This is a genomic window from Micromonospora nigra, from assembly GCF_900091585.1.
GTDB classification, from domain to species: domain Bacteria; phylum Actinomycetota; class Actinomycetes; order Mycobacteriales; family Micromonosporaceae; genus Micromonospora; species Micromonospora nigra.
On record NZ_FMHT01000003.1, the window covers coordinates 517038 to 574708 of the forward strand.

General features: G+C 74.0%; 30 protein-coding genes and 2 pseudogenes (2 of these 32 cut by a window edge). 6 read left to right on the forward strand and 26 right to left on the reverse strand.

Going from position 1 to position 57671, the window contains the following annotated elements:
* Positions 1-1734 carry the 3' portion of an acyl-CoA dehydrogenase family protein gene (locus GA0070616_RS02175; RefSeq protein WP_091075377.1) on the forward strand. Its footprint begins 258 nt before the window's first position, so only the last 1734 of its 1992 coding nucleotides appear in the window; its start codon lies off the left edge, out of view; it ends in the stop codon at positions 1732-1734.
* A 130-nt stretch (positions 1735-1864) separates the two neighbouring features.
* On the opposite strand, the gene GA0070616_RS02180 is transcribed toward GA0070616_RS02175, so the two are convergent.
* The 12 genes and pseudogenes from GA0070616_RS02180 to GA0070616_RS02235 all read right to left on the reverse strand — a co-directional run bounded on the left by GA0070616_RS02180 (position 1865) and on the right by GA0070616_RS02235 (position 26430).
* Positions 1865-4177, reverse strand: coding sequence for a lantibiotic dehydratase (locus tag GA0070616_RS02180; protein ID WP_091075381.1), 2313 nt, complete (start codon positions 4175-4177; stop codon positions 1865-1867).
* Complete coding sequence (locus GA0070616_RS02185; protein WP_091075396.1) at positions 4177-5232, reverse strand: methyltransferase; 1056 nt, start codon at positions 5230-5232, stop codon at positions 4177-4179. Before GA0070616_RS02185 ends, GA0070616_RS02180 begins: the two co-directional genes overlap by 1 nt.
* A 13-nt stretch (positions 5233-5245) precedes the next feature.
* Complete coding sequence (locus tag GA0070616_RS02190) at positions 5246-6613, reverse strand: MFS transporter (RefSeq protein WP_091075399.1); 1368 nt, start codon at positions 6611-6613, stop codon at positions 5246-5248.
* Complete coding sequence (locus GA0070616_RS02195; RefSeq protein ID WP_091075402.1) at positions 6606-11147, reverse strand: non-ribosomal peptide synthetase; 4542 nt, start codon at positions 11145-11147, stop codon at positions 6606-6608. Before GA0070616_RS02195 ends, GA0070616_RS02190 begins: the two co-directional genes overlap by 8 nt.
* Positions 11144-14485: a non-ribosomal peptide synthetase gene (locus GA0070616_RS02200; protein ID WP_091075406.1), complete on the reverse strand. Its 3342-nt coding sequence runs from the start codon at positions 14483-14485 to the stop codon at positions 11144-11146. The genes GA0070616_RS02195 and GA0070616_RS02200 overlap by 4 nt, the downstream gene beginning before the upstream one ends.
* Positions 14482-15213, reverse strand: a complete 732-nt coding sequence (locus tag GA0070616_RS02205; protein ID WP_175440228.1) for a DUF6875 domain-containing protein — start codon at positions 15211-15213, stop codon at positions 14482-14484. The genes GA0070616_RS02200 and GA0070616_RS02205 overlap by 4 nt, the downstream gene beginning before the upstream one ends.
* A gap of 8 nt (positions 15214-15221) precedes the next feature.
* Complete coding sequence (locus GA0070616_RS02210; RefSeq protein WP_091075410.1) at positions 15222-16580, reverse strand: FAD-dependent oxidoreductase; 1359 nt, start codon at positions 16578-16580, stop codon at positions 15222-15224.
* Positions 16577-19831: a non-ribosomal peptide synthetase gene (locus GA0070616_RS02215; RefSeq protein ID WP_091075414.1), complete on the reverse strand. Its 3255-nt coding sequence runs from the start codon at positions 19829-19831 to the stop codon at positions 16577-16579. The genes GA0070616_RS02210 and GA0070616_RS02215 overlap by 4 nt, the downstream gene beginning before the upstream one ends.
* The gene (locus GA0070616_RS29375; protein WP_425412979.1) at positions 19828-20370 is read right to left on the reverse strand and encodes a lantibiotic dehydratase; all 543 of its coding nucleotides are present in this window, start codon (positions 20368-20370) and stop codon (positions 19828-19830) included. Before GA0070616_RS29375 ends, GA0070616_RS02215 begins: the two co-directional genes overlap by 4 nt.
* A gap of 297 nt (positions 20371-20667) precedes the next feature.
* Positions 20668-24366, reverse strand: a pseudogene (locus GA0070616_RS29380) (amino acid adenylation domain-containing protein); the annotation flags it as partial.
* A gap of 267 nt (positions 24367-24633) precedes the next feature.
* Positions 24634-25758 (reverse strand): annotated as a pseudogene (locus GA0070616_RS29285) (condensation domain-containing protein); the annotation flags it as partial.
* Between the two features lie 462 nt (positions 25759-26220).
* Positions 26221-26430, reverse strand: coding sequence for an MbtH family protein (locus tag GA0070616_RS02235; protein ID WP_091089685.1), 210 nt, complete (start codon positions 26428-26430; stop codon positions 26221-26223).
* A 389-nt stretch (positions 26431-26819) separates the two neighbouring features.
* Between GA0070616_RS02235 and GA0070616_RS02240 the strand changes: the two genes are divergently transcribed.
* Both GA0070616_RS02240 and GA0070616_RS02245 read left to right on the forward strand, forming a co-directional pair.
* Positions 26820-27608, forward strand: coding sequence for a hypothetical protein (locus GA0070616_RS02240; protein ID WP_091075417.1), 789 nt, complete (start codon positions 26820-26822; stop codon positions 27606-27608).
* Positions 27609-27731: 123 nt separating this feature from the next.
* Positions 27732-28445: a hypothetical protein gene (locus GA0070616_RS02245; RefSeq protein ID WP_091075422.1), complete on the forward strand. Its 714-nt coding sequence runs from the start codon at positions 27732-27734 to the stop codon at positions 28443-28445.
* Here the strand turns inward: GA0070616_RS02245 and GA0070616_RS02250 are convergent.
* Positions 28405-28827: a DUF2867 domain-containing protein gene (locus tag GA0070616_RS02250; protein WP_091075424.1), complete on the reverse strand. Its 423-nt coding sequence runs from the start codon at positions 28825-28827 to the stop codon at positions 28405-28407. The two genes, GA0070616_RS02245 and GA0070616_RS02250, sit on opposite strands and share 41 nt — an antisense overlap.
* A gap of 334 nt (positions 28828-29161) precedes the next feature.
* Here GA0070616_RS02250 and GA0070616_RS02255 point away from each other — a divergent pair, with 334 nt between their 5' ends.
* A complete protein-coding gene (locus GA0070616_RS02255; protein ID WP_139128827.1) occupies positions 29162-30454 on the forward strand; it encodes a CehA/McbA family metallohydrolase in 1293 nt (430 codons plus the stop codon).
* A 72-nt stretch (positions 30455-30526) separates the two neighbouring features.
* Here the strand turns inward: GA0070616_RS02255 and GA0070616_RS02260 are convergent, their stop codons facing one another.
* Positions 30527-30967, reverse strand: a complete 441-nt coding sequence (locus GA0070616_RS02260; protein WP_139128828.1) for a hypothetical protein — start codon at positions 30965-30967, stop codon at positions 30527-30529.
* Positions 30968-31079: 112 nt separating this feature from the next.
* Here GA0070616_RS02260 and GA0070616_RS02265 point away from each other — a divergent pair, with 112 nt between their 5' ends.
* Both GA0070616_RS02265 and GA0070616_RS02270 read left to right on the forward strand, forming a co-directional pair.
* Positions 31080-32273 carry an endonuclease gene (locus tag GA0070616_RS02265; protein WP_245712621.1) on the forward strand — a complete coding sequence of 398 codons (1194 nt, stop codon included), beginning with the start codon at positions 31080-31082 and terminating at the stop codon, positions 32271-32273.
* 162 nt (positions 32274-32435) lie between these two features.
* Positions 32436-33263 carry an SDR family oxidoreductase gene (locus GA0070616_RS02270; protein WP_091075435.1) on the forward strand — a complete coding sequence of 276 codons (828 nt, stop codon included), beginning with the start codon at positions 32436-32438 and terminating at the stop codon, positions 33261-33263.
* A 162-nt stretch (positions 33264-33425) separates the two neighbouring features.
* Here GA0070616_RS02270 and GA0070616_RS02275 read toward each other — a convergent pair whose 3' ends face one another.
* The 12 genes from GA0070616_RS02275 to GA0070616_RS02330 all read right to left on the reverse strand — a co-directional run.
* On the reverse strand, positions 33426-34154 hold the full coding sequence (locus GA0070616_RS02275) for a hypothetical protein (protein WP_091075439.1): 729 nt from the start codon (positions 34152-34154) through the stop codon (positions 33426-33428).
* Between the two features lie 70 nt (positions 34155-34224).
* Positions 34225-34770, reverse strand: a complete 546-nt coding sequence (locus tag GA0070616_RS02280) for a GNAT family N-acetyltransferase (RefSeq protein ID WP_091075442.1) — start codon at positions 34768-34770, stop codon at positions 34225-34227.
* A gap of 150 nt (positions 34771-34920) precedes the next feature.
* Entirely contained in the window at positions 34921-35655 is a 735-nt protein-coding gene (locus tag GA0070616_RS02285) for a beta/alpha barrel domain-containing protein (RefSeq protein WP_091075445.1), read from the reverse strand.
* A 12-nt stretch (positions 35656-35667) separates the two neighbouring features.
* Positions 35668-36606: an aminotransferase class IV gene (locus tag GA0070616_RS02290; RefSeq protein WP_091075449.1), complete on the reverse strand. Its 939-nt coding sequence runs from the start codon at positions 36604-36606 to the stop codon at positions 35668-35670.
* On the reverse strand, positions 36603-37325 hold the full coding sequence (locus GA0070616_RS02295) for a thioesterase II family protein (protein ID WP_175439957.1): 723 nt from the start codon (positions 37323-37325) through the stop codon (positions 36603-36605). Before GA0070616_RS02295 ends, GA0070616_RS02290 begins: the two co-directional genes overlap by 4 nt.
* Entirely contained in the window at positions 37322-38548 is a 1227-nt protein-coding gene (locus tag GA0070616_RS02300) for a MupA/Atu3671 family FMN-dependent luciferase-like monooxygenase (protein ID WP_091075455.1), read from the reverse strand. Before GA0070616_RS02300 ends, GA0070616_RS02295 begins: the two co-directional genes overlap by 4 nt.
* Positions 38545-41688, reverse strand: a complete 3144-nt coding sequence (locus GA0070616_RS02305; protein WP_217628174.1) for a type I polyketide synthase — start codon at positions 41686-41688, stop codon at positions 38545-38547. The genes GA0070616_RS02300 and GA0070616_RS02305 overlap by 4 nt, the downstream gene beginning before the upstream one ends.
* Positions 41675-43390, reverse strand: a complete 1716-nt coding sequence (locus GA0070616_RS02310) for a non-ribosomal peptide synthetase (protein WP_091075461.1) — start codon at positions 43388-43390, stop codon at positions 41675-41677. Before GA0070616_RS02310 ends, GA0070616_RS02305 begins: the two co-directional genes overlap by 14 nt.
* Positions 43387-46917, reverse strand: a complete 3531-nt coding sequence (locus GA0070616_RS02315) for an AMP-binding protein (protein ID WP_091075464.1) — start codon at positions 46915-46917, stop codon at positions 43387-43389. The genes GA0070616_RS02310 and GA0070616_RS02315 overlap by 4 nt, the downstream gene beginning before the upstream one ends.
* A 183-nt stretch (positions 46918-47100) precedes the next feature.
* Positions 47101-47325, reverse strand: coding sequence for an MbtH family protein (locus GA0070616_RS02320; RefSeq protein ID WP_091075468.1), 225 nt, complete (start codon positions 47323-47325; stop codon positions 47101-47103).
* A gap of 2 nt (positions 47326-47327) precedes the next feature.
* A complete protein-coding gene (locus GA0070616_RS02325) occupies positions 47328-54488 on the reverse strand; it encodes an amino acid adenylation domain-containing protein (RefSeq protein ID WP_139128829.1) in 7161 nt (2386 codons plus the stop codon).
* A 113-nt stretch (positions 54489-54601) separates the two neighbouring features.
* Positions 54602-57671, reverse strand: partial view of a non-ribosomal peptide synthetase gene (locus GA0070616_RS02330; RefSeq protein WP_091075476.1) — the 3' portion only. The gene runs 1919 nt beyond the window's last position; the window shows 3070 of its 4989 coding nt (coding positions 1920-4989); its start codon lies beyond the right edge, outside the window — the gene reads right to left on this strand; it ends in the stop codon at positions 54602-54604.

Sequence of the window (57671 nt, forward strand, 5' to 3'; positions counted from 1 at the left end):
GAGATGCTGGCGCAGGTCGACCTGTCGCTGATGGTCAAGGCGGGCGTGCAGTGGGGCCTGTTCGGCGGCGCCGTCCTGGCCCTCGGCACCCGGCGGCACCACGACGCCTACCTGCGGGACATCATCTCGGGCAAGATCTTCGGCTGCTTCGCGATGACCGAGACCGGTCACGGCTCCGACGTCCAGAATCTGCGCACCACCTGCACGTACGACCCGCAGACGCAGACCTTCGACCTGCACACCCCGCACGAGGCGGCCCGCAAGGACTACATCGGCAACGCGGCCCGGGACGGGCGGATGGCGGTGGTCTTCGCGCAGCTGGTCGCCGACGGACGGCGGCACGGCGTCCACGCGTGGCTGGTCCCGATCCGCGACGCCCAGGGCAACCCGCTGCCCGGCGTGACCATCGGCGATGCTGGAGCCAAGGCCGGCCTGCTCGGGGTGGACAACGGCCGGCTCAGCTTCGACCACGTGCGGGTGCCACGGGACATGCTGCTGGACCGGTACGGTCAGGTCGCGCAGGACGGCACGTACTCCAGCCCGATCGAGAACGACTCCCGGCGCTTCTTCACCATGCTCGGCACGCTCGTCCGCGGTCGGGTGAGCGTGGGTGGTGCCGCCTCGGCGGCCACCCGGTCGGCGCTGACCATCGCGGTGCGCTACGGCGACATCCGCCGCCAGTTCGACACCCCCGAATCGGACCGGGAGGTGCTGCTCAACGACTACCTGGCCCACCAGCGCAAGCTGCTGCCCGCCCTGGCCACCACCTACGCGCTGCACTTCGCCCAGGCTCAGCTGGTCGCCGCGGTGCACGAGGTGCAGGGCGGCGACGGCCCGGTCGACGAGCTCCGGCAGCGGGAGTTGGAGTCCCGGGCCGCCGGGCTCAAGGCCGCGCAGACCTGGCACGCCACCAGGACCATCCAGATGTGCCGCGAGGCCTGCGGCGGCGCCGGTTACCTGGCCGAGAACCGGCTGCCCGGTCTCAAGGCCGACACCGACGTCTTCACCACGTTCGAGGGCGACAACACCGTGCTGCTCCAACTGGTGGCCAAGGGGCTGCTCACCGGCTACCGGGACGAGTTCGGTTCGCTGGACGGCTGGGGGCGGGCCTCCTTCGTCGCCGAACAGGTCCGGGAGATGGTGCTCGAACGCACCGAGGCGCGGTCGGTCATCGAACGGCTGATCAGCGCCGTGCCCGGCCGCGACGAGGAGGTCGCCGTCACCGACCGCGGCTGGCAGCTCAAGGTCTTCGAGGACCGCGAGGCACACCTCCTCGACGGCGCGGTCCGCCGCCTGCGCAACGGCGCGGCCACGAAGAAGGACCGGCCCTTCGACATCTTCAACGACGTCCAGGACCACGTGCTCACCGTCGCCGCCGCGCACATCGACCGGGTCACCCTGGAAGCGTTCGTCGCCGGCATCGAGGACACCGCGGACCCACAGGTCCGGGCGCTGCTCTCCCGGGTCTGCGACCTGTACGCGCTCAGCGTCATCGAGGCCAACAAGGGCTGGTTCCTGGAGCACGGCCGACTCACGCCGGCCCGCTCCAAGGCGATCACCGGGGTGGTGAACGGCCTGCTCAAGGAACTGCGCCCGTACATGCGCACGCTCGTGGACGGTTTCGCCATCCCGGACGCCTGGCTGCACTGCGCCATGCTGCGCGAGGAACCCCACCGCCAGGAGACCATGGCCGCCCACGACTCCGCCGGTGATCCGCAGGCGGTCCCGGCGTAGGCAGGCGGTTCCTGCGCCAGGTGCTCCAGGGCGTCCTGTCGCGGGGTGCGGGTGGCGTCGGTGGCGGGGGGCCTTCGCCTTGCCGGCCACCACCCCTTCGCTGACCGTCATGTCGACACGATGCCGGCAGTCACGTCGGCAGCCCCGGAGCGGCGACGAAGCGCAGTTCGGCGCTGCGCCGCCGGCCGTCCGGGCCGGTGAACCAGAGCTGGTCGGGGGCGGGAAGCATCTCGGTGACGCTGACCCGGGCGTCCGTCCCGGCGGTCCGCGCCGCCCGGCGTACGGCCCGGCAGAGCACCTCCACCGAGGCGAGGCTGGCCAGGTCGACGTGGATCGGCTTCTGTTCCCCGGTGCACCGGACGAAGACGTGCCGGGGCAGCCCGTGCCGGACCGCCCAGGCGCGGGTCCGGCGGTAGCGGCGCGCCTCGTCGGAGTCGGCCGTGAAGTCGACGGTGCTGGCGGGGAAGGTCCACGACTCCCGGTTGACCACCAGCCGGTCGATGGTCACGCGGGGCCGGTGCGGGGCCGGGGACAGCAGCCGGAAGTGTGGCATCAGGTTCGCCGCCACCAGGTCCGACACCACCTCCAGCAGGTCGTGGCACACGCCGTCGCGGCGCCGCCGCACGACCAGCCGGCCGTCGCGGTCGACCACGTCGCAGCCGCCGACGACCAGGTCGTGCTCCGGGTCGTGACCACAGGTGTCGGGGGCGAACACCAACCGACGGTCCGCGGTGGTGCGCAGCCGCGGGGAGAACCGGGTCGCGCTGCCGCCCTGTGCCCCGGTGGCCCCGAGCCGGACCGTCCCGCCGGGCAGGTCCGCCACCATCGCCCGGGCCAGGTCGTCCGGCGCGGGGTGGCACTCCACCCAGCTCGCGTACCGCATCGTGTGGTAGCCGGGATGCAGCTCGCCGAGAACCCAGTCGACGTCCCCGGCGGCGACGGCGGCCAGGTCCGGTGCGGCGATCATCAGATCCGGGCTGTGCTGGGCCGCCGACGGCCAGCCGGGCGGGCCGGCGGGGAACGCGGCGGCGACGCCGGCCCGCAGGTCGGCGGCGTCCCGCCACACCCGGCGGTTCCCGTCGTCGACGGCGAGCAGCCGTTCCCAGCGGGCGGCCAGGGCGCGGGTCAGCGGCCGGACCACCGGTTCCGGGTCGTCGATCAGCACGCCCCGGGCAGCCAGCCACAACTCCGCCAACGGCACCACGCCGTCCGGCCGCCCGGCGGTGAGCTGGTCGAAGTGGGTCCGCAGGGCCCGCCGGTAGAGGGCCGCACCGGCCGCCGTGTACCACCGGGCACTGTCGAGCAGCAGCGTCAGCGGAGCGCGCAACGTCGCCAACGCCGTCGGGCCGATGGTGACCGTGTCCGGCTCCCGGCACTCCTCGAAGACCAGGGTGCGCCCGGCGTACAGCTGACCGGCCGCCCGGGCCGGGGCTTCGCCGGTCAGCTCGGTGAAGGTCGCGCCCAGCGCGGCCAGGGCGTCGCGGACCGCCGTCGCGTCACCCCGGGCCGCCGCCACCGTCGCCGCCACGGCGGTGAACCGGTCGAGGGCGGTGAGGGCGGTTTCGCGTACGGCGGGATCGTCGACCCGGTCCACGACGGCCCGCATGGTGGCAGCGGGGTGCAGGTCGTCCGGGGGTGCCTCCAGTGTCCACTCGATCCGGCGGTCGGCGTGCAGCCGGTCCAGCGCGGTACGGACCCGCTCCGGGTCGGTGGTGGGGCCGGCCGGGTCGGCGCAGACCGCCGCGACCACCTCCCGGGCGGTGCGGTCCGGCCGCAGCGCCCGCAGCACGGCCGCCTCGACCGGTTCCAGGGGCACCGGCTCGGCCAGCGGGACACGGAGTGCTTCCCCGTCGACGTCGAGCAGGGGCAGCAGCCGGGGCACCAGCCAGGGCCGCAGCGGTGGGGCGAGCGCCCGGCCGAGCGCCGCGAGGGCCCAGCCTTCCAGGTAGAGGGTGCGGTCGCCAGCGGTGCCGTCGTGAGCGGGGCGCACCGGCTCGGCCTGGGCCGGGTCGATCCGCCCCCAGCGCAGCGGCCCGAAGAAGCCGATCGTGTCGTTCTTCAGGCAGTACCGGTGCAGGTAGCTGGTGACCAGTGCCTCGGTCCGGCGGTGCCGGCCGGTGCGGGCCACGGTCTCCGGGTCGCGGCGCAGCAGGGTGTCGAAGCCGTTGTCCAGTGCGGCCGGGTTCTGCCAGGCGACCGCCTCGCGGATGCGGGGGTCGGCGGCGACCCGGTGCAGCGCCCGCGCGAGGGCCCGCTCGGCGACCCGGAACCGGGCGAGGTAGTCGTCCGGTTCCCCGCCGTCGTTGGCCGTGTCGGCCAGCCCGGCCAGTTCCGGGTCGGCCAGGGCCTCCACCAGGTCGGCGGGGAAACCGGCCGCGCGGACGCAGAACCACCGCCACAGGCCCCAGCCGCCACCGAGCGGAACCAGATGCGGGTCGGCCATCAGCCGGCCCGGACCGCGGTCATCAGGTGGTCGGTGTCCGAGCGGGTGAGCACCTGCTGCCGTACGTCGGTGAAGCCTGCCTCGTGCAGCAGCCCGACGAGTTCGTCGTGGCCGTAGGCCCGACCGCCCTGGGTGTGGAAGAGGTTCAGGCTGAACATCCGGACGAACGCCTCGCCCGGACCGGCCGGCCGCTCCGGCACCTCGGCGAGCGGTTCGAGCAGCGCCACCCGGCCGCCGGGTCGCAGCGCGGCGGCGGCCCGGCGCAGCAGGGTCAGCGTCTCAGCCGGCTGGTAGCCGTGCACGATGTTGAAAAGCAGCACCAGGTCGTGGCCGGTGCCGTAGTCGACCTCGAAGAGGTCGCCCGCGCGCAGGGTGACCCGGTCGGTCAGGCCGGCGGCGGCGGTGGTCCTCGCCCCCTGGGCCAGCGCGCCGGCCAGGTCCACGACGGTGGCCCGCAACTGCGGGTGCGCGGTGAGGAAGGCGACCGGGTAGCTCGCGTGCCCGCCGCCGACGTCGAGCAGACTGCGCGCGTCGGACGGCACCGGCACCAGCTCGACGATCTCCGCACCGAGCCAGTCGGCGAGGCGACGCAGCATGGTCTGGAAGTCCGCGAGGACCTCGGGCTGCTTCTCCAGCCAGGCGTAGAAGTCGCCGGTCGGGGCGCCGGAACGGATCGACGTCTCCAGGTCGTGCCACCAGCCGGTGAGCAGCGCCGACCAGAAGGAGAGCACCGGCGCGAAACTGTCCGGGGTGGCCCGCAGCAGCCAGCGCGCGGTGTTGGCGCTGTTGGCGTACCGGCCGTCGGCGCGGGTCAGGTAGCCGTAGCCGACCAGCGCGTCGAGGAGGATCCGCAGGCCGAGCGGGTCGGTGCCGGTCTGCGCGGCGAGTTGCTCGACCGGGAGCGGGCCGTCGGCCAGCGCCTCGAACACGCCCAGCCGCAGCCCGGCTCCGGCGCTGCGGAAGGAGACGGCGTCGAGCAGGTCGAGGTAGGCGGCGGGGGCGGCGTCGGAGGCGTGGAACTGCTGCGCCTCCTCCGGGCTCAACGGCACCGGCATGGCGATGGCTCCTTCACGAGGCTGGTCGAGGGTCGGCGGAAACGGTCGCGGGTTCCGGGGTGCCGTCGTGGTCGGCAGTGTCGTCGGGGAGGGCGTCGGGCAGGTCGTCGACGCCGCGCAGCACCGGCCGGGTCCAGGCGAGCGCGGCGAGGAGCACCATCGCCACCCCGGTGACCGCGAAGAGCAGCGCGATTCCCCGGCCCTCCCCGGTGCCGACCACCCGGCCCACCGAGTCGGCGAGGGCACCGTCCGGGCGCAGCAGCGGCTCGAACAGGCCGTCGGCGATCGGCCCGGCCAGCACGTACGCCAGCGGCACGCTGGCGTCGCCGATGACCCGGGCGGTGGCGAGCACCCGGCCCAGCACGGACGGTTCGGTCTTGGTCTGGATCAGCGTCATGGTGGAGCTGTTCACGATCGGCAGGGTGAACAGGAAGAGGGGGGCGACCACACCGATCAGCCAGGCGGACGGGGCCGCCGCGTGCAGGACGAGGGCCACTCCCCCGGCGGCGAGTCCACCGCAGACGGCGGTGACCCGGCGGGTCGGCCCGCCCCACGCGCCCATCACCAGGCTGCCGGCGAAGAGGCCGGCGCCCCCGGCGAACATCAGCACGCCGAGGGTGTCCGCCGTGGTGAACGAGAGGATCAGCGGCTGCACCAGCACCCCGGCGATGCCGAAGAGGAAGTTGTACGCGCCGAAGACCACCATGAGCTGGAGCAGGCCGGGTCGTTGCCGCAGGTGCCGCCACCCGGCGGTGGCTCCCCGCAGCACCGCCTCGGCGGGGCCGGAACCGGCCGGGCGGGTCACCTCGGCGGGCAGCCGGACCAGCAGCAGGGTCGCGGCCGCGACCACGAAGGTGCCCAGGTCGATCGCCATGACCCCGCCGATCCCGATGGTCACCACGAGCACCCCGGCGATCAGCGGCGCGGCGATCTGCACCGCCCGGGAGACCTGCATGAGCCCGTTGAACCGGCCCAGGTGCCGCTTGCCGATCAGCGCCGGGGTCATCGCCTGGTAGGCGACCTGGTGCACGGTCGACGCGGCGGCACTCACCGCGGTCGCCAGGTAGATGTGCCAGACCTGGAGTGCGTCGGCGACGACCAGCGCGGTGAGCGCCGCCGTGCCGGCGGCGGCGACGGTGTCGGCGACCAGCATCAACCGGCGGCGGTCGCGGCGGTCGGCGAGCGCCCCGGCGAAGGGCGCGAACAGGACCGCCGGCAGGGTCGCGGCGAGGAAGATCAGCGAGAACTGGGTGACCGACCCGGTGCGCTGGTAAACCCAGACACCGAGGACGAACGCGGTGAGGCTCGACCCGACCAGCGAGACCAACTGGCCGAGCCAGATCGCGGCCCACCGGGCGGTGGGGGTGGTGCGGTCATCCATGGGCCCTCCCGGGCGGCGGGTCGAGGAAGCCGGCGGCCACGAACGCCGCCAGGTAGGTGTGCAGCAGCCGTTCGTCGGCAGCCGGGCAGGTGATCCCGGCCGCCGCGAGCACCGTCTCGGTGCCGGTGCAGTCGAAGTCGGGCTGCGTCCGGACGGGGGTGTCCGCGCCGAAGAGCGGTGCGAACCGGGCCAGCGCGGCGTCCGGGCGGTCCAGCAGCGCCGCCCGCCAGCGCGGGTACGCCACCAACGTGACCGGGTAGCCGAAGCTGGCCAGCGCGTCGGCCAGGGCGGCGTACGACATGGTCCGGTTGTTGTAGTAGTGGTGGTCCGCGGTGGAGCCGGTGCGGGTCAGGTGCCCGATGCCGGCCCCGACGTAGTCGACCGGCGCGAGGTCGGCGGGGTCGTCGATCTCCGGTACGGCACCGAGCTGCACGCAGGTCTTCAGCAGCCGGCTGAAGAAGTCGTCGGTGTTGCCGACGCCGCTGCCGGCGTCGCCGGTGATCCTTGCGGGCCGGTGCACGCCGACCGGCAGCCCCCGCTCCCGGGCGGCGCGGACCAACGCGTCGGCCACCCACTTGCTGCCGTTGTAGCCGTCGTGGAGGCCGTCGCAGTCGGCCGGGACGTCGCCCTCGCGCACCAGCGTGCCGGTGCGGGACGGGGTGACGAAGACCCCGAGGGTGGAGACGAAGTGCACCGCGCTCGGCCGGCCGGTGGTGGCCAGCCGGAGCACCTCCAGCGTGCCGCCGACGTTGGCCGGGCGCAGCGCCGGATACGGCTGCACGAAGTTGACCACGCCGCCGTTGTGCACGATCGCGTCGAGCCGTTCGCCCAGCTCGGCGAAGTCCACGCCGGTCAGGCCGAGTCGGGGTGCGCCGAGGTCACCGGGGACGCCGACGAGGCGGTCGGCGTACTCCGGTCGCCAGAGGCCGTACCTGTGCAGGTTGGCGCGGACCCGGTCGAGCGCGGCGGCCGGGGTGTCGGCGCGGACCAGGCAGTGCACGGTGGCGGTGCTCGCGGCGAGCCAGTCGGCGAGCAGGTACGCCCCGAGGAAGCCGGTCGCCCCGGTGCAGAGCACCGACCGTGGCGGCGCGGCCGGCACCCCGGGCGGTACGGCCAGGTCGTCGGCCAGGCGGGCCTCGGCCCGCAGCAGGTCACCCCCGGCGTCGGCGGTGGGCCCGGCACCGTCGAGGACGGCGGCGAGACCGGCCAGGTCGGCGGTGGAGAACAGCTCCCGAAGCGGCAGGTCCACGCCGAGCGCGGCCCGGATCCGGGTCACCACGCTCGCGGCGAGCAGCGAGTGGCCGCCGAGGTCGAAGAAGTTGTCCTGCCGGCCCACCGGGCCGGTGTCGAGCAGCTCGGCCCAGATGTCGGCGAGCGCCTTCTCCGTGGGGGTGGTCGGCGGCTCGTGCGCCGGCCGGTCGGTCTCCTCGGGGCGGGGCAGGGCGGCCAGGTCGAGCTTGCCGTGCCGGTTGGTGGGCAGGTCGGGCACCCGGACGAAGCAGGCGGGGACGAGGTGTTCCGGCAGCCGGCGACGCAGTGCGGTCCGGGCCGCCGGCCCGTCCGGGACGGTGTCGTCGCCGACCATGTAGGCGACGAGCCGGGGGCCGGCCGGGGCGTGGTCGACGACCACGGCGGTACGCCGGACTCCGGGCAGGGTGGCGCAGGCCGCCTCCACCTCGCCGATCTCGATGCGGTGCCCCCGGATCTTGACCTGCTGGTCGGTGCGGCCGAGGAACTCGAGGGTGCCGTCGGCGCGGTGCCGGGCCAGGTCACCGGTGCGGTAGAGCCGCGACCCGGGTGGGCCGTACGGGTCGGGCACGAAGCTGCCGGCGGTCTCGGCGGCGTTGCCGAGGTAGCCCCGGGCGGGGGCGGTGCCGCCGACGAAGACCTCGCCGACCAGGCCGATCGGCACCGGCCGCAGGTCGGCGTCGAGGACGTGCACCCGGACGTTCGGCACCGGGCGGCCGATCGGCAGCCGGGTCAGACCGGGCAGCTCATTCGCGTCCACGGTGGCGTAGGTGGTGGCGCAGACGGTCGCCTCGGTCGGGCCGTAGTGGTTGTGCAGGGTGACCCGGCCGGCGGTGAGACCGGCCCAGCGGCGCACGGTCTCCAGGTCGACGGCCTCCCCGCCGACCATCATGGCGCGGAGCGGACCGACGTCGACCGCGTCGGGCTGCGCGGCGAGGTCGCCGACCCAGCGGGCCCACAGCGGCGCGGCGGTGTCGACCAGGGTGAGGCCGTGGGTGCGGCACAGCTCGGTCAGGCCCGCTCCGGTGATCGCGGCCGGCTGCCGGTGCACCACGATCGCGGCCCCGCTGACCAGGGCCGGGAAGAGGTCGCCGACGGAGGCGTCGAAACTCAGCGGGGGCAGCATGAGCAGCCGGTCGCCGGGGCCGATGCCGTGCAGGTCGGCGAAGGCCAGGGCCAGGTTGACGGCGGTGCGGTGGCTGACCATCACCCCCTTGGGCGTGCCCGTGGAGCCGGAGGTGTGGATGACGTAGGCGAGCTGGTCCGGATGGACCTGCCGGGGGGCCACCGGTGGCGGGTCCCCGGCCGGGCCGCCGTCGACGGGCGGGCCGTCGGTGTCGACAGTGCGGCCGGCGGTGCCGACGGGCAGTCCGTCGGTGTCGACGGCGAGCACGGTGCCGGCGTACGGCTGGTCGTCGGGTTCGTCCGGCGGGGCGGCGATGGTGGCGGCGAGGTCGGCGTCGGTGAGGCAGACCGTGGTGCCCGCGGCGGTGAGCAGGGCACGCAACCGGGCCGGCGGGTGGGTGGGGTCCAGCGGCAGGTAGCCGGCCCCGGCCTTGAGGATCGCCAGCAGGCCGGTGACGGCGGCGCGGCCGGCGGCCAGCGCGAGCCCGACCGGCTCGTCGGGGCGGACCCCGAGGCGGCACAGGTGCGCGGCGAGCCGGTCGGCGTCCGCGTCCAGCCGGCCGTAGGTCAGGGCCGGCCGGTCCGGCTCGTCCGGGCTGACGTCCAGCAGGGCGGGCGCCTGCGGGTCGGCCGCCGCCCGGGCGCTGACCAGCTCGTGCAGCCCCACCCCGGCGGGGTACGCCCGGTCGGTGGCGTTCCAGGCGGCCAGGTCGCGTCGCTCGGCGGGGCCGGTCAGGTCCAGTTCGGACAGGCGCAGGTGTGCCCGGGTGGCCAACGCCCACAGCACGGACCGGAACCGGTCGACGAACCGGTCGATGGTCGCCTGGTCGAACAGGTCGGTGTTGTAGTCGACCAGGCCACTCAGGCCGGCCGGGGACTCGTGCACCGCCACGGTGAGGTCCAGCCGGGAGGTCTCCCGCAGGACCGACACGGGGCGGACGGCGAGACCGGCCCTCGGACCGGCGACACCGGCCTGGTTCAGGACCAGCATCACCTGGAAGAGCGGGTTACGGCTCAGGTCGCGGGGCAGTCGGACGGTCTCGACGATCCGTTCGAAGGGCAGCTCGGCGTGGGCCAGGGATGCCACACAGGTGCCCCGGACCCGGGCCAGTGCCTCGGCCAGGGTGGGGTCCCCGGCCAGGTCGGTGCGCAGCGGCAGGCTGTTGACGAGCAGGCCGACCATCTGCTGCTGCTCGGCGTCGGTGCGCAACGTCACCGGGGAGGCGACGCAGACGTCGTCGGTGCCGCCGAGGCGGGCCAGCAGCACCTGGAGGCCGGCGAGCAGGATCATGAAACGGGTGCAGCCGGTGCGGTGCGCCAGGCTGTCGAGCGCCGCGACCAGGTCGTCGGCGACGGCGAAGCCGTGGGTGCGGCCAGGGAAGGTCTGGGTGGCCGGGCGCGGTCGGTCGGTGGGCAGGTCGAGCAGGCCGGAGGAGCCGGCCAGTCGGTCGGCCCAGAAGCTGCGCAGCCGGTCGGCGGCGGCCCCGGCCAGCCGGTCGTGTTGCCACAACACGTAGTCGGGGAAGTGCACGGCCGGCGGAGCCGGCGACGTGGCGGCCCCGGTGAGGCGGCGGCGGTGGCCGTCGAGGAGTCCGGTGAGCACGATGTCGAGGGACCGTTCGTCGGCGACGATGTGGTGCAGGCTGACCACCAGCAGGTGTTCCTCGACGTCGAGCCGGCCCACCCGGACCCGCACCAGCGGCGCCCGGCCCAGGTCGAAGGGGGTCTCACTCTCCCGGCGGACGGCAGCGACGACGGCCGCCTCGCGACCGGTGCGCGGCACCGTGGTCAGGTCCTCCACCACGAGCCGGCACCGGGCAGCCGGGTCGTCGGCCGGCAGGACGACCTGCTCCACCGCCCCGTTCCGCTCCACGAACCTGGTCCGCAGGGCGTCGTGCGCGGCGACGACCTCGTCGAGCGCGGACTGCAGGGCGGCCAGGTCCAACCGGCCGGTGATTGCGACCGCCTGGTTGAGCACGTACGCCGGGTTGCCCGGCTGGAGCCGGTCGAGGAACCACATGCCCTCCTGCATCGGGGAGAGCGGCACCCGGGTGCCCGGTGACCGGCGCGGAATCCCGGCGGGCCGGGTCGCCGTGGCCAGTCCCCGCCGGGCCATCAGTTCCCGGATGAGGCGTTCCCGGTCGGGTCCGGGGGCGGTCATCCCTGGCCGCCCAGCAGTGCCCGCAGTTCCTCGTCGGAAAGGTCGGCCACCTCCTGCCGGAGGGCGGCGACGGCGTCGACCTGACCGGCGACCGGCTCGGCGGTGCGCAGCGCGCCGGCCATCGTCGCGATCGTCGGGGCCTCGAAGAGGACCCGGATCGGCACCTCCGTCTCCAGCGTCGCCGCGATCCGGCTCAACGCCTGCGCGCCGAGCAGCGAATGCCCGCCGAGCCGGAAGAAGTCGTCGTGCACGCCGATCCCCTCGACCCGCAGCACCTCCTGCCAGATCCCGGCGAGCACCTGCTCGAGGGGGTCGCGGGGGGCGACCCGCTCCGCCTGCGGGTCGGTCCATCGGGGAGCGGGCAGGGCGTTACGGTCGACCTTGCCGTTGTCGGTGAGGGGCAACGCGGTCAACGGCACCAGGGCCGCGGGCAGCATGTACTCGGGCAGGCGGCCGGCCAGGCCGGGGCGGACCCGGTCGGCGAGGGAGTCCGGGTCGACGCCGGGCACCGGCACGGCGTACGCCACCAGTCGGGTGTCGCCGTCCCCGCCGGCCCAGGTGCTCACCACCGCGTCCGCGACCAGGTCGTGGCCGCGCAGCAGCGCCTCGATCTCGCCCAGTTCGATCCGGAACCCACGCACCTTCACCTGGTGGTCGGCGCGGCCGAGGAACTCCAGCCGGCCGTCGGCGCGCTGCCGGGCCAGGTCACCGGTGGCATAGAGGCGGGCACCGGGCTGGTCGGCGAACGGGTCGGGGACGAACCGGCCGGCGGTCAGGCCGGGCCGGCCGTGGTATCCCCGGACCACCCCCGACCCGCCGATGTGGATCTCGCCCACCACGCCCACCGGCACCGGCTGGTGGGACTCGTCGAGAAGATAGATGCGGGTGTTGGCGATCGGCGCGCCGAGGTCCACGGCGGCCGGGGCAGGTGACACGGGGGCGGCGGCGGACCAGACGGTGGTCTCGGTGGGCCCGTAGCAGTTCCACAGGGTCGCGCCGTCGGCCAGCAGGGCGTCGGCGAGATCCCGGGGCAGGGCCTCGCCGCCGCACAGGCGCAGCCGTAGCGCCGACGGTACGCCCCCGGAGGCCAGCAGCAGCCGCCAGGTCGCCGGGGTGGCCTGCATGGCGGTGATCCCCGCGTCGGTCAGGCGACGGCGCAGTGCCGTGCCGTCACCGACCTCGTCGGCGCCGACGACCAGCAGCGGGACGTCGAGCAGCAGCGGCACCAGCAGTTCCAGCACCGAGATGTCGAACGACAGGGTGGTGACCGCCGCGAACCGGTCGGCGGGGGTCAGGTCGAGGTCGTCGTGGAAGGAGGCGACGAGGTTGACCACGCAGCGGTGCGGGACCGCGACGCCTTTCGGCCGGCCGGTCGAACCGGAGGTGTAGATGAGGTATGCCAGCCCGTCCGGATGCACCGGAACCGCCGGGACCGGCTCGTCCGGGCCGGAGGCACCGGGCTGGTCGTGGGCGGGCAGCGGACCGTCGTCGTCGAGGAGCAGCACCGCCGCCGAGCCGTCCAGCACCGCGCCGAGCCGCGCGACGACCGCCCGCTGGGTCAGCACGACCCGGGTGCCGGAGTCGGCGAGCATGTGGCGCAGTCGCTCCGGGGGCAGGGTGGGGTCGAGTGGCAGGTAGCCGGCCCCGGCCCGCCACACGCCGAGCACGGCCGCGACCATGTCGACCCCACGGTCCACGCAGATGCCGACCGGGGTGTCCGGGGCGACACCGGCGGCGAGCAGGCGTCGGGCGATCCGTCCGGCCCGCCGGTGCAACCCGGCCCGGTCCAGCTGCCCGTCGGGGCCGGTGACGGCAGGTGGGGCGCCGGGCTCGGCGGGGTCGGTGGGCAGCAGGTCCAGGATGGTAGCGACCGGCAACGTACCCCGGTCGGTCTGGTTCCACTCGACCACGGCCCGCCACCGCTCCACCCCGCTGAGCAACGGGATCCGCGTCAGGGGCCGGTCCGGGTCGGCGACCGCCGTGTCCAGCAGGGTGCACAGGTGCCGGGCCAACCGGTCGACCGTGGACGCGTCGAACAGGGCGGTGTCGTACTCGATCGCCAACCGCAGGGCGCCCTCGGCGGTGATCTCGCCGACCAGGGTGAGGTCGAACTTGGCGGTGCCGCTGTCGACCTCCAGCGAGGTGGTCGTGCAGCCGGCGAGCCGGAAGGCGTTGTCCGGGGTGTTCTGGAGGATGATCTGGGCCTGGAAGATCGGCGCGTGGGCCAGGCTGCGTTCCGGCTGCAGTTCCTCGACCACCCTTTCGAAGGGCACCTCGGCGTTGCCGAGCCCGACCAGCGTGACCTCCCGTACCCGCTGCACAAGTTGCCGCAACGACGGGGAGCCGGCGGACGAGACCCGCAGGGCGAGAGTGTTGACGAAGAACCCGACCAACTGCTCCAGGTCGGGGTGTTCCCGGCCGGCCACCGGGGTGCCGATCACGATGTCGTCCTGCCCGCTGTGCCGGGACAGGACAGCCTGGAAGGCGGCGAGCAGGGTCATGAACATGGTGACCCCGGTGTCCCGGTTGAACTCCTCGATGCGCCGGGTGGCCGCCGCCGGCACGGTGAAGTAGTGGCAGGCGCCCCGGTACGAGCGGCTGGTCGGGCGGGGCCGGTCGGTGGGAAGGCTGAGCAGGGCCGGGGCCCCGCGCAGGTGCGCCACCCAGTAGTCGAGCTGGCTGCGCAGGGCATCGCCGGCGAGCCGGTCCCGCTGCCAGACGGCGAAGTCGGCGTACTGGGTGGGCAGGTCGGGCAGGCGGGCGGGCGTACCGGCCGACGCGGCGGCGTACGCGGTCACCAACTCCCCGAAGATCACCCCGAGCGACCACGCGTCGGAGACGATGTGGTGCACGCAGAACGCCACGTGGTGCCGGTCCGCGTCGGTCCGGACCACCGTCACCCGCAGCAGCGGGCCCCGGGCCAGGTCGAACGGTTGGCCGGACTGTTCCCAGACGAGCCGGGTGGCCTCGGCGTCGCGCCGATCCGTCGGCAGCCCGGTCAGGTCGACCTCGGTGAGGTCCACCTCGCCGGTCGGTCGGACCACCTGCACCGGTTCGCCGCCGGATTCGCTGAAGGTGGTGCGCAGCGCCCCGTGCCGGTTGACGATCGTGGTCAGCGCGGTGCGCAGCGCCGCGACGTCCAACGGCCCGTGCACCCGGTACGCGACGGGGATGTTGTAGACCGGCACGCCGCTGGTGAAGCGGTCCAGGAACCACAACCGCTGCTGGCCGAAGGAGACCGGGTAGCTGCGGGGCGCACTGGCCCGTTCGGTGAGCAGCCTGGCCAGCAGGGCCCGCTTGCCGCCGTTGCCGGACGCGGTGGAGTCGGCGGTCGTCATCGGGCCCCCTGGTTCGTGGTCTGGTGCAGGATCACAACGTCGGTGGTGGGTTCGGGCACCGGCAGACCGTGCCGCTCCGCCGCCATCGCGACCTGCCGGCGCAGCGACGCCGGGCCGTTGTGCGCGAAGCGCCGCAGGTAGCCGGCGAGGGTCACCGGGTCGTCGGCGAGGAACGGCAGGTCGCTGGCGACCATGTGCCGGACCACCAGCATCGGCACCGGGCTGTGCAGCGGCCGGAACTCGGCGTTCCACAGGCCGCCCTTGGCCGGCGGGCCGTCGTGGAACTCGCCGAGCATCAGCCCCTGCTCGGTGTAGTCCGGCTTGAGCCGCGACTGCGTGCGGTCCACGATCTGCCGGGCGAGGTCGGCCGGAAGGTCGGGAAGGGTGAGCAGGATCGTCTTGAACTGGGCGGCCGGCCCGGCGAGCGGTTCCAGGTGACGGAACCAGTCCCGGTAGACGGCGAGCACCTCGTCCAGCTCGGCCTCGTCGACGGTGTCCCCCCGGTACACCGCCAGGTAGAAGGTGTCCCGGTCCAGGGAGCCCTGGGCGAACGGACAGACCGGGCCCTTGCGACCCAGGTCCGGGTGCGGTTCGCAGAGGTACTCGCGGGCCCATTCGACGACGGCCCGCAGCTGGTCCACCACCCCGGTCAGCAGCGGGTGCAACGGATCGGCGCGCAGGTCGGGCTCGGTGAAGAGGGTCTGTTCGGGGAACAGTGTCCGGTTCAGCACCGCACTCACCGCCTCGTCGACCGGCGACGGCCGGCGCGGAGGGTGGCGGTGGCGGCGAGGCCGGCGGCCATGACGAGCCCGGCACCGGCCGCGCGCAGGATGCGGTCCTGCCGGTCGGCCCGGGCCAGCGCGTCGGCGTACGGGGTGGTGGTGTGCGAGACCATCGCGTACAGCGGCACCCACCGGCCGGGCAGCAGCCGGGCGAGCAGCCGGTCGGCGGCGGCGGCAGCGGTGTACCCGAACCGGTGCACCCGGTCCCGCAGATCCTCGAAGTTCGCCGTGGACAGGTCGGCGAGCACGTCGGTGTGCGGCTTGCGGGCCGTCTCGTACGCGGCGAGTGCGGTGGCCCGGTCGGGATGGTCGGCCAGGCAGCCGTCGAGCACCAGGCAGTCCTCGAAGGCCGAGTTCATGCCCTGCCCGTAGAACGGGTAGACGGCGTGCGCGGCGTCGCCGATCAGCACCACCCGGTCCGCGTACCGCCAGGGGGCGGTGCGGACGGTGACCAGGTGGCCGACCGGATGGTCGGCGAGTTCCCGGACCAGGTCGGGCATCAGGCCCACCGCGTCGGGGAAGTGCCGGTGGAAGAACTCCGACACCGCCGTCGGGGTGTCCAGGGCGGTGAAGCTCACCGGTCCCTCGTGGGCCATGAACAGCGAACAGGTCAACGAGCCGTCCCGGTTGGGGTGGGCGACCATCAGCGCCTCGTGACCGGGCCAGACGTGCAGCGCCTCCAGCCGGACCCGGGGCCGGCCGTCGGCACCGACCGGAATGGTCAGCTCCTTGTAGCCCCAGGGGAGGAACTCCTGGGCGTAGTCGGCGCGCAGGCCGTGCTGCATCTGCTGCCGGACGGTGGAGAAGACCCCGTCCGCGCCGACGACCAGGTCCGCGGTGACCGTGGTGGGGTCACCGCCGCCGGTCGGCTCGACCCGCACCGTGGCGGTCTCCCGGTCCAGGTGCACCAGTCGGCTGCCGAAGTGGAACCGGACGCCCGGTTCGGCCTCGGCGGCGTCCACGACCAGCGAGATCAGTTCCTCGCGGAGCACCGAGTGGAGGATCTCGTGCTCGCGCACCCCGTACGGCTGGAAGCGAACCGCACCGTCCGGCGAGTGCACCACCCGGCCGCGCATCGGCACACTGCGCTTGAGCACGTCGGTGAGGAGTCCCACCCCCTCCAGCGCCCGCATGCCCCGGGCGGAGAGTCCCAGGTTGATCGACCGGCCCCCGGGGCTGGTCAGTGCGGAGCGGGGGTCGGGGCGTCGCTCGTGGACGTCCACCTCGTAGCCCCGGCGGGCGAGATGGAGCGCGGCGAGCGAACCGGCCAGACCGGCCCCGACGACGACCACACGTTCTCTGCGCTCGGTCACACGCCCTCCTCGGCGATCAGGGTGTCCAGGAGCTCGTCGACCTCGCTGTCGGAGAGATCGTCGAGCGAGGCGAGCAGATCCTGCGGGGTCGGTCCGGCGGGCCCGATCCGATCGGCTCCGCCGGGGGTCTCCCCGGTGGCGGCGACCTCGACGGCGAGTTCGGCGACGGTGGGCGCGGCGAAGAGGCTGCGCAGCGCGAGGTCGACGCCGAAGGTGGTGCGGATACGGGCGATCAGCCGGGTCGCGGTGAGCGAGTGCCCGCCGAGGGCGAAGAAGTTGTCGTGCACACCGACCTCGGTGCGGCCGAGCACGTCCCGCCAGAGCACGACGAGCTGCTCCTCGGTCGGCGTGCGGGGTGCGGCCGGGCCGCTGCCGGTGGTCTCCCGCCAGGTCGGCTCGGGCAGCGCCCGCCGGTCCAGCTTGCCGCTCGCGGTGCGGGGCAGCGCGTCGAGCAGGACCAGGGTGGCCGGCACCATGTACTCCGGCAGCCGGCGGGCCAGGGCGGCGCGGACCGCCGGCCAGACCGACGCCGGGTCGGCGGTGGGTGGCTCGGTGACCGCGTACGCGGCGATCCGGACGTCGGCTCCCGCGCCCCAGGTGGTCACGGCGGCGTCCCGGACGCCCGGCTGGTCGCGCAGCGCCGCCTCGATCTCGCCCAGTTCGATCCGGAACCCACGCACCTTCACCTGGTGGTCGGCGCGGCCGAGGTAGTCGAGTCGCCCGTCGGGAAGCCGGCGGGCCAGGTCGCCGGTGGCGTAGAGCCGGCCGCCGGGACGCGGGCCGAACGGATCGGGCCGGAACCGGGCGGCGGTGAGGCCGGGGCGACCGTGGTAGCCCCGCGCCACCCCCGTACCGCCGATGTGGATCTCCCCCACCACGCCCTCGGGAACGGGCTGGCCGGCGGGATCGAGCAGGTGGATGCGGGTGTTGGCGGTGGGGCGGCCCAGGTCGACCGGGCCGGTGTCGCCGACCGGGCCGGCCGAGGAGTAGACGGTGGTCTCCGACGGCCCGTACCCGTTGACCACCAGGGCACCGTCAGCACGCAGCGCGTCGGCCAGGTCGCGGGGCAGCGCCTCGCCGCCGCTGATCCGCAGCCGCACCCCGGCCGGTACGCCCGCCGCGGTGACCAACATCCGCCAGCTCGCCGGGGTGGCCTGGAGAACGGTGACGCCCCGGTCGACGCAGGCGGCCCGGAGCGCGGCGGCGTCCCGGGTGGTCTCCGCGTCGAGGACCTCGATCCGGGCCCCGGCCAGCAGCGGCAGCACCAGTTCGACCACGGAGATGTCGAAGGCCGGGGTGGTGATCGCCGCGACCCGGTCGGCGGGGGTGAGCCCGAACAGCCGGTGGCAGCCGACGAGGAGGTTGACCACCGAGCGGTGGGTGACGGCGACCCCCTTGGGCACGCCGGTGGAGCCGGAGGTGTAGAGCAGGTAGGCGAGCCCGTCCGGGTGGCCGGTGACCGGCGGCGGATCGGCCGGCAGGTCGGTCGGGTCGAGCTGGTCGACGCGGAGCACCACCGGGGTGGTCCCGGCCGCGGCGGCGGCGTCGGCGAGGCCGGCCGCCCCGGTGGCGTCGGTGAGCAGCACCGGCGGGGCCGCGTCGGCCAGCATGGTGGCGAGCCGGGCCGCTGGCAGCGTCGGGTCGAGCGGCAGGTAGCCGCCGCCGGCCCGCCAGACGGCCAGGAGCGCCGCCACCAGTTGGGTGCCCCGACCGACGCAGAGCCCGACCGGTACGTCCGGGCCGACGCCGTGGGCGCGGAGCAGGTGGGCGAGCCGGTTGACGCGGGCGGCGAGATCCCGGTGGCGCAGGGCACCGTCCGGGCCGACGACCGCGACCGCGTCCGGGTCGGCCGGTGGGTACCGGTCGAGCAGCTCACCGACGCCGGCCACGTCGGGCAGGGGCTGGGCGGTGTCGTTGCCCTGGCGCAGGATCCGCTCGCGTTCGGCCGCGTCGAGCAGGGGCAGCTCGGCGACGGGTGTGCCGGGCCGGTCGAGGGCGGCGGTGAGCAGGGTGAGGTACCGCTGCGCGAGGTGGCGGATCCGGTCGTCGTCGTAGAGGTCGGTGCGGTAGGTGATCCGCCCGCGCAGCCCGTCCGGGCGATCCTCCACGGTGAGGGTCAGGTCGAACTTGACCGTGCCGTTCTCCCAGAGGCGGGGTGCGATCCGCAGCCCGGCCGACGTGACGTCAGGTGGGGGCTCGTCGAGGGCGAACATCACCTGCACCACCGGGGAGTGGGCGAGGCTGCGGGTGGGGGCGAGCCGGTCCACGATCCGGTCGAAGGGGACGTCCTGCCGGGTCTGCGCGGCGGTGGTCGAGGCGCGGGCCTGTGCGAGGAGGTCCGCGAAGTCCGGTCGGTCGGCGAAGCGGGCGCGCAGGGCGAGGGTGTTGGCGAAGAAGCCGACCACGTCCCGGGTCTCCGGCCGGGTACGCCCGGCCACCGGGACCGCCACCAGCAGGTCGTCGGCTCCGGTGAGCCGGTGCAGAAGGGTCTGGAAGCCGGCCAGGAGCCGGGTGAACAGTGTGCCGTCCCGGCTGGCCCGCAGCCGTGCGGTCAGCTCGTCCGGGACGGCGAAGACCACCTCTGCCCCGGCGTCGGACTGCTCGGCCGGGCGTGGCCGGTCGGCGGGGAGGTCGAGCAGGGTGGGTGCGCCGGCCAGTTCGGCGTGCCAGAAGTCGACGTCGGCGTCGAAGGTGCCCCGGTCGGCCTCCTCCCGCTGCCAGACCGCGAAGTCCGCGTACTGCACCTCGGGGGCGGGCAGGTCGGGGCGGGTGCCGACGGTCGCCGCCGCGTACCCGGTGGCCAGTTCGCGGAAGAGAATCCCGAACGACCAGCCGTCGGCGACGCTGTGGTGCACCACGACGGTGAGCACGTGGGACCCGGTGTCGCGCCGGACGAGGCCGAACCGGGCCAGCGGACCGGTGGCCAGGTCGAAGGGCTCCCGGGCGGCGGCGTCCACCAGGTCCCGCCAGGCGTCGCCGGGGCCGGCGGCGACGACCGGCAGGCGGACCGGGGCGGCCGGGACGACCACCTGGGCGGGTTCCCCGTCGACGGAGGTGAAGTGGGTACGCAGGGTCTCGTGCCGGTCGACCAGCCAGCTCAGGGTGGACTCCAGTGCGGCCACGTCGAGCGGGCCGGTCAGCTCGACCGCCCAGACGATGTGGTAGGTCACCGCCCCCGGGGTCATCTGGTCGAGCATCCACAGTCGACGTTGGGTGAACGATGACGGAAGGACGTAGGTTTCGGTGTTCATGCCCCCGCCTGGTTGCGGTGTGGAGGGTCCGGGCGCCGGTCGGCGGCCGGGTTGGCGGAGCCGGTCGACGTGGTGTCGACGACTCCGGGCGTACGGGTGTCGACGACTCCCGGGGTACGGGTGTCGACGGCGACGAGCCGCAGCTCCGCCGTGTGGTGCCGGCCCTGCGCGTCGGTCAGCCAGGCGTGCTCCGGGCCCGGCAGCATCTCGCTGAACCGCAGCGTGGCCGCCGGGTCGTGGGCGACGGTGCGCCGGACCGCACGGGCCAGGACATCGACCGAGGCGAGGCTGGTGAGGTCGAGGTGGAACGGTTTCGCCTCCACCGGGGTCTTCACGAACAGGTGCCGGGGCAACCCGTGCTCCCGCTGCCAGTGCCGGACCCGGCGGAACCGTTCGCCCTCGTCGGGCAGGGTGGCGAAGTCCAGCCCGGCGGTGGCGAACCGCCAGCTCTCCCGGGCCAGCACCACCCGGTCGACGGTGATCCGGGGCTGGTGATCGGCCGGACGACGGATGTCGAAGCGCTGCACCAGGTGCAGCATCAGCGGTTCCCCGAGCACCTCGGCCAGCGGCAGCCGGTACCGGCCGTCCCGGCTGCTCACGGTCAGCACGCCGTCGACGGGGCCGAGGACACAGTCCCCCACCGGCAGCGACGTGGCCGGGTCGAGGCCGCCGCTGTCGTGGCCGAAGACCAGCCGGACATCGCGGTCGGTGACGAGCGCGTCGGTCAACCGGGACGACGCGCCGCCCTCCTCCCCGGTGGCGGCGAGGACGATCCGGCCGTGCGGCAGGTCGGCGGTGATCGCCGCGCGCAGTTCCTCCGGCGCGGGGTGCTGGCCGACGAACAGCGCGGCGCGCAGGGTGTTCACCCCCGGGTGCACCTCGCCGACCACCCAGTGGAAGTCGCCCCGGGCGACCGCCTCCGGCCCGTCGGCGGCGAGGAGCACGTCCGGGCTGTGCTGGTACGCGCCGACCCAGCCCGGCCGGGGTGCGGCGAACGCCGCAGCCACCTGCTGGCGCAGCTCGGCCGAGGTGGCGGTGACCCGGTGGTCGACCGCGTCGGGCAGGATCCGCGCCCAGCGGTCCTGCAACGCCCGCACGACCGGGGCGATCAGCTTCTCCGGCGGGTCGAAGAGCAGGTCGTTGGCCCACAGCCAGAAGTCGGCGAAGGGGACCGTCGGCGAGCCGGTGCGGGCCACGAGTTCGCGGTACCGCTCGGTGGCGGCCCGCCGGAACAGGGCCGCCCCGGCGGAGGTGAACCAGCGGACGCTCTCCAGCAGCAGGCTGAGCGTCGGCCACAGGGTCGCGGTGAGGTCGGTGGAGAGGGTGACGTCGGTGCCGGATCGGCACTCCTCGTAGACGAGGGTCCGTCCGGCGTACACCTTGCCGGCCCGCCGGGTGGGTGACCGGCCGGTGAGGGCGGTGAACCGCTCCTCCAACGCCTCGATCGCCGCACCGAGCCGGTCGGCGTCCCCGGCGGCGTCGGCCACCTCGCCCCGGGTCCGGTCCAGTTCGTCGAGGGCGGCCAGCGCCGGTTCGCGTACGGCCGGGTCGGTGACGGCGACGAGCCGGGCGCGCAGCAACCGTTCCGGGTGCAGGTCTTCGTTCGGCACCTCCAGGGACCAGGAGATCCGGCGGGCGTCGCGCAGTTCCGCGAGCATCCGGTAGACCTCCGACGGGCTGTCGATCCCGCTGCCGGGGTCGGCGACCAGCTCGGCGGCGATCTCGCCGGCCGGTCGGATGCCGTCGCAGGCCCTCAGCAACCGGACGGTCGCCGGGGCGAGCGGAACCGGTTCGGTCAGCGGCATGTGCAGTTCGTCGCCGACGAGGGCGAGGAAGGGCATCCGCCGCGGCACCAGCCAGGGGCGCAGCCCTGGGTCGCGGGTGGCGAGGGCCTCGGCCGTCTCGACGATCGCCCAGTTCTCGAAGTGGACGGTCCGCTGGGCGAGGGCCGCCGGGCCGTGTCGAACGGTCAGCCCCGGTGCACCGTCCTCGATCCGGGCCCAGCCGACCGGCCCGAAGAAGCCGATGGTGTCGTTCTTGACGCAGTACCGCTGGAGGTAGGTGGCGACCAGGGCCTCGTGCTGCCGGTGCCGCGAGTCGGTGGTGCCGGGTGCGGCGGCGCGCAGCGGGTCCACCCCGGTACGCAGCGCGTGCCGGTTCTGCCAGGTCACGGCGGCCCGGAAGAGCGGGTCGGCGGCGGTGGCGCGCAGGGCGGCGGCGCGCCGCGCGCTGGCGTCGGCGTAGCTGTGCAGGTAGCCGGCGAGCGCGGCCTCCCGGGCGGTGTGGGCTTCCCGCAGGGCGGCGTCGGCCCGGACGAGTTCGCCACCGGCGAGCGTGGCGGCGCCCGGCGGCAGAGGGTCCGGTGGGCTGTCCCGGCGGACCTGCCGCACCGCCCGGTTCCACTGGGCACGTTCCCCGGGTGGGCTGTCGGTGCGGGTCCGGCGCAGCGCGTCGGCGAGGTCGCGGCGGGCCGCGGTGAGCCGCTGCTCGGCGGCGAGCACCGTGTCGGCGGCCCGGACCAGGTCCGGGTCCCCGAGGGCGGTCAGGGTCCGCAGCGGGAAGCCGGCGGCGCGCAGTCCGACCCAGCGCCACAGTGCCCAGGGTCCGTCGACCGGGCGGACCAGGTGCGACGGCGCGGCGTCGGTGGTCGGGGTGGCGGGCGACGGCGCGGCGCCGGTGGCCGAAGTGGCGGGCGACGACCGGTAGCCGGCGCGGTCGCGGCGGGTCACCCCGGTGCTCACCGCGCCGAGGGCCCGCCCGTCGAGCAGGCCGGCCAGCCGGGCGAGGGTCGGGTGTTCGTAGACGACGCTCACCGGCAGGTCGACGCCGAAACGGTCGGCGACGACGAAGGTCAGCCGGGTGGCGAGCAGCGAGTTCCCGCCCAGCACGAAGAAGTCGTCGTCCGGGGTGGACGGGGCGGTGCCGAGCAGTTCGGCCCAGAGGGCGGCCAGGCGCACCTGGATCGGGTCGGTCAGGTCGGCGGCCGGCCGGGCCGCCGGCTGCTCCGGCAGCGGCAGTGCCCGCCGGTCGACCTTGCCGTTGCCGGTCAACGGCAGGGTGGGCAGGACCAGGTGGGCGGCCGGTCGGAGGTGGACCGGGAGCCGGTCGGCCGCGTACCGGGCCAGGTCCTGCGGCGTCGGGTCCGCCGCGCCGGGCCGGAGCGTCAGGTACGCCAGCAGCCGGCGCCGCTCCCCCTGCCCGTCGACCAGGACGGCGGCGTCGGCGACGGCGGGATGGGTGCGCAGCACCGCGGCGACCTCGCCCGGCTCGACCCGGAACCCGCGGATCTTGACCTGCTCGTCGATCCGGCCGAGGAAGTCGAGGCTGCCGTCCGGCCGCCACCGGACCCGGTCCCCGGTGCGGTACATCCGGGCACCCGGGCGCGGGTCGAACGGGTCGGGGAGGAAGGCCGCAGCCGTCGCCCCGGGACGCCCGAGGTAGCCGCGCGCCACCCCGTGACCGCCGGTGTGGAGTTCGCCGGGCACCCCGACCGGCACCGGCCGGCCCGCCGGGTCGAGGACGTACACCGTGGTCCGGGGCACCGGCCGGCCGATCGGCACCGGGTCCGGTACCGTCGCCGGGTCGGTCATCGGGTGCACGCAGGTGAAGGTGGTGTTCTCGGTCGGCCCGTACCCGTTGACCAGCACCGCCCCGGCCCGCGCCCGCAGGGCCCGGCGGACCGCCTCGGGAGCGAGCACGTCCCCGCCCGCGAGGAGTTGCCCGACCCCGGCGAGGCATTCCGGGTCGAACTCGACCAGTTGGTGGAACAGCCCGGCGGTCAGCCAGAGGACGGTGATCCGTTCCCGGCGGATCAACCGGGCCAGCTCGGCGAGGTCCGGCGCTCCGGGTGGGGCCACCACGAGCCGGGCCCCGGCCGTCAGGGCACCCCAGATCTCCAGGGTGGCCGCGTCGAAGGCCACCGGGGCGAGTTGCAGGACCGTCTCGGTGGGGCCCAGGCGCAGGTAGCCGGGCTGGTGGACCAGGCGGACCACGGCGGAGTGGGCGACCGCGACGGCCTTCGGCGTGCCGGTGGAGCCGGAGGTGAAGTTGACGTAGGCCAGCCCGGCCGGATGAGGTCGCCGCACCGCGGCGCCACCCGGCTCGGCGGGATCGGGTTGGTCCAGGCGGAACAGCCGCGTGGCACCGGGTACCTCGCCGGTGGCCAGCACCGGCGGGTCACCGGCGACGGCGAGCAGCTGCCGGATTCGCGCGGGCGGGTCGGCGGGGTCCAGCGGCAGGTACCCGGCACCGGCCTTGAGCACGGCGAGGAGGGTGACGACCAGTTCCACCGAGCGCGGCAGGGCCACCGCCACCGGCTCGTCCGGGCGGACGCCCCAGGCGACGAGACGGTGGGCGAGGGCCTCGGCCCGCCCCGCCAACTCGCGGTAGGTGAGGGTGGCACCGTCGACGCCGGCCACCGCGACCGCGTCCGGTTGCCGCCGGGCCACGGCGGCGACGAGGTCCGGCACGGTCGCGTTGACCGGGTACGCCTCGGCGGGCACCGGGTCGGCGACGGCGCGGAAGTCGGCCAGCATGGCCCGGTCGGTGGCGTCGAGCAGGGGCAGCGCGGCCACCGGCCGGTCGAGCCCGTCGGCCAGTGCGGTGAGGATCAGCTCGACGTGGCGCAGCATCGCCTCGGCACCACCCTCGCTGAGCCGGCGGCGGTCGTGGTAGAGCAGCGCCGTCAGCACCGGTTCGCCGAAGACGCACAGGGTTACCGACGGTGCCGGGTGCCGGTACACGCGGGCTCTCCGGGCGCCCCAGTCGGGCACCGTGCGACTCAACGCGGCCTGGAGGTCGCGGTGCTCGTACACGAGAAGGGTGTCGAAGAGCGGGGTGCTGGCCGGCACGCCGCTCCACTGCTGGATCCGGGACAGGGGTGCGAGCTGGTGCGGGCGTACCTCTTCGATCTGTCGGCGGACGTCGAGGAGCCAGTCCCGGACCGGCTGCTGTGGGTCGACGTCGATCCGCAGCGGCACCGTGTTGATCAGCAGGCCGAGCATCCCGTCGGCCCCGTCCACCGTGCCGTTCCGACAGGTCCGGGTGGAGCCGAAGACGACCTCGTTCCGCCCGGCGTAACGGTGCAGCAGCACCGACCAGGCCGCGGTGACCAGCGTGCTGACCGGGACGCCGACGGTCCGGGCCGCCGTGTGGAGGGCGGCGGTGGCCGCCGGGGTGAGCGACCTGGCCAGTTCGCGGACGGTGTCCACCCCCCGGGGCGAGTCGTCCGGCGCGATGGTCAGCGGCAGTGGGGTCGGCAGGGTGACGTCGGCCAGCCGGCGGGTCCAGAAGCGCCGGTCTGCGGTGAGTGGACGCTGCGCGACCCAGACCACGTAGTCGCGGAACGGACGGCGCGGCGGCGGATCGTAGGGGCGGGCGGTCCGCAGCGCGTCGTGTTCGGCGAAGACCTCGTCGAGCAGGAGGTGCACCGAACGGCCGTCGAGGATGGCGTGGTGCAGGGTGACGGTGAGGGTGTGCCGGTCCGGCCCGTGGGTGAGGAGGGTGACCCGGGCCAGGGGTGCGGTCGAGGAGTCGAAGCCGGCGGCGCGGTCGTCGGCGAGGAACCGGGCCAGCCGTTCGCCACAGGCGGCGGACGGCTCACCGGACCAGTCGTGGTGCGTCACCGGCAGGGCCACCGCCGGTTGGACCTCCTGCGCGGGGTCGCCGTCGGCGGGCCACACGAAGGCGGTACGCAGCACCGGATGGCGCGCGGTGGCGCGTTGCCAGGCGGTACGCATGGCGGCCGGGTCCAGCGGTGCGGGCCAGTCGACGACCACCTGGAGGATGTCGACACCGGCCCGGGGCTGGTGTTCCCGGGTGAAGAGCATGCCGGACTGCAACGTCACCGTGTCGTACCGGCCGTCCGGATCGATGTCGGTGTCCAAGGGCGGTGCCGGCAAAATAAGCTCCTTCACGTCCGGGAACACCGGACACAAACACCCTGCTGAACAGGCGAAATCGGGAGACGCCAATTCCTCCGACCACCTGGCGGCAATGTGCGGAATTGCCTCGGGCCGGGAATGACTTACAAGAAACTACGAGAACGATTCAACTCTGTCAACCGGCCGTAATGCCCGGTCCGACCCACTCTGCGGCCAGTTCACATACGGCGGACTATCCGGATATTTCCCCGACAATGAGGAATGAGTTCTCCCAATCCGTCGATAGCCAGAACAGCCGGCAAAGGTGGCGACTTATCGCCGGTGCGAGAGCAGCCCGCACGGCGGTTGTCGAGACGGCGCGGCGAGTGGATCGGGGCCGTCGTCACCCGCGGCGGAAGCCCCGCGCACCCGTGCGCGCAGCACGCCGGTCGCCGCCGCCGGAACGACGACCGCGGGCGCCCCCGGTGTTCCGGGGACGCCCGCGGTCCGTAGGCGGTGCGGCGACGATCAGCCCTGCGTGGCCAGCCATTCCCGCAGGCTGCGCGGGCGCAGATCGGTCCAGATCTCGTCGATGTGCGCGAGACAGTCGGCCCGTCCGCCGCTGAATCCCGTCGAGCGCCACCCGGCCGGGACCTCCGAGCCGTCCGGCCAGATCGAATACTGCTCCTCGTCGTTGACCACGACTTGGTAGCGGCGCGAATCCTCGGATTCTTCCATGAACACTCCCCAAAGCGGTACGGCCCACAAGTTAGACCGGGAACTATACCCCCCGATTCGGCTCGTTGATGTTGACCGATCGGTGTCAATGTATCACCCGATCGCCCACCGACATCGCGCCGGGAATACGAGTTGGCGGGCCGACCGAAATTACATCGACGGGGCCTTGCGCGACCGGCCAGTCGACGGCTGAGTGGCGGCCGAAATGCGACACATAATGCCCGAAGAACACCGCCTGACCAAGCACTGACGGTGTCGCGGCCGTAACTGAGCGCCGTTCCGGTGCGGGTCGCCGGCACCGACCAGCAGGGCCGGCCGGCACGCCCAGCCCGGCCTGGGCCGTCGCCGCGGCGCGGGGCACTCGCCCCGTTCTGTCAGACTGGCCTTCCGTGAAGCATCGGCAGATTCTGGACAAGCTCGCCGCGCCCGTCCACGTACGCGCGTTGGACGAAGACCTCGCCCGGTGGGTGGGCTGGCAGATGTCGGGCGCTCGACACACTCACAGCGACCTCGAACGGGCGGTGCTACCTCCGGTCCTGACCCGGTGGCGGTGCCTGCTCGACGCCACCGACACCAGCCCGGTGACGAGGGACAAGGTGTGGGTGGCGCTGGCGACCCTGCTACACCGGTACGGCCTCGCCGACGGAGCGGTCACGGCCCGGGCGCTGGCCGCGGTGGACGAACTCAACCGTGACGTGGTGCTCTCCGACGCCTTCGCCCGGCACGCCCCGGCCATCAAGGACTTCCTCCGGTCGCCGCCGACACCGCTGGCCCGCCGGCCGCGTCAGCCCAGGACCATGACGCTCCTGCGCCCCGGCGACGTGGTCTGCGTCCAACTGGACGCGCACTTCCACGCGGCGTTCGTGCGCGACGTCGTGGGTGCCCACGAACGGCCGGTCATCGAGTTCTACGCCGGCCGGTTCCGCCGGCCGCCCAGCCTGGAGCAGTTGCACGGCCGGGCCGCCGCCCGCGAGCGTGGCCAGGCCCGGTTCGCTGTCGGTGGCCTCGTCCACCTGCCCGACCCCGCCAACCAGGTCCTGGCGCTGGCCGCCGGGCACCCGGAGCCTCCGCTGGGTGCCGACCCCGGACCGGGCGAGGGCCTGTACACGCTGACCGACAGCATCCGGCTCCAGCGCACGATGGCCACCCTGTTCCACGCCGCACCCCTCGAAGGATGAGGATCGCCACGGCGGACGGCCCCGACTCGCGGCCCGGCGCCAGCGTGGGCACCGACCCGCCCGGCTACGGCTGACGTACTAGCATTGCCGCGGTCCGGGACGGCTCTGCGGAAGCGAGGCGACATGCGTTGGCTCCAGCGGTTGCTGACCGGCGGGCGGGTCCAGCTCGATCCGGGACGACAGCAGGCGCTGCTACGGGACGTCCAGCGCCGTTACGGTGCCCACGCGCAGATCCGGTTTCCCGAGCAGGTCGTGGCGGTCACCGGGATGCTCGACGGTGACGACGGTCTGGTGACAGCGGCCCGGATCGTGAGCCAGGTCGCCGACGAGGCCCATGCGGACCTCCAGGCCCAGGCCCACGAGGTGCACCGACGGACGGGCCGGCGGCTGCTGGTGCACCGCCGGAACTACCGGCCGCTGTGGCGGGAGGCCGGCCCGACCCTGCGGTGGCCGCTGTTCGCGTTGCCGTGCGGCTTCCACCCGTACGCACAGGTGGCCGCCGCCGTCGAGGTGGTCGGTGGACAGGCGAGCCGGCTCGACCGGGTGACCGACCCGACCCCGCTGCTGACCCGCGTGTTCGAGTTGCTCGACCTCACCACCGCCGGCTGGGAGTACGGCCGGGTGCGGGTGGACACCGACGCCGCCGCCCTGGCCGATCGACTGGTCTCGACCGCCGGGCAGGTCCTCGCCGCCATGGACGACCCACCGCGGCTGCCTCCACCGGTCCGTGAACTCATGCGGCGCAACAACACCGTGGACGTGCACGATCCGGCAGGCCCCCGGGCAGTGGGCGTGATCAATCCGGGCGCGATGATGCGGGAGCGCCTACTGGCCTAGGTGTACTGACCAGGCCGATGGTCGAGTCGACCCGTGGCCCGGCCGAGCCGGTGGACCGCCACGGGTCGACGGCGGTCCGGCCCGCGTGGCGCAGCGTCGCCCTGACCACCAGCGGGTGGACCAGCCGGACAACGGCGAGGTAGGCGCGGCCGGCCCGGGAACGGGTCGCCGCCAGGGTGGCCACGGTGATCGTCGTGCCGTCGGGGTCCGGCTCGACCAGGACGCTGGCCCGGAAGGTCAGGTGACTGGCGTCGGTGCCGAGCAGCACCTCGCGCCCGGTGCGACTGATGGTGTCGAAGGCCGAGGCGTCGCCGCGCTCGATGCCGAGGCCTGCCGGCCGCGCATACTGCGCCGTCCGCCACGCACCCGCGTCGGCGCGCAGGCGAGAATCGAGGCGACCGTTTCAGATCGCGACCAGGATGAGGGTCAGCACGAGCACCGCGGCCGTGTTCACCGCGGTGAAGATGGGCAGCCTCGTCGAGCGCGACGGGTGAGGCGCAGTCCCCGGCAGCCCACGACGGCATACGGGGCTGTTCAACTGGTCAGGGGCCGGCGTGTCGGCGTTGGTGGGACAGCTCGGTGTGGTGGTCCCCGGCCCGGGTGGCTGTGCGGGTCGGTGTGGACGGTGGCGCTGGCCGGAACGCCAGCCGGTGTTCGCCTGCCGGACAGGCCGGCGCAGCGTCCCGGAAACACTGGCATCGATCTAATGTCTATCCATGAGTGAACCTCACCTTCATCACTGCCACCACCACCACGATGATCACCGGTCCGACCAGACCCCGTACGGTCAGGTCGATCCTGCCGAGCACGCCGTCGGGGGCATCGCCCGTCGAACCATGCTGGCCGGTGCCGGCAGCATGTTGATGCTCGCCGCGATCCCCGGTACCGCACGCGCGGCCAACGCGATGACGGCCGGCAGTCCGACCTCGACCGCGCCCGGGGCGTCCAGAGCCTCCCTGATCACTCAGGGAACCACTCTGGTGCATGCAGACATGCACAACCACACCGTCATGTCCGACGGGGACGGCAGCGCCGATGCGGCGTTCGCCTCGATGCGTGAGGCCGGTCTCGACGTCGCCGCCCTGACCGACCACGCGACGATGTTCTCCATCGAGGGGCTGAGCCAGTCGGAGTGGAACACCACCGGCAACCTGGCCAACGCGGCCAACGATCCCGGCCAGTTCACCGCGATCCGCGGGTTCGAGTGGTCGCACCCGCTGCTGGGCCACATCAACGTGTGGAACACCTCCGACTTCGCCGACCTGTGGCGGGCGGGCAGCACCCCCAGCCTCTACCGCTGGCTGGAAGGTCGCCCGGGTGGCCTGGCCAGCTTCAACCACCCGGGCCGGGAGGTCGGCCGGTTCAGCAACTTCTCGTTCTACGCCTCGGCCCGCGACCAACTCGTCGGCCTGGAGATGTTCAACCGCACCGACGACTACCTGTTCGAAGGCTGGTCGTCCGGCATGTCCTCGCCGCTCGTGGCCTGCCTGAACGCCGGGTGGCGGCCGGGCCTGACCGGCGTCACCGACGAGCACGGAACCACCTGGGGGTTCCACGAGGGTAAGGGGCGCAGCGGTCTCTGGGTCACCGAGAACACCCGTGCCGCGGTGTTCGAGGCGATGGCGGCCCGCCGCTGCTTCGCCACCAGGGTCTCCGGCCTGCGGCTCGACGCCACCGCGAACGGCGTACGGATGGGTCAGGTCCTCGGCGTGACCTCCGGCGACATCCGGTTCCGGGTGGACCTGGACCGGGGGACGGTCTGGGACGGCAAGCCGCTGCGGATCCAGGTACTGCGCCCCGGAACGTCGGCTCCCACCGTCGTCGACGTCGTCGACACCCTGTGCGGTTCGGTCGCCGACTTCACCGTCCCGCTCGACGCCGCCGACGGGAACTGGGTGGTACTGCGGGTCTCCGACCCGGAGCTGCCCAATCCGACACCCGGCCCGTCCGGCCATCCGTGCAACGACTTCGGGGTCGCCTACAGCAGTCCGTGGTGGCTGCGCCCCTGAGCAGCAGCCGCGAGACTGGGGAGCCGGCCGCGGTGCCGGGAAGGCGGAACGCCTGGCCCGGGTCGGCTCCCGTCAGCGTCGGTAGGCATCCGGGAAGGCGGCGACGGCGGTCTGTAGATCGGTCAACGGCGCGCCCTCCACCGGCGTACGGGCGGTGAGCAGTTGTCGGGCACCGCGCCAGACCGCCACCGCGTAGTCAGCCTCGGACGTCTGGCACAGCGGCCTGCCGGCGAGGGTGCTCACCTGGAGACCGTGCCGGCGGGTTCGCCGCACCGCGAAACCCCAGCCGCTGGAGATGCCGGTGAACACGTAGCTGGCGCCCGGGTCCGCCGACAGGGCCACGACGCCGTCGAGCATGTCCGCGACGGCCGGATACCCCATCAGCAACCCGCGGGACCCGAGCTGGCGGGAACTGTGGGCTCCTCCGTTCCACTGCAGGGTGACGTGCCCCAACTCGAACCCGGTGACCTGCGTCAGCGGATCCACGGGCACGTCGAACTCCACGACGATCACCGCCACACGATCCCATCCCGGCCCGGCCCCGGCTCTTGGATCCTGAACCGGTGTCAAATGTTGGGCCGCTGCCCTCCCACCGTTCACACCGAACCCCATAGCATCGTTGAGCATGAATATGCAGAGCAGGTTCCGTTCGCGGTCCACCTGGCTGGCGACGGTGTGCGCGCTGGTCGTCGTGCTGGCGACTCCGGTGGTGGTGGCAACGGCGTCGACGTCGGCGTCGGCCGCGACCACGTTGACCGTGGCCCAGGCGCTGGGCGCGCAGGACGGCCGGTCAGCGACCGTGACCGGCTACGTCATCGGCCAGCCGACCGCCAGCAACACGGTGATCAGGTCCGGCTTCACCGCCGACACCGCCGTCGCCATCGCCGACACGTCGGCCGAGACCAGTACCAGCAGGATGCTCTACGTCCAGGTCACCACCGCGTACCGGAGCGCCTTCGGACTGCTCAGCAACCCGGGCCTGCGCGGCCAGCGGATCACCGCCACCGGGACGCTGACGGCGTACTTCGCCCACGGCGGGCTGAAGAACCCGACGGCGATGAGCCTCGGCGGCACCACCCCGACCTCGTCGCCGACCCCCACCCCGAGCCCGACGGTCCCCGGTGGCGGATACGACTCGACCTACTACGCCGCCGCGATCGGCAAGACCGGCACGGCGCTGCGCAGTTCCCTTCACTCGATCATCCGGTCGCACACCAGGCTCTCGTACGACCGGGTGTGGGAGGCGCTGAAGGACACCGACCAGGACCCGGCGAACCCGAACAACGTCATCCTTCTCTACACCGGACGATCGCAGAGCAAGTCCAGCAACGGCGGCGACCCGAACGACTGGAACCGCGAGCACGTCTGGGCCAAGTCGCACGGTGACTTCGGCACCGCGACCGGCCCGGGTACCGACGTGCACCACCTGCGGCCGACCGACGTGTCGGTCAACGCCAGCCGTGGCAACAAGGACTTCGACCTCGGTGGCAGCACGGTCGCCGAGGCACCCGGCTGCTACACCGACGCCGACTCGTGGGAGCCGCGCGACGCGGTGAAGGGCGACGTGGCCCGCATGATCATGTATATGGCGATCCGGTACGAGGGCACCGACGGCTGGCCGGACCTGGAGCTGAACCAGTCGGTCGGCAACGGCTCCGCGCCGTACCACGGAAAGCTGTCAGTGCTCTTGCAGTGGAACCAGGCCGACCCGCCGGACGCCTTCGAGAAGCGCCGCAACCAGGTGATCCATGAGCGCTGGCAGGGCAACCGCAACCCGTTCATCGACCATCCGGAGTGGGCGACCTCGATCTGGGGGTGATCGGGCGGACCGGGCGGACCGGCGCTCCTCCGGCAGCAGCCGGCGGTGCGCCGGGTACCCGACGAATCCGGTTCGCGACAGCTGAGGTCCCTTCACCCGCGCCAATGACCCTGACAGTCTGCAATCGTCGGTTCACCCACGGGACTGGGCAGGTCGAGAACGATGGCGAAGCGTTGGTTGATCACGGGATGTTCGAGCGGACTCGGTCGGGCCCTCGCGGCCCGGCTAGCCGCCGAGGGCGAGCAGGTGGTGGCGACCGCCCGGCGGCCGGAGACCCTCGCCGAACTGGTGGCCCGGCATCCGGGCAACCTGGTGGCAGCCGCCCTCGACGTACGGGATCCGGCGCGGTGCGCGGCGGCGGTGGAGCGGGCCGTGGACGCGTTCGGCGGCATCGACATCCTGGTCAACAACGCCGCCTACGGCCAGTTCGGCACCTTCGAGGAGGTCTCCGACGCGGAACTCGCCGCACAGTTCGACACCAACGTGTTCGGGCCGTGGCGACTCACCCGGGCCGTGCTGCCGCTGTGGCGGGCGCAGCGCCACGGGTACGCGATCTTCGTCAGCTCGATCGCCGGTGTGGTTCCCTTCCCCGGGCTGGCCGCGTACACGGCCACGAAGTTCGCGGTGGAGGGAGCCGCCGAGTCGCTGGCCGTCGAGGCCGGGCACCTCGGAGTGAAGGTCACCATCCTGCAGCCGGGCGGCTTCGCCACCGGGTACGGCACCAACCTGGTCATGCCGGAGCACCGGATCGCGGACTACGCACCGGTCAGCGACGGCCTGCTCGGCGCGCTGCGCGGCCTGAACACCGCGAGTGAGGTGAACTCCCCCGAGCTGTTCGCCGACGTGGTCTGGCGACTCAGTCAGCTGGAGTCGCCGCCGCTGCGGCTGCCGGTGGGACCGGACTCGGAGACGTTCCTGGAGGCCGCCTACGACGCCCGACGCCGTGAGTACGACCAGGTCGTCAAGGCGGGTCACCACACCCTCGGATGACCCGGCCCGCGATCGCCGCCGCCGGGCGGCTGCATCCACGCGGGCTGGCCCACCACCACAGTGGGCTGGTCCACGCCCCCGGGACGGCCGTCTTCCACCGCGCGTCGGTTACGGCGACCACCGGAAGCCCATCGGTTTCGGCGACCACCGGAAGCCCATCGGTTACGGCGGCCACCGGAAGCCCAGTTGCCGTGCGGCCTCCCTGGTGCCACCGGCCAGCCGGCCCTGCCGACGCGGGTCGCCGTCGCAGAGCGCGCTGACGACACCGCCGGCAGCCTTCGCCGGGTCGCCCGCGGCAACGTCGAGGACGGCCACGAACTGCAGCCACGGCTGCTCGCCCGCACTCGGGGGCCGCGGGTGGAAGTACGACACGTGTACGCGGCCGGAGTCGTTCGGACGGGCCTCCACCCAGCCTGGACAGCAGTCCCAGCGGCCCAGCAGCTCCGGGTCTTCCCGTAGTCGCTGTCCGACGAGACGGGCCACGGTCCGCTCGTGCCACTCCCAGCTGTGGTCGGATTCGGCGCGGGCGATCTCGGTGTCGTACTGGGCGGCGTCGAAGGTGAACGGTCGCAGGGTGAGCCCGGCGGCGTCGGGGTTGCGCCAGTCGCGCCACACGACCTGGTCACCGCACCGTTGAATGGTGACGTAGAGCGCGCCGCAGCAGCCCTCGGTGCAGTCGGCCTCGGCCAGCCGCACCTCGTGCGGCTCGACGTCGGCGTGGAGCCGATGATCGGGACCGAGCAGGTGTTCGGGCGGCTCGGCCGGTCCGGCGGTGAACACCTCCGCGACGACGGGTCGGTCGTCGACGAGGATTCTCGTCTCGACGGCAGTGGCGCGCGCAGGGTCGGCCACCGTCACCCGGATCGAGATCCGGTCGACCGTCCCGCCCATGATGCTCCTGTCGCCCGTGGCCGCCGCTTCACCGTCGACAGCCGGTTCGTCGTCGGCCGCAGGTTCGTCGTCAACGGCCGGGCGACGCCGGAGCCGACGGCCGGTCGATGGCGTAGACCCGCAGAAAACGCCCGGTCGCCGGGTCCACCGTATCGCGGTCCAGGTGCATGCCCAGCTTGCGCATGACCCGCTCCGAGGCGTCGTTGCCGATCTGGTGGACGCTGACCAGCCGGTCGAGCGCCAGTGTCCCGAACGCATGGTCGAGCACCGCCCGGGCGGCCTCGGTCGCCAGCCCCCGCCCCCAGTGCCGCCGCGCCAGGCGCCAGCCGATCTCGACGGCGGGCATGATCTCCGGTAGAAAGGCGGGCACCGCCAGCCCGGCGAAGCCGGCCAGTTCCCCGGTCGGCCGCAGGGTCAGCGCGAACAGGCCGAAGCCGTGTTCCTGCCAGTGGCGCTCGTAGGCGGCGATCCGCGCGTCGCTGCGCTCGCGGTCGAGCACGGAACCGTCGGCGATCCACCGCATCACCTCGGGGTCGGCGTTGATCGCCGCCATCGCCGGCAGGTCCTCCGGGCACCACCCGCGCAGGACGGTGCGCGGGGTCTCCAGCGCCGTCACGACGGCTGCCCTCGCGAGCGGCGGCGGATCGTCCGGGGCTCCGGGACCCCGACGACGCCACGGTGGCGGACAACCATCTCCGAGACGGTTGTCCGCCACCGTGGCGACAGCCGGACCACGCCCACCGGTCGCCGATGGAACTCGGACGCCTCAGCGCCCGACGAGTTCCGTCGGCTTCTCGACCGAGTCGATCGCCGCACGGAACTCACGCAGCGCGGCGACCGGGTCCCCGTCGGCGAAGAGGCAGGAGTTCACCAGGATGGACGAGAAGCCCTGCTCGGCGGCGGCGACGGCGTGCTCCACGGACCCGACCCCGCCGTCGAGCATGACCGGCACCGTGGCGTCGGCGAGTAGCGCGTCGGTGGCCGAGCGCCACTGCGGGTCGATGCCCCGCCGGGCCCCGATCGGGGAACCCATCACCCGGACCATGGTGCTGCCCAGTTCGACGCAGTCGGCGAAGACCGCCGCGTCCGGGGTGATCAGCGGCCAGACCTCCAGGCCCTCCCCCACCAGGACGGTCGCCGCCTCCACGACGGCGGCGTTCTGGCTGAGGTTGAAGCCCTCGTCGAGGACCTCCAACTTGATGATCCGCAGGCCGGTCATCTCGACCGCCCGACGCGTGCGGTCGATGGCCTCGGCCGCCGTGGTGGGGTGGTTGATGTTGAGCACCGGCCGCACCGGGGAGGCCGCGCCGAGTGCGTCCCGGACCGAGCCCAACGTGGCGGTCGAGTAGCCGATCGGCAGGTCGTCGCCGCGCGAGACCTCGTCGATCGTGTGGGTGTTGACGGCGAGCCAGCGGCATCCGCTGGCGGCGAGCATGTCGACGGCCTGGCGGGTGTCCACCCGGTGCTCGGGCCGGGCACCGAAGCAGTGAAAAAGTTCCACGAGTGTTCCTCCTCAGATACGGGCAGCTTGGTGGGGTTCGGACGTACGGGTGAGCCAGCCCAGATCACGGAAACGTCGCCCGCGGACGGTGTCGCGGAAGGCCTCCGCGACAGCTCGGAACACCGGGCCGGCCGGGTCGGTCCCGTGCCCGTCGATCTCGGTGGCCGGCACCAGCTCGGCGGCCGTGCCGGTCAGGAACACCTCCTGGGCCCGGTGCAGGTCGCCCACCTCGACGGGCCCCTCGACGACGTCGATGCCGAGCCGCCGGGCGAGCACCAGCACGGTGTCCCGGGTGATGCCGGCCAGCAGACTGTCGGAGAGCCACGGCGTCAGCAGCCGACCGTCGCGGACCACGAAGACGTTCGCGACGGTCGCCTCCGCCACCCGGCCGGAGACCGGGTCGAGTTGGATCGCGTCGTCGAATCCCGCCGCCGCGGCGGCGGTGCGGGCCAGCGCAGACACCGCGTACGTGCCGGTCGCCTTCACCTGCGGCGGAAACGAGGTGGCGGCCGGACGACGCCAGGGTGACACCGTCAGCCGGACGCCCGGCGGCAGGGCGCCCACGCCGGTGTCGGCCGACGCGGTCGAGTAGACCTCGACGGCGAGCACGAACCGGAACCGCCCCAGGTCGACGCCGAGCCGCCCCTCGGGGGTGTAGAGGACCGGGCGCAGGTACGACTCGTCCGGGCCGTCGGCGTCCGCCGCGGCCAGCACCCGCTCGCGCAGCCGGGGCAGGTCGTAGTCGTGCGGGACGCCCAGTTGCCGGGCGGAGCCGAGCAACCGCCGCAGGTGGTCGTCGAGGCGGAAGACCGCCCGGCCCCGCTCCGTCGGGTAACACCGGATTCCCTCGAACACGGCGGTGCCGTGCTGCATGCTGTTGCTGCCGAAGGGCAGACCCTCCGGGCCGGCCGGGTCCCACACGGTGCGCACGGCGCTGCCCTGGACGCTCATCGCGACGCCCGGAGGTCGACGCCGGCGGCCTCGGTCAACAACTCCAGCAGCACGCCGTGGTTCTCCAGCACCGCGCCGTGCCCGCCGGGCACCGTCAGGAACCGGGAACCGGGCCCGCCGACCTGCTGCCAGGCTGCCAACTGCGCCGCGTCCACCAGGGGGTCCGCGCTGCCGGCCACCGCCAGCACCGGGCAGCTCAGCCGCACTCGGGCACGTGGGTGACTCTCCACCACCGCGCAGTCCGCCCGCCAGATCGGCAGCATCAGCTCCCGCAGCTCGGCCTCTGGCAACACCGTCTGGGCCATCACCCCGTGCCGGGCCAGGGCCGCGACGAACTCGTCGTCGGGCAGGTCACCGATGCGCTCCACCGCGTCCAGCAGGTGCGGGGGCGGCGAACCGGCGACGACCAGGCCCCGGCAGCCGGTGCCCTGCTCGGCGAGCCGGGCCGCCAGTTCCGTCGCGAGCAGGGCACCCATGCTGAACCCGAAGAGCACCAGCTCACCGGGGTCGGCGCCGGCGTCCAGCTCGACCCGCAACTGCTGCCACAGGTCGTCACCGAGCGAGGCGAAGGTGCGGTGGGCGGGTTCGCCGTACCGGCCGTCGCGGCCGGGCAGCGTCGGCACGTGGCAGGTCGCCACCCGTCGCAACTCCGCGAGCACCGGCAGGTAGGTGCCCCTGCCCCCGCCCAGGTGCGGGTAGACGCTGAACCAGGCGGTCAACGCGCTTCCTCCGCGCGGTCGCGTACCTGCTCCTGCAACCGGCCGAGCTGCCGGACGCACTCGAAGACCTGCTCGTCCGGCAGGCCGAAGTCGACCAGGCACCCCAGCTCGGTCACCCCGGCCGCGACCAGTCGGTCGACCATCGGCAGGCAGGTCTCCACGCTGCCGAACAGGCCGGACTGCCGCAGGTACCGCTGGAGGCCGTGCTCCAGCAGCAGGGCCCGGTCGGCCTCGGTGACCTCCTCCGGGCGCACCCCGACATCCTGGGTGGAGGCGAACTTCTCGAACAGGTTCAGGTGCGCCGAGAGGTAGCGGCCCAGGGGTTCACGCACCCGGGGCACCACGTCCTCCGCCCGCTCCGCGAGGTGGGTGTGGAGCATGCAGGTGACCTGCCGGTCGTCACTGACGTGCCCGGCCTCCGCGCGGGCCTTCTGGTACAGCGTCACCTTCTCGGCGATGTCGTCGACGGTCTGTTCCAGCATCGCCGTCAGCACGTGCAGGTCGAGGGCGCCTGCGGTCCGCCAGGTCTGCGGGTTGCTGGAGCTGGTCAGCCAGGTCTCCAGGGGCCGGGCCGGCCGCGGGTAGGTGCGCGTCTCGATCGTCCGTCCCTGCGGCGCGGCGCGCAGGCTGCCGTCGCCCCGCCACAGGGTACGCAGCACCTCCAGCCGTTCGGTCAGCACCTCCTTGCGACGCTCGTACGAGTCGGGGTCGAGAACGAAGTCGTCGGCGTGCCAGCCCGAGGCGAGCGACAGCGCCACCCGGCCCCGGCTGATCGCGTCGAGCACGCCCCACTCCTCGGCCACCAGGAGCGGGTCGTGCAGCGGCAGCACGACGCTGCCGGCGCGCAGCCCGATCCGACGGGTCCGGGCGGCGATCGCCGCCAGCAGGACCGCCGGTGCGGGGTACGGCGCACCGAACGGGTCGAAGTGCCGCTCGGGTACCCACACCGCGTGCAGGCCCAGTTCGTCGGCGAGTTCGGCGCAGCGCAGCACGAGGTCGTACTTGTCGGCCGGCGCGTCGTCGAGGTCTGCGGAGAAGAAGAACAGGCTGACCGCGAGTGCCGGTCGCCTGCCGGGCACCGCAGCCGGCGCGGCCGGTTCGGCGGAGCGCGTCGGGGTGGCCGGGGTGGCCCCGGCCTGGCGCTGCCGCAGCAGGCGTTCGACCAGTTCCCGGCGTTGCGGGGTCAGCTGGTCCAGGTCGACGCCGTCGATCGGGGCGCTCATCGGTCCGCCGTCCCGTCCAGCTCGGCCAGCCGGGCCGCGACCTCGTCCTCGGAGAGCGCGTCGACCTCGGCGAGAAGCGCGGCCAGTTCGTCGGCCGGTCCGCCGGGCGCCTGGGCGGGCGCCGCCGTCTCCGGCCGGGCAGCCCCGGCCGCGTCCGGGGCCGGCGGTCCGTCCGGTGGTACGAAGCCGCTGCCCTCCAGGTGGGCGGCCAGCCCGGCGACGGTGGGCGACTCGAACAACGCGGTCATCTCCAGTTCTGCCGCACCGTCGCGACGGACCTGGGTGACCATCTGCATGGCCAGCAGCGAGTTGCCGTCCAGGTCGAAGAAGCTGTCGTTGAGTCCGACCCGTTCGGTGCCCAGCAACTGTTTCCACAGGGCGACGAGGTAACGCTGGGTGCGGGTGTAGCCGGCGTCCTCGGCCGGGGTGGCCGCGGCGGCCGGCGCCACGACCGGGGACGCCTGGGCCGGGGCCGCCGCGCGGGGGGCCGGGGGCATCGGGTCCAGCCAGTGCCGGGTCCGGGCGAAGGGGTACGTGGGCAGCGACAACCTGGCGCGCTGTTCGTCACCGTAGTAGGCGGCCATGTCGTAGCTGCCGCCCAGCAACCACAGGTCGGTCAGGACGCCGAGCAGGTCCTCCGCCTCCTGGGTGTCGTCCACCGTCAGCACCGGCAGGCAGGTGGCCGCCGAGGCGGTGGCCCGCACCAGGGCGCTCAGCGACCGCCCCGGCCCGACCTCCAGGAACGCCGACGCCTGGTCGGCTACCAGCGTGCGCACCCCGTCGGCGAAGCGCACCGGCTGGCACATCTGGGCGACCCAGTAGTCGGCGCTGGTCGCCTCCTGCGCGGTCAGGTAGTCGCCGGTGACGTTGGAGACGATCGGGATCCGCGGCTCCCGCAGCGTGAGCCCGTCGAGGCCGGCCCGCAGCCGCTCAGCCGCCGGCTGCACCAGCGCGGAGTGGAACGCGTGGCTGACCCGCAGCCGGGTCGTGGTCACGCCGTCGGCCCGCAGCAGCGCGGCGAACTCCTCGACGGCCTCCTCGGTGCCGGCGACCACGACCAGTGACGGCGCGTTCTCCGCCGCGACGCTCAGGTCGCGGCCGTCCAACAGTCGCCGCACCTCGTCGACCGGCAGGTTGACCGAGAGCATCGCGCCCTCGGCCGTCTCGGCCAGCGCCTGCCCGCGCAGGGTCACCAGCGTGACCGCGTCGGGCAGGTCGAGCACCCCGGCGAGCACGGCGGCGACCAGCTCACCGATGCTGTGTCCGAGCATGGCGTGGGGTCGTACGCCCAGGTCGACCAGGGTCTGCCCGAGGGCCCACTCCACCGCGAAGAGCGCCGGCTGGGTGACCTGGGTCCAGGCCAGCGCGGCCCGGGTCTCCTCGGTGTCGCCGGCCTCCGGGTGGATCGCCGACCGCAGGTCCAGGCCGGCCCCCTTGAACAGGTCCAGCACCGTCTCCAGGTGCCGGGCGAAGATCGGGTCCCGACGGGCCAGGGCGGCGCCCATGCCGACCCGCTGCGCGCCCTGCCCGGGGAAGAGGAACACGGGGCGGTCGTTGGGGCGGCGCTGCCCGGTCTTCTGCCGCCGGCTGCCGGTGGCGGAGAGGGCGGAGGCGACGTCGGTGAGGTTGCGGGCCAGCACCACCCGGCGGTGCTCCCACTCCTGCCGGCCGGTGGCCAGCGTGTACGCCACGTCGGCCAGCTCGACGCCGGGGTGCTCCCGGGCCCAGCGGCCCAGGCGGCGGCTCATCTCCTCCAGCGCCTCCGGACTGCGCGCGGACAGCTGCACCGCGTGTCGACGCCGGGCGGAGCGCGTCGCGGCGGGCGACGGGTCCGGCTCCCGCAGCACGACGTGCGCGTTGGTGCCGCCCATGGCCAGCGAGTTGACCGAGGCGAGCAGCGGCCCGTCGGACTCCAGGTCCACCAGCTCGCTCGGCACCCGGAACGGGCTGGTGTCCAGCTCCAGCTTCGGGTTGGGGCGGCGGAAGTTCACCACGGGCGGCACCTGGCGGTGTCGCAGCGCCAGGACCGCCTTGATCAGGCCGGCGACGCCGGCCGCCGCGTCCAGGTGACCGATGTTGGGCTTGACCGAACCGAGCCAGCAGTACTGGCGGTCCGGCGTCGACTGCTCGAAGGCCCGGCTGATCGCCGCCACCTCGATCGGGTCGCCCAGCGGGGTGCCGGTGCCGTGCGCCTCCACGAACTGGATGTCCCGTGCCGACACCCCGGCCCGTTCCAGCGCCCGGCTGACCGCCCGGTACTGGCCGTCGATGCTCGGCGCGGTGAAGCTGGCCTTGGCCCGGCCGTCGTTGTTGATGGCGGAGCCGAGGATCACCCCGTGGATCTGGTCGCCGTCGCGGAGCGCGTCGGCGTACCGCTTCAGGACCACGACCCCCGCGCCGTTGCCGGGGATGCTGCCGGCCGCGTCGGCGTCGAAGGCCCGGCAGTGGCCGTCCGGCGAGGACGTGCCGCCCGGGTTGGCGAGGTAGCCGCCGCCCAGTGGCATCCGCACCGACGATCCGCCGGCCAGCGCCATGTCGCACTCCCCGTCGGCGAGGGCACGGGCGGCCAGGTGGATGGCGACCAGCGAACTGGAGCAGGCGGTCTGCACGCTCAGGCTCGGCCCGCGCAGGTCCAGCCGGTGCGAGACCCGGGTGGCGAGGAAGTCCTTGTCGTTGCCGACCATGGTCTGCAGGTCACCCACCATGGCCGCGACGTCGTCGCGGTGACCCATCACGTTGTAGAGCATGTAGGTGTTCATCGTGCAGCCGGCGTAGACCCCGATCTGGCCGTCGTAGCGGCGCGGGTCGTAGGCGGCGTCCTCGAGGGCGTGGTACGCGGTCTCCAGGAAGATGCGGTGCTGCGGGTCCATGATGGACGCCTCGCGGGCGGAGTAGCCGAAGAAGGCCGCGTCGAAGGCGTCGGCGTCCTCCAGCGCGGCGGTGGCGTCCACGTAGTTCGGGTTGTCCACCAGGTCCGGGCTGACCCCGGCGGCCAGCATCTCCTCGCGGCTGTGCCGGGTGACGCTCTCGACGCCCTCGGACAGGTTCAGCCAGTACGTGTCGACGTCCGGCGCGCCGGGCAGGCGGGCCGCCATGCCGACGATCGCTACCGCATCGGGGTGTTCGTCAAGGGGCGTCATGGCCATGTCGGTCCTTCGGAGGTCGGGCCAGCGCGGGGGCGGGCGACGTCGGACGGGTGGTACGCCGCGCGGCGAGGTGCCCGGCGAGGTCCCGCGGGCAGGGGTACTCGAACAGGTAGTGGATCGGGAAGGTCACGCCGAGGCTGACCTGGAGCTGGTGGTGCACCCGGGTCACCACCAGCGAGTGGGCGCCCGCGTCGAAGACGTTCACGTCCGGCGCGATCGTGCTCAGGGCCAACGCGTCGGCCCAGATGCGGCAGACCGCCGCCTCCACCTCGCGCACCCCCGCCGAACCGGGCAGCACCTCGGTGTACTCGCGCTGCGCCGCCTGCCGCAGGGGCGTCTCGTCGAGCTTGCCGTTCGCGGTCATCGGCAGCTCGTCGAGCGTGACGACCTGCTCGGGCACCATGGCCACCGGCAGTCGCGCACCCACCAGCCGGAGCAGTTCGGTGGGGTCGACCCGGTCGCCGGTGACGAAGGCGACCAGTCGTCTCGGCTCCTCCACCACCAGCGCGGCGCAGGCCACGACGCCGGGCACGTCCCGCATGGCGAACTCCACCTCGCCGAGCTCGACCCGGAAGCCGCGTACCTTGACCTGCCGGTCCGCGCGTCCCACCACCACGAAGCCGACGTCCGGGTCGAGGTGGGCCAGGTCGCCGGTGCGGTAGTAGCGGTCGCCGGACCGGTCGGTGACGAACCGCTCGGCGGTCGCCTCCGGCCGGTGCAGGTAGCCGTCGGCCACGCCCGGCCCGGCGATGAGGATGTTCCCCAGCGCCCCGACCGGGAGCGGCCGGTCGTCGTCGTCGGCCAGCCAGATGCGGCTCGCCGCCGACGGTCGCCCGACCGGCAGCACCGCGGGCAGGTCCTCGTCGGGCACCTTTGCGGGAATCTCGTAGGCCAGGCAGTTGACGGTGGCCTCGGTCGGGCCGTACCCGTTGACCAGGCGGCAGTCGGCGGCGACGAGCGTGCGCAGTCCGGTCACCGTGGACCGCTTCAGCACCTCACCGCCGAGCAGGACCAGCCGCAGGTCCGGCAGGGGTTCACCCGTGGCGACCAGCTGGTCGGCGTACGAGGGGGTGGTGAACAGGACGGTGACCCGTTCCCGCCGCAGGAACCGCACGTAGCTGCGGGCGTTGCGACGGTCGGCTGGTGCCGGCACGACCACGCAACCGCCGTACGGCAGGGCGGTGAACAGCTCCTGGAGGCCGAAGTCGAAGCCGAGGGAGAGGGTCTGCGCCATCCGCACCCACGGGCCCAGCTCCCACGCCTGTCCCTCCCAGGCGACGAGGTGCGCCACCTGGCCCTGTCGGATCAGTACGCCCTTGGGACGGCCGGTGGACCCGCTGGTGTAGACGGTGTACGCCGGGTCGTCGGGACCGGGTCCGGCGTCGGTGGCCGGCGCGGCGGCCCCGGTCGCCCCGGCTGCCGGGGCGACGTCGAACGGCACGACGGTCGGGGGGTGCGGAAGGTCCGCGACGAGCCGGGCCGCCCGGTCCGCCTGCGTCGGCGAGGTGAGCAGCAGCCGGGGCGAGCAGTCGGCGAGCATCTCCCGCAGTCGGGCATCGGGGAACTCGACGGGCAGCGGAAGCACCCCGAGCCCCACCGACCAGGCACCGAACATCCCGACCGTGAAGTCGGCGGGCGACTCCAGCAGCAGGCCGACCTGCCGGCGGGCGGCCTCGGCGGCGTCCCGGTGGGTCATCGCGCACCGCCCGTGGTCCGCTCGGGGGCCAGCGCGGCCCGTAGCGCCCCGCCGACCTGGTCCATCCGGGCCACGAACTCGGCGAAGTCGATGGTCCGGCCCGCTTCGACCAGCGCCGGCGCGTCGGGGCGCTCGGCCGCGACCGAGCGGATCCGGGCCAGGGCCGGCGGATCGAGCGGGGGCGTGTCGCAGCCGCCGAGAGCCCGGGTGAGGTCCTCGTCGGCCGGGGAGAGCACCAGCACGTCGTCGACGACCGTCGGCGCGGCGGAGTCGGCGGCCCGCACCATCGCCGCGTACGTGGCCAGGATCGCCTCGGCGGTCCGGGGCAGGAACAGGTCGGTGGCGTGGTCCAGGGTCAGCAGGTAGCCGCCGTCGCGGGGGGTGACCACCAGGTCGAGGTCGTACCGGCAGCTGTCCCGGGGCACCGGGACGACGCGCAGGGTCAGTCCGTCGAGGTCCAGCCGCGAGGCCCGCCCGCTGATCGCGTCGAGCAGGCCCGGCACCTGCGGCAGCGGGTTCTCCTGCACGGTGATGAGCGTCTCCACCAGCGGCAGGCGGCCGGCGGCCCGCCGTGGGCGCACCGCCTCCACCGCCCGCACCAGGGGATACAGGCCGGCGTCGAGTCCGGCGACCAGTTGCCGGCGGACGTCGTCGACCAGGTCCGTCAGCCGCTGCTCCGGTCGCACCTCGACGGCCAGGGGCACCGTGTTGGTGCAGAGCCCGCCGACCTCGGCCAACCGGCCGGACGGCCGGCCGACCACCGGCACGCCCACCACCACCGGGTTCGGGGTGCCGTAGCGGTGCAGGCAGGCCGCCCAGAGCGCCGACAGCAGCGCCACCCGCGCGGGTCCGGCACCCGGGTCGGCGACGGGCACGACGCGTTCGACCCGACCGGCCCGCGCGCTGCGGCGGCTGCCGCGTGCCCCGTCGGTGCGGACGTCGAGGGACCCGGCCCGGTTCGGCAGCCGCTCGGCGAGCTGCCGGTCCCGGTCGGCGGCGTCCGGGCCGGCCAGATACTCCTCCTGGGCGGTGACGTACTCGTCGTACGAGCCGCGCGGCGCGGCCGGCGGGGTGCGGCCGGCGCGTAGTTCGGCGTACCCGTGTCCGAGGTCGCGCAGGGCGACGCTCAGCGACCAGAGGTCGGTGACGGCGTGGTGCACGACGAGCTGGTAGACCTGCCGGTCCGGTGACTGCCATCGGTGCAGGCGCAGCAGCGGCCCCTCGTCCAGCCGGAACGGCACGGTCGCCGCGTACCCGAGCTGCTCCTCGAGCCGGTCGTCGCGGACGGGGACCGGCACCAGGTTCAGCGCCTCGGTCATCCGGTGCGCCGGTACCGGTTCCCGACGGCGCAGGTTGCCGTCGGCGACGATGCGCACCGCCAGTTCCGGTTGCCGGCGCACGGCCGCCCGCAGGGCCGCGTGGAACGCGTCCACGTCGGTCGCCGGGTCCAGTTGCCAGGCGAAGGAGATGTTGTACTCGTCGCTGTCCGGGTTGAGCATCTGGAGGAACGCCAGCGACTCCTGGGCCTTCGACAACCGGCCGTGGGTGGGGCCACCCGCCGGGGGCGCGGCCCGGCCCGGACCGGTCGCCTGCGTCGCCGTGCCGGCCGGCCGGTCGACCACCCGGGCCGTCACGTCCGCGAGGCTCAACCCTTCGAGCAGGTCGCGGACCGGCACGTCGACCCCGAACCGACGGAAGATCACCTCGGAGACGTGCAGCGCGGTGAGCGAGTCCATGCCGTAGCTGACCAGCGGCTCCGTCTCCAGCGGGATCGGTGTGTCCAGCGCCGTCTCGACCGCCTGCCGGACCCCCGACGCCGACTCCCGCCCGGCGGCACCGGCCACAGCCGGGTCGGCATCGACCGCCTTCGGGTCGGCACCAGCCGTAGTCGGGCCGGTTCCGGCGTCGACCGGGCCGTTCCCGGCGTCGCGTGCGCCGTAGTCACCGTCGCGGTACCGACGCGCCGTCTCACCGCGTCGCAGCTTGCCGCTGGTGGTCCTGGGCACCGTTCCCGGCCGCACCCCGACGACATCGACCAGGGTGACACCGAACTCGGCGGTGATCGCCACGGTGAGCCGCCGCCGGTCGTCCGGGCCCAGCCCCCGGCCCCGCGCCTCCCCGACGATGACGACGCCACGGCCGGTCGGGTCGGCGAAGGCCACCACGCCGCCGGCCCGCAGCGTCGGCACCGTCTCGGTGGCCACCCGCTCCAGGTCCTGCGGATAGAGGTTGCGGCCCCGGACCACGATCACGTCCTTGACCCGGCCGGTGACGTGCAACTCCCCGTCGACGAGAAAGCCGAGGTCACCGGTGCGCAGCCAGGATTCCGCCCGACCCGCCACGGCGGCGCCGAAGACCGCGCCGGTGGGGTCCGGCCTGCCCCAGTAGCCGGCCCCGACGCTCGGGCCGCTGACCAGGATCTCGCCCACCTCGCCGTCGGCCACCGGGGAGTCGCCGTCGACCACGGCGACCTCGCAGCCGTACGGCACCCCGCAGGAGACGACCTCGGTGCCGTCGGCGGACGCCCGGGTGCGGGCTCCCGTCCCGGGTGGCACCGCGGTCACCAGCAGGGTCGCCTCGGCCAGTCCGTAGCAGGGGATGAACGCCTCCCGCCGGAAGCCGGCCGGTGCGAGCAGCTCGGCGAAGCGGTCCAGGGTCCCTGCGGACACCGGCTCCGCACCGCTGTACGCCTTTCGCCACCCGGACAGGTCGAGCCCTTCGACGGGCGCGCGTTCGAGCGACCTGATCACCAGGTCGTAGGCGAAGTTCGGGGCGCCACTGGTGGTGACGCCCAGCTCGCCGATCGCCCGCAGCCAGGCGACCGGGTTGCGGACGAAGTCCTTGGGCGCGGCGAGGTACGCGGGGATGCCGGCGTGCAGCGGGTGCAGCAGGTTCCCGATCAGGCCCATGTCGTGGTACGCCGGCAGCCAGCTCAGCACGACGGCGCTCTCGTCGTGGTCGAAGGCGCTGGCGATCGACCGCAGGTTCGCCACGAGCCCCCGGTGGGTGACGACGACGCCCTTCGGTGCCCCGGTGGAGCCGGAGGTGTACTGAAGGAAGGCCGGCGCTGCCGGGTCCACCGGCACCGGCCGGGCCAGCGGCCCGTCGGCCGGCCGCCACTCGGCCGGGATGTCGAGCACCCGGCGGGCCAGGTCGGCCATGGTCTCGTCCGAGGTCCAGGCGAGCGCGGCACCGCTGTCGGCCACGATCCGGCCGACCGTCTGCGCGCCGGTCACGCTGTCCAGCACCGGGTACACCGGCACCGGCACCCGCCCGGCGTAGAGGCAGCCGAGGAACGCGGTGACGAACCCGAGACCCGGCGGATGCACCAGCAGCACCCGGTCGCCGGGGGCGGTGCTCTCCTCCAGCCGGGCGCCGACCCGCGCGGCGGCGGCGTCCGCCTCGGCGTAGGTCAGCCGGCCGGCCGGGTGGGTCAGGTCGCCCAGCCAGGTGAAGGCCACCCGATCCGCGCGGTGCCGGCCGTGCGCCCGCAGCGCGTCGGCGAGGCTGTCGTGTTCGCTGGTCACCGTCGCCCCCGCCCCGTCGCCGACCCGGCCACGACCGCCGCACCGCGGTCCGTTGCGCGCGCCTCGGCAGCGCGGAACGACCGGGTCGTGCCGGGGGTCAGGTCGAACATGCCGGCACGTTAACCCTCACCGGTTCGCACCGGGTTACGTGCCGCCCGGCGCCCCGGGCGGCACGCCGGTCGCCTACCGGGCGGCCTCCTCCGCGTCCATCCACTCGGCCAGGCTCCGGGGTCGCATGTCCGTCCAGTTGGTCTCCACGAAGTCCAGGCACTCCTGCCGGCCTGCCGGGCCGTGCGTCACCTGCCAGCCGTCCGGCACCGGCATCGCCGCCGGCCACAGCGAGTACTGGTGTTCGTCGTTGCGCAGGATCAGGTACGTGCCGTCCGGGTCCTCGAACGGATTGCTCATGGCTACTCCTCGTTGCTCTCCCCCGCGCCCGCCAGGGCGCGGGCGATCATCGGGCCGATCGTCGCAAGTGCCGACGGCTCCAGCAGCCGCCAGTGGTCCGTCGCCACCTCACGCACCTCGATGGCGCCGGTGACGTGGGGTCGCCACGCCGCCACCTCCGGCCCCGTCACCGGGGCGGTGGCGCGGAACAGCAGCAGGTCGCCGGCGAACCGGGGCGGAGCATAGGTCCGCATCAGGCGGCGGTGGCGGTCGACCAGCGTCTCGATGACCGCCGCGTCCCGCGCGTCGACGCCGTCGAACTGACGGGTCGTTCGGCGCAGGAGGTCCACCAACTCCGCGCCGCCACCCGCCTCGTCCGGGCCGGTGTCGCCCGCCTGCTGGTCACCGCCCGCCTCGTCCGGCCCGGTGCCACCGCCCGCGCCGGCCGGCGGCGGGTAGCCGTCGATGGCGACCAGCAGCCCCACCTGCTCCCCGGCCGCCTGCAACCGGCAGGCCATCTGGTGGGCGACCAGGGCACCGAACGAGAACCCGACCAGGTGGTACGGCCCGTGCGGCTGCCGCTGCCGCACCTGCGCCAGGTGCTGCTCGGCGAGCGCCTCGACGCTGCGCGGCAACCCGTCGCCGGAGAGCGCCGGCGCCTGCAACGCGTAGACCGGACGGGCCCCGCCCACGTGGCGCACCAGGCCCGCGTACCCCCAGCCGAGGCCGGTGACCGGGGGGAGGCAGAACAGCGCGGCGCCGGTGCCGGCGGCGTGCAGCGCCAGCACCGGATCCAGGACGGCGACCGGCGCGTCCCGGGCGATCCGGCGCGGCGAACCGTCGACCGGCGCGTCCCGGGCGATCCGGGTCGCCAGGCCGGAGACGGTCGCTCCGTTGAACACCGCACCCAGGTCGAGCCGGACGCCCAGGACGTCGGCGACCCGGTTCACCAGCCGGATGGCCAGCAACGAGTGCCCACCGAGGTCGAAGAAGTCCTCGTCGACGCCGACGTCCGGCAACCCCAGCAGTTCGGCGAAGATCCGGCGCAGCGCCTCCTGCTCGGCAGGCAACGGCTGCCGGCCGGCAGCCGGGCGGTCCCGGGGCACCGGCAACGCCTTGCGGTCGAGCTTGCCGTTCGGGTTGAGCGGAAGCTCGTCGAGCGGCACGATCGCCGCCGGCACCATGTAGGACGGCACGCGGTCGGCCAGGAACCGGCGCAGCTCCTGCGGGTCGAGGGCCGCCCCGGGCCGGGGCACGACGTAGCCGAGCAGACTCCGCTCGCCCCGGTACCGCCCCGCCACGACCGCCGTGCGCAGCACCGAGGGGTGCCGGCCGAGCGCCGCCTCGATCTCACCCGGCTCGATGCGGAAGCCGCGGATCTTCGTCTGGTCGTCGGCCCGGCCGGCGAACTCCAACACCCCGTCGGGCCGCCAGCGACCCAGGTCACCGGTGCGGTACATCCGCTCGCCCGGACGGAACGGGTCCGGCACGAAGCGTTGCGCGGTCTGCGCCGGCTGGCCCAGGTAGCCCCGGGCCAGTCCCGCACCGGCCAGGTACACCTCGCCGGTCACGCCGACCGGAACCGGACCCAGCCGGCGGTCGAGGACGTACACCCGGGTGTCGTCGAGGGGCCGCCCGATCGGCACGGTGGCCGGCACCGGTTCCCCAGGTGGCAGCACGTGGTGGGTGACCACGAAGGTGGCCTCGGTCGGGCCGTACAGGTTGGTGACGGTCGCCCGGGGCGCGTGTTCCCGCACCGCGCGGACAGCCGTCGTGGAGGCCACGTCACCGCCGGTCCAGATCTCGCGGAGGCCGGCGAACGCGTCCGGCCGCTCGTCGGCGAGGAGCGCGAACAGGCCGGCGGAGAGGTCGGCGGCGGTGACCGCCGGATCGGCCAGGGCCCGGTGCAGCGCCTCCACGTCCAGCGGGCCGGCGGGCGCGACGACCACGGTGGCGCCGTTGAGCAGCGGCACCCACGTCTCGTGCACGGACAGGTCGAAGGCGTACGGCGAGTGCATCAGCATCCCGTCGCCGGGGCCGCACCGCCAGCACGGGTCGGCGACCAGGTCCAGGACGTTGCGGTGGGAGACCGCGACGCCCTTCGGCGCACCGGTCGAACCGGACGTGTACATCACGTAGGCCAGGGAGTCCGGGTGCTGCGGAACCGCCGGGGGCAGGTCGTCCCCGGGTGCCCCGGGGGTGTCGTCGTCGACCACGAGCACCGGCACGTCGCAGCGCAGACCGAACGACCTGCTGGCCGCGTCGACCAGGACCAGGGCGGCGCCCGAACCCGCGACCACCGTCCGCATCCGGGACACCGGTTGCCCGGTGTGCAACGGCACGTACGCGCCGCCGGCCTTGAGCACGGCCAGGCTGGTGACCAGCACCTGCGGCGAGCGTTCGTGCAGGACCGCGACGGTCGTCTCCACGCCCACCCCGGCCCGGCGCAGCCGGTGCGCCAGCCGGTTCGCGCGCCGGTCCAGCTCGGCGTAGCTCAGGGTCGCGTCGGCCGCCCGGACCGCGATCGCGTCCGGGGCCCGGTCCACCTGTGCGGCGAGGCGCTGCTGGATGGTGTCGTGGTCGGCCGGCGTGGCCCGCTCCGGCCCGGCCCAGTCGACGAGGATCCGGTGCCGCTCGGTCGGCCCGAGGATGTCGAGGTGGCTGACCGGGACGTCCGGGGCGTCGGTGGCGGCCCGCAGCAGCCGCACCAACCGTGCGACGAGCGCCTCCACGGTGGCCCGGTCGAACAGCTCCGTGCTGTACTCGACCACCCCGTCGATCCGCTGCGGCCCGCCGTCGCGGCCCGGGTCCACGGTGAGGTTGAAGGAGAGGTCCAGCCGGGCGGTGGCGGTGCTGACCGCCATCGGCTCCGCCGACAGGTCGGCGAAGCGCAGCCGGTCCTCGGCGCCGTACAGCAGTCCCAGCAGGACCTGGAACAGCGGCTGCCGGGCGGCTGCCCGGGCCGGATTGAGCCGCTCGACCAGCAGCTCGAAGGGGACGTCGTCGTTGGCGTACGCGGCCCGGTCCCAGTCCCGGACCCGGCACAGGAGCTGGCGGAACGTCGGGTCACCGGAGACGTCGGTGCGCAGCACCAGAGTGTTGACCAGGAAGCCGACCAGGTCGTCCAGGGCCGGGTCGGTGCGCCCCGCGACCGGGCAGCCGATCGGGATGTCGGTGCCGGCCCCGCAGCGGTGCAGCAGGCCCGCCAGCGCCGCCTGCAACACCATGTAGAGCGTGCTGCGGGTCTCCCGGGCCAGGTCGCCGGCCGCCCGGCACAGCTCGGCGTCGATCTCGACGGGCACCACGTCGCCACGGCGGCTGGGCTGCTGCGGGCGGGGCCGGTCGGTGGGCAGCGCCAACTCCTCCGGCAGGTCCCGCAGCGCCGCACGCCAGAAGGCCAGCTGGTGGGCGGTCCGGCTGTCGGGGTCCGTGGCGCTGCCGAGCAGGTGCCGCTGCCAGAGCGTGTAGTCCGCGTACTGCACCGGCAGCGGCGCGGCCGTCGGCGGCGTGCCGCCGACCCGGGCCGCGTACGCGTCGGCCAGGTCCCGCAGCAGGCAGGGCACCGACCAGCCGTCGGCGGCGATGTGGTGCACCAGCAGCAACAACACCTGGTCGTGCGGGCCGGCGTCGAACAGGGTCGCCGCGACCGGCGGCTCGGCCGCCAGGTCGAACACCCGGTGGGCGGCGTGGTCGACCGCCGCGCGCAGCCCGGCGGGGTCCACCCGCACGACCTGAAGGCGGACCGACGCCGCCGACGGGTCGAGCACCAGTTGGCTCGGCTCCTCCCCCACCAGGCGGTACACGGTGCGCAGGATCTCGTGGCGGGCCAGCAGGTCGCTGAGCGCCGCGTCGAGGGCCGCCGGGACGGGCGGCCCGGAGAACCGCAGCGCGACCGGCAGGTTGTAGGTGGCGCTGCCGCCTTCGATCCGGTCGAGGATCCACAGCCGGCGTTGCGCGAAGGACATCGGCAGCACGTCGGGCCGGTCCGCCACCCGCAGGGCGGGACGCGCGGGCGCGTTGACGGGCTGCCGGCGGGCGAGCGCTGCCGGCGTGGGCGCGTCGAAGACGTCGCCGACGGTCAGCTCGACGCCGTGCTGGCGCAGCCCGGCCAGCAGGCGGATCACCAGCAGGGAGTGTCCGCCGTGGTCGAAGAAGTCGTCGTCGACGCCGACCCGGTCGAGGCCCAGCGCCTCGGCGAAGAGGTCGCAGATCAGCGCCTCGTGGGGGGATCGGGGTGCATGGCCGGTGGTGACGGCGGCGGCCGGCGCCGGCAGGGCGTGGCGGTCCACCTTGCCGCTGGGGGTCAGCGGCATCCGGTCCAGCACCAGGACCGCGCCGGGCACCATGTACGTGGGCAGACGCAGGCCGAGCCGCCGGCGGATCACGTCCGGGTCGGGCTGCCGGCCACCCGCCGGCACGACGTAGCCGACCAGGTGGGCCGCCCCGGTGCCGTCGGTGCGCGCGAGCACCACGACTTCGTCGACGTCCGGGTCCTCGCCGAGCAGCGCCTCGATCTCACCGAGTTCGATCCGCAGGCCCCGGATCTTCACCTGGTTGTCGGCGCGGCCGAGGTATTCGAGCTGCCCGTCGGGCAGCTGACGGGCGAGGTCGCCGGTGCGGTACATGCGGGCGGCGGGGGTGTCGGCGAAGGGGTCGGGGAGGAAACGTCGGGCGGTCAGGGCGGGTCGGTTGTGGTAGCCCCGGCCGAGACCGGTGCCGGCGAGGTAGAGCTCGCCTCGGATGCCGGTGGGGGTGGGGTTGCCGTGGCGGTCCAGGACGTAGGCGCGGGTGCCGGGCAGGGGCCGCCCGATGGGTGGGCGGGGATCGCCGGGGTCGATCCGGGCGGCGGTGGAGTAGGTGGTGTCCTCCGAGGGACCGTAGAGGTTGTGCACGTCGCGCACGTGGGGGTGGGCGTAGACCTGGGCGACGAGGTCGGCGGGCAGGGGCTCCCCGGCGAGGTTGACCGTGCGTACGGTGTCGGGCAGCGGGTTGGTGCGCAGCAGTTCCCGCAGCAGGCTGGGCACGGTGTTGACCAGCGTCACCGGGGGCCCGGCGACGGCCGGCAGGTCGAACAGGGTGTCGACCAGCACGACGGTGCCACCGCTGCTGAGCGGGGCGAACAGCTCGAACACCGACAGGTCGAAGCAGATCGAGGTCGAGGCCAGCACCCCGGCGAACTCCTCGGCCCGGTACCGGTCGGTGGCCCAGTCGACCAGGGCGACGGCGCTGCGGTGCTCGACCGCGACGCCCTTCGGCAGTCCCGTAGACCCGGACGTGTAGAGGACGTACGCCAGCGCGCCCGGCGCGACGGGCAGGTCGAGGGGGGTGCAAGGTCGGGCGTCGAGGTCGGTGGCGGGTTCGTCGAGGTGGACGAGGGTGCCCGGATAGTCGGCGAACCGGTCCCGCTGGCCGGTCTCGGTGATCACGATGGGCGCGGCGGAGTCGGTCAGCATCAGCCGCAGCCGGTCGGCGGGGTACGCGGGGTCGAGGGGCAGGTAGGCGCCGCCGGCCTTGAGGACGGCCAGCACCGCCACCGGCAGGGCCGGGCCCCGGGTCAGACAGATCCCGACCGGCGCCTGCGCCGCCAGGCCCAGCGCCCGCAGGTGGTGGGCGAGCCGGTTCGCGGCCTGGTCCAGTTCCCGGTACGTCGTCGCCGTCGCGCGGTGCACCAGCGCGGTGCCCTCCGGGGTCCGGGCCGCCTGCCGCTCCACGAGCTGGTGCAGACCGGCGACCGGGCTGGGGGGAAGCGCGGGGGTGCCGGTCAGCAGCCGGGCCCGCTCCTCGTCGTCGAGCAGCGGAAGCATGCTCGCGGAGGTCTTCGGTTCCGCGGCCACGGCGGTGAGGATCCTGGTCAGATGCCGCAGCATCCGCCCGGCGGTGTCCGGCGTGAACAGGTCGGTGGCGTAGCCGAGCGCGGCGAGGATCCGACCGTCGGGCTGCTCCACCATGCTGAGACTGAGATCGAACTTCGCCGTGGTGTCGGTGACGTCGACGGGGTGGACGGGTACGCCCCCGAAGTCGGGGGTGCCGCTGGTGGGTTCGTAGGCGAAGAAGGCCTGGAACAGCGGGTTGCGGCTGAGGTCCCGGTCCGGGCGTAGCCGTTCCACCACCAGGTCGAACGGCACCTCCTGGTGCGAGTAGGCCGCCACGCAGGTCCGCCGCAGCCGCTCCAGCAACTCCACGAACGACGGATCACCGTGCAGGTCGGCCCGCAGGACGATGGTGTTGACGAACAACCCGATCAGGTCCTGGCTCTGCGGATGACCACGACCCGACACGGGTGTGCCGACGACGATGTCGTCCTGTCCGCTGTACACCCCCAGCAGCATCGCGTAGACCGCGAGGAACACCATGAACGGCGTCGCCCCGTGGGCCCGGGCGAGCTCCCGCAGCCTGTCCGCCGTCTCCGCCGGGACGAACTGCTCCGCGATGTCGCCCCGGTGGCTCTGCCGGGCCGGCCGGGGGCGGTCGGTGGGCAGGTCCAGCAGTTCCGGGGCGCCGGCCAGCTGTTCCTGCCAGAAGGCCAGTTCCGCCTCCAGGCGGTCACCGCGCAGGGTGTCGCGCTGCCAGGCGGCGTGGTCGACGTACTGGATGGGCAGTTCCGCCGGCCGCACCGGCGCACCACCGGTGGCCTCCCGGTAGAAGTCGGACAGCTCCGTGAAGAGCACTCCCAACGACCAGCCGTCGGAGACGATGTGGTGCATGTTGAGCACCACCGCGTGATCATCTTCCGCCAGCACCGCCACCGCACACCGCAGCAACTGACCACCGAGATCGAACGGCCGGGCGATCTGCTCCCGTACCCACCCCGTCACCGCCGCGTCCCGGTCCGCCGAAGCCGACAACCGGGTGATCTCGACCCGGGGCAGCTCGCCCGACACGAGCTGTACCGGCTCCCCGCCCACGTCCACGAACCGCGCCCGCAACGCCGCGTGCCGCCGGCAGACCCGGTCCACCGCCACCTGCAACGCCGCCACGTCCAACCGACCCGCGACCCGGAACGCCGCCGGCAGGCTGTAGGCGACCCCCACCGCAGCCAACTGCTCCAGGAACCACAACCGCCGCTGCGCGTACGACAAGCCGACCTGTCGCGCCGCCACCGCGTCCGCGCCCACCCGGGCCAGGAACACGTTCCGCTGCGCGGCCGACAACCGCGCGAACCGCTCGAACATCCCGTCTGCCACGTGTGTCTTCCCGCCCAATCAGTCGCCGGCCACGTTCGGACATCCGCCGGTCGCCCGGCACGACCCGCGCGGCGGTTCGCCCCCGCCGGCTGGTGGGAGCCGCGTGGAGCCCGTCAGTCGTTCGCGTCCGACGGGTCGCCGAACAGGTCGTCGAAGATCCGGTCGATCCGCTCGGCGCCGTCGTCCGCCGCCACCGGCTCGTCCGCCGTCACCTGTCCACGGCGTACGCAATCCGCGAGCCCGGCGACCGTGGGATCGGTCAGGAACCCGGCCAACGGAACGTCCACCCCGGTTCGGCGACGCACCGCCCACACCAGCCGCGTCGCCAACAACGAATGACCACCCAACTCGAAGAAGTCGTCCCACACACCCACCCGGTCGACGCCCAGCACCGACCGGAAGTCCCCCGCCACACCCCGCTCCACGTCGTCCCGCGCCGCGACGAACACCGCGTCGCTGTCCCGCACCCCGAACTCCGGCGCCGGCAGCCGCCGCACATCGACCTTGCCGTTCACCGTCAACGGGAACTGCTCCACCGCCACGATCACCGACGGCACCATGTACTCCGGCAGCGACGACCGCAGCCGCTCCCGCAGCCCGCCCACGTCCGCGCCGTCGGCCTGCACGTACGCCACCAACCGCCGATCCCCGGGCGCCACCTCCACCGCCCGCGCCACCACCGCCCGCACCCCGGCACACGCCGCCAGCGCCACCTCCACCTCACCCAACTCCACCCGGAAGCCCCGGATCTTCACCTGGTTGTCGGCGCGGCCGAGGAACTCGAGGTGCCCGTCGGGCAGGTAGCGGGCCAGGTCACCGGTGCGGTACATGCGTGCACCGGGGGTCTCGGCGAACGGGTCGGCGGGGAACCGCTCGGCGGTCAGCGCGGGGCGCTCGAGGTAGCCGTCGGCCAGCCCGGCCCCGCCGATGTGCACCTCCCCGCGTACCCCCTCCGGGGCCAACTGCCCCTGGTCGTCGAGGAGGTAGATCCGGGTGTTGGCGATCGGCCGCCCGATCGGCACCCAGCTCGGCCACTCGGCCGGCGCTCCCGACAACGCGTGGACCGTCGCGACGTGGGTCTCCGACGGCCCGTACTCGTTGAACAGGCCGCAGCTGGGCAGCGCGGTGAACAGCCGGATCAGGTCGTCGTTGACGAGCAGCTGCTCCGAACCGGCGATCACCGTGTCCAGCGCCCGGGGCAGCGGCGCGTCCGCGCCGAAGCCCTCGGCGACCTGGAGCAACGCCGGAGCGGGGATGAACATCCGGTTGACCCGCCGGGCGGCCACCAGCTCCAGCAGCCCGGGAAGGTTCTGCCGCTCCTCCTCGGTGATGAGCACCAGGGTCCCGCCGTCGACGAGCGTCGAGAAGATCTCCTGGAAGGAGACGTCGAAGCTCAGCGACGCGAACTGGAGGGTGCGGTAGCCGACGGGCCGGCGCGGATAGTGGGCCAGTTGCCAGGCCACCAGGTTCGCCACCGCCCGGTGCGGCATGCAGATGCCCTTGGGTCGGCCGGTCGACCCGGAGGTGTAGGTGACGTAGGCGACCGCGTCGGGTCGCAGCTCGCCCGACGCGGGCGGGGGCACGTCGACGGCCGGCGGCAGCGCGTCCACGTCGATCAGCGGCACATCGACCGACGGCAGCCGGCCGGCCATCGTGGCGTCGGTCAGGATGACCGGGGCGTCGATGTCGTCGAGGATCAGCCGGATCCGCTCGGCCGGGTGCTTCGGGTCCAACGGGACGTACGCCGCACCGGCCTTCAGGGCGCCCAGCACGGCGGCCAGCATCTCGAACGACCGCCGCACCGCGACGCCGACGAAGCTGCCGGCGCCGACGCCGCGACGGCGCAGCTCCGCGGCCACCGCGTCGGCCCGCCGGTCGAGTTCGGCGTACGTGAGCTGCCGGGCGCCGGCCACCGCCGCCACCGCGTCGGGCGTGCGGCGCACCTGCCGCTCGACCCAGCGGTGCAGCAGCGGCTCCGGCACCCGCACCGGCGTCGTCCGGTTGTGGTCGACCAGCAGCCGCCGCCGCTCGTCCGCCGAGATCGTCGGGACCTCGGTGAGTCGCAGGCGCGGATCCGCCGCCACGGCGCCGAGCAGCCGGACCAGGGCGTCGGCCAGCCGCCGCACGGTGACCCGGTCGAACAAGGCGGTGCTGTAGTCGATGACGCCCGTCAGCCCGTCGGGCGTGCCGGACGGCGTCTGCCGGGGCGCGAACTCGATCACCAGGTCGACGATGGACACCCCCGCCCCGGTCTGGCCGAGCCGCACGTCGAGGCCGGGCATCCGGACGGGGTCACCGGCCGGTTCGAGCAGGTTCAGCAACACCTGGAAAAGCGGGTTCCGGGTGACCGTACGGGTCGGGTTCAGCGTCTCCACCAGGCACTCGAACGGGATGTCCTGGTTGGCGTACGCACCGAGGTTCTTCGCCCGCACGCGCTCCAGCAGCTCCACGAACCTCGGGTCGCCGGTGGTGTCGGTGCGCAGCACCAGGGTGTTCACGAAGAACCCGACGAGGTCGTCGAGTGCGGCGTCGCCCCGGCCCGCGACCGGCGTGCCGAAGACGATGTCGGTGCCGGCACCGAACCGGGTCAGCAGCGCGGCGACGCCGGCCTGGAGGACCATGAACAGGCTGCACCGGTGTTCCCGGGCCAGCGCCGCGAGCGCCGCGTGCGCCGAGGCGTCCAGCGCGAACTCCACGGAGTCGCCACGGAAGTCCATCTCCCCGGTGCGGGCCCGGTCGAACGGCAGCGGCAGTTCCTCGGGCAGCCCGGCCAGCTCCCGGGTCCAGTAGGCCAGCTGGCGGCCCATCGGGCTGTGCGGGTCGGACCGTCCGGCCAGCAGGTCCCGCTGCCACAGCGCGTAGTCCGCGTACTGGACGGGCAGGTCGCGCCAGGTGGGTGCCGTCCCGTCGCGCCGGGCGGCGTACGCCTCGGACAGGTCCCGCAGCAGCGGCACCACCGATCCACCGTCGCTGGCGATGTGGTGCAGGACGACCAGCAGCGTCCACTCCTGCGGGCCGGTGGTGAAGAGGTGGGCACGCCAGGGCAGCTCGGTGGCCAGGTCGAAGCAGCGGGACACCGCCTCGGTGAGTGCCTTGTCCAGCTCCGACGCCGCGACGGCGACCGGTTCGGTGACCGCGGTGCGCGGCGGGGTCGGCAGCACCACCTGGACGGGTTCGCCCGCG

Coding starts and splice junctions, on each gene's coding strand:
- GA0070616_RS02305 (WP_217628174.1), bottom strand. CDS start 41,688: ATGACGCCCCTTGACGAACACCCCGATGCGGTAGCGATCGTCGGCATG.
- GA0070616_RS02180 (WP_091075381.1), bottom strand. CDS start 4,177: ATGGCCGACCCGCATCTGGTTCCGCTCGGTGGCGGCTGGGGCCTGTGG.
- GA0070616_RS02320 (WP_091075468.1), bottom strand. CDS start 47,325: ATGAGCAATCCGTTCGAGGACCCGGACGGCACGTACCTGATCCTGCGC.
- GA0070616_RS02310 (WP_091075461.1), bottom strand. CDS start 43,390: ATGACCCACCGGGACGCCGCCGAGGCCGCCCGCCGGCAGGTCGGCCTG.
- GA0070616_RS29375 (WP_425412979.1), bottom strand. CDS start 20,370: ATGCTGCACCTGGTGCAGCGCTTCGACATCCGTCGTCCGGCCGATCAC.
- GA0070616_RS02190 (WP_091075399.1), bottom strand. CDS start 6,613: ATGGATGACCGCACCACCCCCACCGCCCGGTGGGCCGCGATCTGGCTC.
- GA0070616_RS02185 (WP_091075396.1), bottom strand. CDS start 5,232: ATGCCGGTGCCGTTGAGCCCGGAGGAGGCGCAGCAGTTCCACGCCTCC.
- GA0070616_RS02275 (WP_091075439.1), bottom strand. CDS start 34,154: ATGGGCGGGACGGTCGACCGGATCTCGATCCGGGTGACGGTGGCCGAC.
- GA0070616_RS02265 (WP_245712621.1), top strand. CDS start 31,080: ATGAATATGCAGAGCAGGTTCCGTTCGCGGTCCACCTGGCTGGCGACG.
- GA0070616_RS02195 (WP_091075402.1), bottom strand. CDS start 11,147: ATGACCGCCCCCGGACCCGACCGGGAACGCCTCATCCGGGAACTGATG.
- GA0070616_RS02215 (WP_091075414.1), bottom strand. CDS start 19,831: ATGAACACCGAAACCTACGTCCTTCCGTCATCGTTCACCCAACGTCGA.
- GA0070616_RS02290 (WP_091075449.1), bottom strand. CDS start 36,606: ATGAGCGTCCAGGGCAGCGCCGTGCGCACCGTGTGGGACCCGGCCGGC.
- GA0070616_RS02300 (WP_091075455.1), bottom strand. CDS start 38,548: ATGAGCGCCCCGATCGACGGCGTCGACCTGGACCAGCTGACCCCGCAA.
- GA0070616_RS02255 (WP_139128827.1), top strand. CDS start 29,162: ATGAGTGAACCTCACCTTCATCACTGCCACCACCACCACGATGATCAC.
- GA0070616_RS02270 (WP_091075435.1), top strand. CDS start 32,436: ATGGCGAAGCGTTGGTTGATCACGGGATGTTCGAGCGGACTCGGTCGG.
- GA0070616_RS02245 (WP_091075422.1), top strand. CDS start 27,732: ATGCGTTGGCTCCAGCGGTTGCTGACCGGCGGGCGGGTCCAGCTCGAT.
- GA0070616_RS02200 (WP_091075406.1), bottom strand. CDS start 14,485: ATGACGACCGCCGACTCCACCGCGTCCGGCAACGGCGGCAAGCGGGCC.
- GA0070616_RS02235 (WP_091089685.1), bottom strand. CDS start 26,430: ATGGAAGAATCCGAGGATTCGCGCCGCTACCAAGTCGTGGTCAACGAC.